The sequence below is a fragment of the Streptomyces sp. NPDC058279 genome (genome assembly GCF_042881255.1).
Taxonomy (GTDB): Bacteria; Actinomycetota; Actinomycetes; order Streptomycetales; family Streptomycetaceae; genus Streptomyces.
In genome coordinates this window covers 1-55,249 of the sequence record NZ_JBHVYA010000002.1, presented here as the reverse complement: position 1 = coordinate 55,249, position 55,249 = coordinate 1, and the positions used below count along the sequence as shown (strand labels likewise).

54 protein-coding genes are annotated in these 55,249 nt (G+C 73.5%); 35 read left to right on the top strand and 19 right to left on the bottom strand.

Annotated elements, in window-relative coordinates; all coding sequences use genetic code 11:
- Window positions 1-107: 107 nt before the first annotated feature.
- Genes ACFVXJ_RS05020 through ACFVXJ_RS05005 form a run of 4 tightly spaced genes read left to right on the top strand, consistent with a single transcriptional unit; the run spans window position 108 to window position 3,945 of the window.
- Window positions 108-1,421, top strand: a complete 1,314-nt coding sequence (locus ACFVXJ_RS05020; protein WP_389658806.1) for an NYN domain-containing protein — start codon at window positions 108-110, stop codon at window positions 1,419-1,421.
- 22 nt (window positions 1,422-1,443) lie between these two features.
- The gene (locus ACFVXJ_RS05015; RefSeq protein WP_389658803.1) at window positions 1,444-2,499 is read left to right on the top strand and encodes an ABC transporter ATP-binding protein; all 1,056 of its coding nucleotides are present in this window, start codon (window positions 1,444-1,446) and stop codon (window positions 2,497-2,499) included.
- A complete protein-coding gene (locus tag ACFVXJ_RS05010; RefSeq protein ID WP_389658800.1) occupies window positions 2,496-3,284 on the top strand; it encodes an ABC transporter permease in 789 nt (262 codons plus the stop codon). The genes ACFVXJ_RS05015 and ACFVXJ_RS05010 overlap by 4 nt, the downstream gene beginning before the upstream one ends.
- A gap of 34 nt (window positions 3,285-3,318) precedes the next feature.
- Window positions 3,319-3,945, top strand: coding sequence for a hypothetical protein (locus ACFVXJ_RS05005; RefSeq protein WP_389658797.1), 627 nt, complete (start codon window positions 3,319-3,321; stop codon window positions 3,943-3,945).
- Between the two features lie 174 nt (window positions 3,946-4,119).
- On the opposite strand, the gene ybaK is transcribed toward ACFVXJ_RS05005, so the two are convergent.
- Genes ybaK through ACFVXJ_RS04990 form a run of 3 tightly spaced genes read right to left on the bottom strand, consistent with a single transcriptional unit; the run spans window position 4,120 to window position 6,990 of the window.
- On the bottom strand, window positions 4,120-4,617 hold the full coding sequence (gene ybaK / locus ACFVXJ_RS05000) for a Cys-tRNA(Pro) deacylase (RefSeq protein WP_389658794.1): 498 nt from the start codon (window positions 4,615-4,617) through the stop codon (window positions 4,120-4,122).
- Window positions 4,617-5,357, bottom strand: coding sequence for an LON peptidase substrate-binding domain-containing protein (locus tag ACFVXJ_RS04995; protein WP_389658791.1), 741 nt, complete (start codon window positions 5,355-5,357; stop codon window positions 4,617-4,619). Before ACFVXJ_RS04995 ends, ybaK begins: the two co-directional genes overlap by 1 nt.
- 34 nt (window positions 5,358-5,391) lie before the next feature.
- Window positions 5,392-6,990: an oxidoreductase gene (locus ACFVXJ_RS04990; RefSeq protein WP_389658788.1), complete on the bottom strand. Its 1,599-nt coding sequence runs from the start codon at window positions 6,988-6,990 to the stop codon at window positions 5,392-5,394.
- A gap of 140 nt (window positions 6,991-7,130) precedes the next feature.
- Between ACFVXJ_RS04990 and hisD the strand changes: the two genes are divergently transcribed.
- From hisD to hisF, 8 genes are read left to right on the top strand one after another with little or no spacing between them, the layout of a single operon-like run.
- Complete coding sequence (gene hisD / locus ACFVXJ_RS04985; protein ID WP_389658785.1) at window positions 7,131-8,453, top strand: histidinol dehydrogenase; 1,323 nt, start codon at window positions 7,131-7,133, stop codon at window positions 8,451-8,453.
- Window positions 8,450-9,574, top strand: a complete 1,125-nt coding sequence (locus tag ACFVXJ_RS04980; protein ID WP_389658782.1) for a histidinol-phosphate transaminase — start codon at window positions 8,450-8,452, stop codon at window positions 9,572-9,574. The genes hisD and ACFVXJ_RS04980 overlap by 4 nt, the downstream gene beginning before the upstream one ends.
- Window positions 9,571-10,164: an imidazoleglycerol-phosphate dehydratase HisB gene (gene hisB, locus ACFVXJ_RS04975; protein WP_136215256.1), complete on the top strand. Its 594-nt coding sequence runs from the start codon at window positions 9,571-9,573 to the stop codon at window positions 10,162-10,164. The genes ACFVXJ_RS04980 and hisB overlap by 4 nt, the downstream gene beginning before the upstream one ends.
- 2 nt (window positions 10,165-10,166) lie before the next feature.
- Window positions 10,167-10,334 (top strand): hypothetical protein, encoded by a 168-nt coding sequence (locus ACFVXJ_RS04970; RefSeq protein WP_389658779.1) that lies wholly within the window; start codon window positions 10,167-10,169, stop codon window positions 10,332-10,334.
- Window positions 10,331-10,981 (top strand): imidazole glycerol phosphate synthase subunit HisH, encoded by a 651-nt coding sequence (gene hisH, locus ACFVXJ_RS04965; RefSeq protein WP_389658776.1) that lies wholly within the window; start codon window positions 10,331-10,333, stop codon window positions 10,979-10,981. The genes ACFVXJ_RS04970 and hisH overlap by 4 nt, the downstream gene beginning before the upstream one ends.
- Window positions 10,981-11,712, top strand: a complete 732-nt coding sequence (priA, locus tag ACFVXJ_RS04960; RefSeq protein WP_389658773.1) for a bifunctional 1-(5-phosphoribosyl)-5-((5-phosphoribosylamino)methylideneamino)imidazole-4-carboxamide isomerase/phosphoribosylanthranilate isomerase PriA — start codon at window positions 10,981-10,983, stop codon at window positions 11,710-11,712. Before hisH ends, priA begins: the two co-directional genes overlap by 1 nt.
- Window positions 11,709-12,116 carry a RidA family protein gene (locus ACFVXJ_RS04955; RefSeq protein ID WP_389658770.1) on the top strand — a complete coding sequence of 136 codons (408 nt, stop codon included), beginning with the start codon at window positions 11,709-11,711 and terminating at the stop codon, window positions 12,114-12,116. Before priA ends, ACFVXJ_RS04955 begins: the two co-directional genes overlap by 4 nt.
- Complete coding sequence (gene hisF, locus ACFVXJ_RS04950; protein ID WP_389658767.1) at window positions 12,113-12,868, top strand: imidazole glycerol phosphate synthase subunit HisF; 756 nt, start codon at window positions 12,113-12,115, stop codon at window positions 12,866-12,868. The genes ACFVXJ_RS04955 and hisF overlap by 4 nt, the downstream gene beginning before the upstream one ends.
- Before the next feature lie 61 nt (window positions 12,869-12,929).
- Here the strand turns inward: hisF and ACFVXJ_RS04945 are convergent, their stop codons facing one another.
- Window positions 12,930-13,562 carry a TIGR03085 family metal-binding protein gene (locus ACFVXJ_RS04945; RefSeq protein ID WP_389658764.1) on the bottom strand — a complete coding sequence of 211 codons (633 nt, stop codon included), beginning with the start codon at window positions 13,560-13,562 and terminating at the stop codon, window positions 12,930-12,932.
- A 92-nt stretch (window positions 13,563-13,654) separates the two neighbouring features.
- Here ACFVXJ_RS04945 and hisI point away from each other — a divergent pair, with 92 nt between their 5' ends.
- From hisI to lgt, 11 genes are all read left to right on the top strand, one after another.
- Window positions 13,655-14,011: a phosphoribosyl-AMP cyclohydrolase gene (gene hisI, locus ACFVXJ_RS04940; protein ID WP_136215262.1), complete on the top strand. Its 357-nt coding sequence runs from the start codon at window positions 13,655-13,657 to the stop codon at window positions 14,009-14,011.
- A 19-nt stretch (window positions 14,012-14,030) separates the two neighbouring features.
- Window positions 14,031-15,521 carry an anthranilate synthase component I gene (locus ACFVXJ_RS04935; RefSeq protein ID WP_389658760.1) on the top strand — a complete coding sequence of 497 codons (1,491 nt, stop codon included), beginning with the start codon at window positions 14,031-14,033 and terminating at the stop codon, window positions 15,519-15,521.
- 14 nt (window positions 15,522-15,535) lie between these two features.
- A complete protein-coding gene (locus tag ACFVXJ_RS04930; protein ID WP_389658757.1) occupies window positions 15,536-16,192 on the top strand; it encodes a TIGR02234 family membrane protein in 657 nt (218 codons plus the stop codon).
- A 96-nt stretch (window positions 16,193-16,288) separates the two neighbouring features.
- A complete protein-coding gene (locus ACFVXJ_RS04925; RefSeq protein ID WP_389658754.1) occupies window positions 16,289-16,540 on the top strand; it encodes an HGxxPAAW family protein in 252 nt (83 codons plus the stop codon).
- A 131-nt stretch (window positions 16,541-16,671) separates the two neighbouring features.
- Entirely contained in the window at window positions 16,672-17,151 is a 480-nt protein-coding gene (locus tag ACFVXJ_RS04920) for a DUF2752 domain-containing protein (RefSeq protein WP_389658751.1), read from the top strand.
- A gap of 190 nt (window positions 17,152-17,341) precedes the next feature.
- On the top strand, window positions 17,342-18,151 hold the full coding sequence (trpC, locus tag ACFVXJ_RS04915) for an indole-3-glycerol phosphate synthase TrpC (protein ID WP_389658748.1): 810 nt from the start codon (window positions 17,342-17,344) through the stop codon (window positions 18,149-18,151).
- Window positions 18,152-18,158: 7 nt separating this feature from the next.
- Window positions 18,159-18,368: a tryptophan biosynthesis modulator TrpM gene (gene trpM / locus ACFVXJ_RS04910; RefSeq protein WP_389658745.1), complete on the top strand. Its 210-nt coding sequence runs from the start codon at window positions 18,159-18,161 to the stop codon at window positions 18,366-18,368.
- Window positions 18,369-18,564: 196 nt separating this feature from the next.
- On the top strand, window positions 18,565-19,839 hold the full coding sequence (gene trpB, locus ACFVXJ_RS04905) for a tryptophan synthase subunit beta (protein WP_389658742.1): 1,275 nt from the start codon (window positions 18,565-18,567) through the stop codon (window positions 19,837-19,839).
- Window positions 19,836-20,654 carry a tryptophan synthase subunit alpha gene (gene trpA / locus ACFVXJ_RS04900; protein ID WP_389658739.1) on the top strand — a complete coding sequence of 273 codons (819 nt, stop codon included), beginning with the start codon at window positions 19,836-19,838 and terminating at the stop codon, window positions 20,652-20,654. Before trpB ends, trpA begins: the two co-directional genes overlap by 4 nt.
- Window positions 20,655-20,749: 95 nt before the next feature.
- Entirely contained in the window at window positions 20,750-21,721 is a 972-nt protein-coding gene (locus ACFVXJ_RS04895; protein ID WP_389658736.1) for a thioredoxin domain-containing protein, read from the top strand.
- A 72-nt stretch (window positions 21,722-21,793) separates the two neighbouring features.
- The gene (gene lgt, locus ACFVXJ_RS04890) at window positions 21,794-22,864 is read left to right on the top strand and encodes a prolipoprotein diacylglyceryl transferase (protein ID WP_389658733.1); all 1,071 of its coding nucleotides are present in this window, start codon (window positions 21,794-21,796) and stop codon (window positions 22,862-22,864) included.
- Window positions 22,865-22,943: 79 nt separating this feature from the next.
- On the opposite strand, the gene ACFVXJ_RS04885 is transcribed toward lgt, so the two are convergent.
- The 7 genes from ACFVXJ_RS04885 to ACFVXJ_RS04855 all read right to left on the bottom strand — a co-directional run bounded on the left by ACFVXJ_RS04885 (window position 22,944) and on the right by ACFVXJ_RS04855 (window position 32,323).
- Window positions 22,944-23,765 carry an HpcH/HpaI aldolase/citrate lyase family protein gene (locus tag ACFVXJ_RS04885; protein ID WP_389658730.1) on the bottom strand — a complete coding sequence of 274 codons (822 nt, stop codon included), beginning with the start codon at window positions 23,763-23,765 and terminating at the stop codon, window positions 22,944-22,946.
- On the bottom strand, window positions 23,762-25,021 hold the full coding sequence (locus tag ACFVXJ_RS04880) for a CaiB/BaiF CoA transferase family protein (protein ID WP_389658727.1): 1,260 nt from the start codon (window positions 25,019-25,021) through the stop codon (window positions 23,762-23,764). The genes ACFVXJ_RS04885 and ACFVXJ_RS04880 overlap by 4 nt, the downstream gene beginning before the upstream one ends.
- Window positions 25,018-25,917: a ribokinase gene (rbsK, locus tag ACFVXJ_RS04875; RefSeq protein WP_389658724.1), complete on the bottom strand. Its 900-nt coding sequence runs from the start codon at window positions 25,915-25,917 to the stop codon at window positions 25,018-25,020. The genes ACFVXJ_RS04880 and rbsK overlap by 4 nt, the downstream gene beginning before the upstream one ends.
- Window positions 25,914-27,209, bottom strand: a complete 1,296-nt coding sequence (locus tag ACFVXJ_RS04870) for an ADP-ribosylglycohydrolase family protein (protein ID WP_389660040.1) — start codon at window positions 27,207-27,209, stop codon at window positions 25,914-25,916. Before ACFVXJ_RS04870 ends, rbsK begins: the two co-directional genes overlap by 4 nt.
- Before the next feature lie 838 nt (window positions 27,210-28,047).
- Window positions 28,048-29,205 (bottom strand): ADP-ribosylglycohydrolase family protein, encoded by a 1,158-nt coding sequence (locus tag ACFVXJ_RS04865; RefSeq protein ID WP_389658721.1) that lies wholly within the window; start codon window positions 29,203-29,205, stop codon window positions 28,048-28,050.
- Window positions 29,202-30,611 (bottom strand): ADP-ribosylglycohydrolase family protein, encoded by a 1,410-nt coding sequence (locus ACFVXJ_RS04860; RefSeq protein ID WP_389660038.1) that lies wholly within the window; start codon window positions 30,609-30,611, stop codon window positions 29,202-29,204. The genes ACFVXJ_RS04865 and ACFVXJ_RS04860 overlap by 4 nt, the downstream gene beginning before the upstream one ends.
- A gap of 725 nt (window positions 30,612-31,336) precedes the next feature.
- A complete protein-coding gene (locus ACFVXJ_RS04855) occupies window positions 31,337-32,323 on the bottom strand; it encodes an ADP-ribosylglycohydrolase family protein (protein ID WP_389658718.1) in 987 nt (328 codons plus the stop codon).
- 331 nt (window positions 32,324-32,654) lie between these two features.
- On the opposite strand from ACFVXJ_RS04855, the gene ACFVXJ_RS04850 reads away from it, so the two are divergent.
- The 3 genes from ACFVXJ_RS04850 (at window position 32,655) to ACFVXJ_RS04840 (ending at window position 39,819) form a co-directional block, all read left to right on the top strand.
- On the top strand, window positions 32,655-33,386 hold the full coding sequence (locus ACFVXJ_RS04850) for a VIT1/CCC1 transporter family protein (RefSeq protein ID WP_389658715.1): 732 nt from the start codon (window positions 32,655-32,657) through the stop codon (window positions 33,384-33,386).
- Window positions 33,387-33,824: 438 nt separating this feature from the next.
- On the top strand, window positions 33,825-38,366 hold the full coding sequence (gltB, locus tag ACFVXJ_RS04845; protein WP_389660035.1) for a glutamate synthase large subunit: 4,542 nt from the start codon (window positions 33,825-33,827) through the stop codon (window positions 38,364-38,366).
- Window positions 38,359-39,819: a glutamate synthase subunit beta gene (locus ACFVXJ_RS04840; RefSeq protein ID WP_389658712.1), complete on the top strand. Its 1,461-nt coding sequence runs from the start codon at window positions 38,359-38,361 to the stop codon at window positions 39,817-39,819. The genes gltB and ACFVXJ_RS04840 overlap by 8 nt, the downstream gene beginning before the upstream one ends.
- A 114-nt stretch (window positions 39,820-39,933) precedes the next feature.
- Here the strand turns inward: ACFVXJ_RS04840 and ACFVXJ_RS04835 are convergent, their stop codons facing one another.
- The 4 genes from ACFVXJ_RS04835 to ACFVXJ_RS04820 are packed head-to-tail and all read right to left on the bottom strand — an operon-like array spanning window position 39,934 to window position 42,800.
- The gene (locus ACFVXJ_RS04835; protein ID WP_389658709.1) at window positions 39,934-40,446 is read right to left on the bottom strand and encodes a hypothetical protein; all 513 of its coding nucleotides are present in this window, start codon (window positions 40,444-40,446) and stop codon (window positions 39,934-39,936) included.
- 2 nt (window positions 40,447-40,448) lie between these two features.
- A complete protein-coding gene (locus tag ACFVXJ_RS04830) occupies window positions 40,449-40,946 on the bottom strand; it encodes a hypothetical protein (protein WP_389658706.1) in 498 nt (165 codons plus the stop codon).
- 36 nt (window positions 40,947-40,982) lie between these two features.
- A complete protein-coding gene (locus tag ACFVXJ_RS04825) occupies window positions 40,983-42,320 on the bottom strand; it encodes a hypothetical protein (RefSeq protein WP_389658703.1) in 1,338 nt (445 codons plus the stop codon).
- Between the two features lie 9 nt (window positions 42,321-42,329).
- Window positions 42,330-42,800: a hypothetical protein gene (locus ACFVXJ_RS04820; RefSeq protein ID WP_389658700.1), complete on the bottom strand. Its 471-nt coding sequence runs from the start codon at window positions 42,798-42,800 to the stop codon at window positions 42,330-42,332.
- A gap of 394 nt (window positions 42,801-43,194) precedes the next feature.
- Here ACFVXJ_RS04820 and ACFVXJ_RS04815 point away from each other — a divergent pair, with 394 nt between their 5' ends.
- Window positions 43,195-44,475 (top strand): DUF1906 domain-containing protein, encoded by a 1,281-nt coding sequence (locus tag ACFVXJ_RS04815; RefSeq protein ID WP_389658697.1) that lies wholly within the window; start codon window positions 43,195-43,197, stop codon window positions 44,473-44,475.
- A gap of 6 nt (window positions 44,476-44,481) precedes the next feature.
- Here ACFVXJ_RS04815 and ACFVXJ_RS04810 read toward each other — a convergent pair whose 3' ends face one another.
- Window positions 44,482-44,982 (bottom strand): pyridoxamine 5'-phosphate oxidase family protein, encoded by a 501-nt coding sequence (locus ACFVXJ_RS04810; RefSeq protein WP_389658694.1) that lies wholly within the window; start codon window positions 44,980-44,982, stop codon window positions 44,482-44,484.
- 54 nt (window positions 44,983-45,036) lie between these two features.
- On the bottom strand, window positions 45,037-45,630 hold the full coding sequence (locus ACFVXJ_RS04805) for a PadR family transcriptional regulator (RefSeq protein WP_389658691.1): 594 nt from the start codon (window positions 45,628-45,630) through the stop codon (window positions 45,037-45,039).
- 137 nt (window positions 45,631-45,767) lie between these two features.
- On the opposite strand from ACFVXJ_RS04805, the gene ACFVXJ_RS04800 reads away from it, so the two are divergent.
- The 3 genes from ACFVXJ_RS04800 to ACFVXJ_RS04790 all read left to right on the top strand — a co-directional run bounded on the left by ACFVXJ_RS04800 (window position 45,768) and on the right by ACFVXJ_RS04790 (window position 48,285).
- A complete protein-coding gene (locus ACFVXJ_RS04800) occupies window positions 45,768-46,496 on the top strand; it encodes a glucose 1-dehydrogenase (RefSeq protein ID WP_389658688.1) in 729 nt (242 codons plus the stop codon).
- Window positions 46,493-47,371: an alpha/beta hydrolase gene (locus tag ACFVXJ_RS04795; protein WP_389658685.1), complete on the top strand. Its 879-nt coding sequence runs from the start codon at window positions 46,493-46,495 to the stop codon at window positions 47,369-47,371. The genes ACFVXJ_RS04800 and ACFVXJ_RS04795 overlap by 4 nt, the downstream gene beginning before the upstream one ends.
- A gap of 179 nt (window positions 47,372-47,550) precedes the next feature.
- Complete coding sequence (locus tag ACFVXJ_RS04790; protein ID WP_389658682.1) at window positions 47,551-48,285, top strand: class I SAM-dependent methyltransferase; 735 nt, start codon at window positions 47,551-47,553, stop codon at window positions 48,283-48,285.
- Here the strand turns inward: ACFVXJ_RS04790 and ACFVXJ_RS04785 are convergent.
- Together ACFVXJ_RS04785 and ACFVXJ_RS04780 are read right to left on the bottom strand one after the other, a co-directional pair.
- The gene (locus ACFVXJ_RS04785) at window positions 48,266-49,270 is read right to left on the bottom strand and encodes an acyl-CoA dehydrogenase family protein (RefSeq protein WP_389658679.1); all 1,005 of its coding nucleotides are present in this window, start codon (window positions 49,268-49,270) and stop codon (window positions 48,266-48,268) included. The two genes, ACFVXJ_RS04790 and ACFVXJ_RS04785, sit on opposite strands and share 20 nt — an antisense overlap.
- Window positions 49,270-50,415 carry an acyl-CoA dehydrogenase family protein gene (locus ACFVXJ_RS04780; RefSeq protein ID WP_389658676.1) on the bottom strand — a complete coding sequence of 382 codons (1,146 nt, stop codon included), beginning with the start codon at window positions 50,413-50,415 and terminating at the stop codon, window positions 49,270-49,272. Before ACFVXJ_RS04780 ends, ACFVXJ_RS04785 begins: the two co-directional genes overlap by 1 nt.
- A 55-nt stretch (window positions 50,416-50,470) precedes the next feature.
- Here ACFVXJ_RS04780 and ACFVXJ_RS04775 point away from each other — a divergent pair, with 55 nt between their 5' ends.
- From ACFVXJ_RS04775 to ACFVXJ_RS04755, 5 genes are all read left to right on the top strand, one after another.
- Window positions 50,471-51,274 carry an SDR family oxidoreductase gene (locus tag ACFVXJ_RS04775; protein WP_389658673.1) on the top strand — a complete coding sequence of 268 codons (804 nt, stop codon included), beginning with the start codon at window positions 50,471-50,473 and terminating at the stop codon, window positions 51,272-51,274.
- A 38-nt stretch (window positions 51,275-51,312) separates the two neighbouring features.
- On the top strand, window positions 51,313-51,927 hold the full coding sequence (locus tag ACFVXJ_RS04770; RefSeq protein ID WP_389658670.1) for a TetR/AcrR family transcriptional regulator: 615 nt from the start codon (window positions 51,313-51,315) through the stop codon (window positions 51,925-51,927).
- 20 nt (window positions 51,928-51,947) lie between these two features.
- Complete coding sequence (locus ACFVXJ_RS04765) at window positions 51,948-53,105, top strand: acetyl-CoA C-acetyltransferase (protein ID WP_389658667.1); 1,158 nt, start codon at window positions 51,948-51,950, stop codon at window positions 53,103-53,105.
- Between the two features lie 198 nt (window positions 53,106-53,303).
- Complete coding sequence (locus tag ACFVXJ_RS04760; RefSeq protein ID WP_030707191.1) at window positions 53,304-53,510, top strand: cold-shock protein; 207 nt, start codon at window positions 53,304-53,306, stop codon at window positions 53,508-53,510.
- A 101-nt stretch (window positions 53,511-53,611) separates the two neighbouring features.
- On the top strand, window positions 53,612-55,249 hold a 1,638-nt coding region (locus tag ACFVXJ_RS04755), incomplete at its 3' end, for a DEAD/DEAH box helicase (RefSeq protein WP_389658665.1).

The window sequence follows — 55,249 nt, the reverse complement described above, 5'->3', positions numbered from 1 at the left end:
CGGGCCCGGCGTGAGATACGCCACGCCGATGATCGAGTTCCGACCTTCAACACCCTTGCGGTCGGGCAGACTCGGGGAAAACCTGTCGAGAACCCCCAGGGAAGAGGGTGGAACGCGTGGACCGCTGCGTCGTCCTGGTGGACGCCGGCTATCTGCTGGGCGCCGCCGCCAGCCTTCTCGCGGGGGAGCCGTCCCGCTCCCGCATCACCGTCGACCACGCCGCCCTCATCCAGGGCCTGCGCGAACGCGCCGAGGCCGACACCCAACAGCCGCTGCTGCGGATCTACTGGTTCGACGGCGCGCCCGACCGGGTGCCCCAGCCCGAACACCGGCGGCTGCGCGTGATGCCCCGGGTCACCGTCCGCCTCGGCGCCCTGACCCGAAGCGACGGACGCTGGGCGCAGAAGGGCGTCGACGCGGCCATGCACGCCGAACTCACCGAACTCGCCCGCAACCGGGCCTGCTCGGACGTCGTCCTGGTCACCGGCGACGGCGACCTGCTGCCCGGACTGATGTCCGCGAAGGAACACGGCGTCGCCGTCCACCTGTGGGCCGTCCAGGCCGCCGACGGCGACTACAACCAGTCCGAGGACCTCGTCGCCGAAGCCGACGAACGCCGGGTCCTGGACCGGGCGTGGATCACCCGGGCCGTACGGGCCAAGGACCTCACCGGACTGTGCTCCCCGGCGCCCGCCCCGCGCCCCGAGATCGCCGCCATCCTCTCCGCGCCGCTGCCCGAGGCGGCGCTCGCCGAAGCCGCCCGCAACGGCGCCCCCGCGGCAACCGCCGACAGCGCCGACACCGCCGAGCGCCCCGCGCCCGTACCGGCGCCCGCCGACGAGGGCACCGCCGAGGGCGCCAGACCCGTCCCCACGCCCAAGGACCTCGCCGCCCTGCGCGCCCCCGGCGCCGCCGCCCCGCAGAACGCGGCCGGCTCGGCGCCCGGCCCGGCCGGCAGCGCCCTGCGCTGGTCCTCCGACAAGGGCTGGATCGACCGGGCCGGACCCCTCGGCGAGCCCGCCGAGACCGCCTCCCTGCCCACCCTCGCCCAGCTCACCAGCGCCGAGCAGCGCTGGGCGGACCGGGAAGAGGACATCACCACCGTCGGCGGCGACCCCTTCGAGGTCGGCCAGGTGTTCGCCCGGCGCTGGATGGAACGGCTCCCCGAAAACGTCCACCTGCAAAAACTCGCCACCATGTACCCGCGCATCCCGCACCGCATCGACGGGGAGCTGCTGCGCTACGCCGCCCGGTTCGGCCTGCTCGCCCACAAGGACGACCAGATCGACGAACACGACCGCTACGCCATCCGTGCCGGTTTCTGGCGCGAGATCGACGTCCGCGCCGCCGCCGAGCACGTGGCGGGCCCGGGGGCCGCCGTGCCGGGGGCGCCGGTGACCCCGGCGGCCGACCAGGGATGAAAGCCGCGTAGGCTGCTCCCTCGTGAGCACGGGCACAGCAAGCGCGAAACAGGACACGGCACCGGCCGCGGCTGTGACCTCCGACGCGGGTGCCGGCGACGTCGTCTGCGCGGTGCGCGACCTCGTCAAGACCTACCCGGCGGTGCGCGGCCGGCGCGGGGCCCCCGCCCTGCCCGAGACCCGCGCCAACGACGGGATCTCCCTGGACGTCCGGCGCGGCGAGATCTTCGGCCTGCTCGGCCCCAACGGCGCCGGCAAGTCCACCCTCGTACGGCAGCTCACCGGACTGATGCGGCCCGACGCCGGGACCGTGACGCTGCTCGGCCACGACCTCGTACGCCACCCCGAGCGGGCCTCCCGGCTGCTGGCCTACCTGGGCCAGGAGTCCACGGCCCTGGACGAGCTGACCGTGGCGCTCGCCGCCGAGACCACCGGCCGACTGCGCGGACTCGACGCCCGCGCGGCCCGCGCCGCCCGGGACGCCGTACTGGAGGAACTCGGGCTGACCGCGCTCGCCGGCCGGCCCCTGAAGAAGCTCTCCGGCGGCCAGCGGCGCCTCGCCTGCTTCGCCACCGCGCTGGTCGGCGAGCGACCCGTCCTGGTCCTCGACGAGCCCACCACCGGCATGGACCCCGTCGCCCGGCGGGCCGTGTGGAGCGCCGTCGACCGGCGCCGCGCCCACCACGGCGCCACCGTCCTGCTCGTCACCCACAACGTCATAGAGGCCGAGACCGTCCTGGACCGGGTCGCCGTCATCGACCACGGCAAGGTCATCGCCTGCGACACCCCGGCCGGGCTCAAGACGACGGTGTCCGGCGAGGTCAGGCTGGAGCTGGTGTGGCGCACGACCGCGCCCCTGGAGGTGCCGGAGGTCGCGGAGCTGGCCCCGGCCGCCGTCGTGTCCGGGCGGCGCTGGGTGCTGCGGCTCACCCCCGACCGGGCGCGCGCCGCGGTGGCCGCGGTGACCGGCGGGCCGGCCTTCGCCGCGCTCGACGACTTCACCCTCGCCACGCCGAGCCTGGAGGACGTCTACCTGGCCCTGGGGGGCCGCGCCTCGAAGGGGCTGGTGAAGTCGTGACCACCGCCGTCACCGCGGGGGCGGCCGTCCCCGGACCGCTGGCGCCCCGGGCCCGGTTCTTCCCCGCGCTCGCCGCCGTGTACCGGGCGCAGCTGTCCCGGGCGCGGGTGGCGCGGATCCCGCTGCTGTTCGTGGCCACCTTCCAGTCCGTCGGGATCATGATCCTGATGCGGGGGGTGGTGGACGGCGGCTCGGAGGCGCGGGCCGTCGTCGCCGGATCGTCGGTACTGGTCGTCGCCTTCGTCGCGCTGAACCTGCTCGCCCAGTACTTCGGTCAGCTCCGGGCCGGCGGGGGGCTCGACCACTACGCCACCCTGCCGGTGCCGCCCGCCTCCGTGGTGCTGGGCGCGGCCGCCGCCTACGCCTCCTTCACGGTGCCGGGAACGCTGGTGACGGCGGGATTCGGGTGCGTGCTGTTCGGGCTGCCGATGGGCGGGCTGTGGATCCTCGCGGCGGTGGTACCGCTGGCCGGGGCGGCGCTCGCGGGCCTGGGGGCGGCGCTCGGGCTGCTCGCGCCCCGGCAGGAACTGGCCACGCTCGCCGGCCAGCTCGGCATGTCGGCGGCCCTGCTGCTGGGAGTGCTGCCGCCGGAGCGGATGCCCGACGTGATCGTGTGGACGCGGGACCTGTTGCCCTCGACGTACGGGGTGGAGGCCTTCGCCCGTACGTTCGCGCCCGACCCGGACTGGGCGGCGGTCCTGTTCGACCTGGGCGTGTGCGGGGCGGTCGGCGTGCTGTCCCTGGCCGTCGCCACCTGGGCCTACCGGCGGGCGGCGGTCCGCTGACACCGCCGGAGCGCGGACCTGGCACGATGTGCGGGTGACCGAAGCCGTGACCCCACCGCCGTCCCCGTCTCCGCTGCCGTTCGACCAGGGCGCGCCGCCGCCCGGGAAGACCACGCCGGGCGATGTCCGGGACGGGGCCGCCGTCGCGCTGGTGGTGGCGCTGGCCGGGGTGCTGCTGGGCGTGCTGTGGGCGTGGCTCGCGCCGAAGGTCCAGTACGTGTCCAACGGGGAGGCCGTGTTCCTGCGGAACTCCGAGAGCGAGGCGCGGATCGGCGCCGACGGGACGTACCTGCTGCTCGCGGCCGCCTTCGGGCTGCTGAGCGCGGTCGCGGTCTTCCTGTGGCGGCGCCGGGGCGGGGTTCCCCTGGTGCTCGGGCTCGGCGCGGGATCGGTGTTCGCGGCGCTGATCGGCTGGCGGCTGGGACTGCGGCTGGGCCCCTCCTCGAACCTCGTGGCGGCGGCCGCGAAGGCGGGCAAGGGCGTCCCGTTCGACGCCCCCCTGCAACTGCTGGCCCACGGTGCGCTGCTGGCCTGGCCGCTGGTCGCGCTCGGCGCCCACCTGGCCCTGACGGCCGTCTTCACCCGCCCGGAACCGACCTGGCCGGGGACCGACGGCTACCCGCCGACCCACGTCCACGCCCCGGACCCGTCCCACCCCTGACCCCCGGGGCACATCCGGCCCTCAGCCTCGCCGGCGTGCCGGGCAAACCCAGCCCCGCCGGCGTTTGAGGCGCGAGGTCCGGGGCGAAGCCCCGTAAAGCCCGGCGCAGCCGGGGCCGCTCCGCTCCGCGGCGCCGCACCCGCCCCGCACCCGACCCCGCCCAACCGCCGGAGGCTACCGTGCGATCGGTGCCACCACGGCCGACGTCAACGCCGTCAACGTCCCCGGAGCCAGCTCGACCTCCAACCCCCGCCGCCCGGCGGACACACAGATCGTGCGGTGCCCCGACGCCGACGCGTCCACCACCGTCCGCAGCGCCCGCCGCTGCCCCAGCGGCGAAATGCCCCCCACCACGTACCCCGTGGTCCGCTCCGCCAGCGCCGGGTCCGCCATCGCCGCCCGCTTCGCGCCCACCGCCCCGGCCAGCGCCTTGAGGTCGAGCGAGCCCGAGACCGGGACCACCGCCACCGTCAGCACGCCGTCCACCTCCGCGACCAGCGTCTTGAACACCTGCTCCGGGGCGACGCCCATCTTCTGCGCCGCCTCCTGCCCGTACGAGGGGTGCGCCGGGTCGTGCTCGTAGGCGTGCGTGGTGAACTCGGCGCCGGCCGCCGTCAGGGCCGCGATCGCCGGCGTCGCGGCCCCGGCCGCCCCCGCCTTCTTCCTCGCCATCAGTTCGGGCTCGTCGGCGCGCGCGTCAGGTCCACGGCCGGCAGCGACGGCAGGTGCCGGATCACGGCCGTCTCCGCGCGCAGCAGCTTCAGCTCCTCCGCCAGCCGGGTCGCGGTGTCGGGGGCCTGGAGCAGCCGCTGCTTCGCCGGGATGTCCAGCACGGCCGCCGCGGCGACCAGGTACGACACCACCGACGGCTCGTCGGGCAGCTCGGGCGGCGCGGCCAGGGACCGCTCGCGCGCCCCCGCCAGCCGCTTCTGGTAGTTCCTGAACGCCCGCAGCACGCCCTCGGCCAGCGCTCCCGCGCCGTCACCCGCGTCCTCCGCCAACTCCTCCAGCTCCGCGACCAGGTACGGCCCCGAGGTGTCGACCGACAGCAGCCGGACCCGGGCGGTACCGGTGGCCAGCACCTCGAAGCTGCCGTCCTCCCGCTCCCGGATCGTCGCCGCGTCCGCGACGCAGCCCACCCGGTGGAACGCCTGGATCGGGTCCGCGCCGAAGCCCGCCGCCGGACCGCGCTCCGGCAGGGTCGTCTGGTCCGGCAGGCCCGGCGCGGTCGGCGCGACCTCCCAGCCGTCCCGGATGGCGACGACCGCGAAACGGCGCGGCTCGTCCTCACCCGACTTCAGCAGCTCGCGCATCATGGCGCGATAACGCTCCTCGAAGATGTTCAGCGGCAGCACGAGGCCGGGGAACAGTACCGAGTTCAGCGGGAAGAGGGGCAGGCGAACGGTGGTCACGAGGCACAGGGTAGTGGCCGGGACCCCGCGGCCGTCACCCCCGCCTCAGCAGCCGGGAGGCGCCCGCGGCCACCGTCGTGGCCAGGATCCACCCCAGGACCACCAGGGCCGACGCACCCCACTGCCAGGCTCCGCCCGGCTTCCACTGACCCTCCTGCCCCAGGTCGATCACCGGCAGCAGCAGGTCCAGGGCGTACAGGGCGGCGCTCCACTGCGGGTGCTCGTCCTCCTTGATCGGCGGCGGCGGGTGCTGCGAGAACAGCAGCGTGCCCGCCGCCCACAGGACCGCCATCCACAGCGCCGCCCGCCCCGGCCGGTACCCGTACACCACCGTCCAGTCCTGGAGGTAGCCCCACGCCTTGGCGGCGGGCGGCAAGGTCGCGCGCCGCCGCCGCTGCTTGGCCAGCAGCACCTCCCGGGCGTCGGCGTCCTCGCCACTGGCCCGCAGCACCGCCGCCAACCGCTCGTACGGCTCCGGTGAGTACTCCGCCGTGGCCGCCTCCACCCAGGCCAGCCGGCGCGGCAGCGGGAAGTGCCCGCGCGGCGCGAGGATCTCGTACGAGAACCCCTCCATCACCAGCCGGCCGGGCCCCGGCCAGCTCGTGGACAGGTCGACCAGCTTGACCACCTTCGCCCCCGACAGCACGACCCGGCCCCGCTCGGGCTGCCCCCCGACGAAGCGCAGCTCCGGCGTGCTGATCCGGCGCAACGAGAGCTCCTGCTCCTCCGACAGCGCGAACCGGGCCCCGTAGAAGTCGATCGCGTCACCGAAGCGGCCGTCGTCCAGCCGCATCCCGCCCTCGCACTCGAACGCCCGCGCGGCCTGCCCGGGCGCGGGGGTCAGGCCCACCCCGTACGGGGGAGTGCCGCCCCCCGAGTCGCCCGCGGCGGAGTACAGCGCGATCGACGTCAGGTACAGGGTCCGCTCGACCGTCAACTGCGGCGCGTTCAGCGCGCGCCGCCCGCCCGGGTTGCGCAGCCGGGCCCCGCGCAGGTTCATCGACACGCCGACCTTCGCGCCGCGCAGACTGACCTCCCCGAAGGTCTCCAGCATGTCGCCCTGGAAGTCCTGGGCCACGGACATGCCGTCGGCGGTGATCGCCCGGCCCTTGTTGTCGGGCCGGACCACCGCACGGCTGATCAGCAGGTCGGTGCCGATCTGCGCGTCCGTCAACCGGATGCCCCGCGCCACCCGGGAACCGAGCAGGTGCAGGTCCCCCTCGGTGTGCAGGCGGGCCGCCTCCAGCCGGGGGATCGCACAGTTCACCAGGCGCAGCGTGCAGACCCGGGTCTCGGACAACCGGATCTCGCTGTCGAAGCGGCACGACTGGAACTCGACGTACGGCTCGACCCGGCCCCCGGACAGTTCCAGCCGCCCCAGGACCCGCACGCCGCGCAGCTTCAGCGCCACCACCCGGCCGGGCACGGGAGGCGGCCCGTGGAGCAGCAGCAGCGCCACCACCTCGGCGCGGACACTGCGCTCCGGGCCCCAGGGGCGGCCGGCGTGCGGGTCGTCCCGGTCCGCCACACGGGCACTGAGATCACAGGTGCGGCCCGTGCGGTACGCGTCCCACATACGGCGCTCGGCGGCGGTGAGATCCACCGGCCCCGCCTCCACGCGCGCTTCCGTCATGGCGGCCCCCCTCCGCGATCACGTACGCGGCAGTCACCTACGTGTAGGGGAACGCTAAGGGCCGGCTGTGACATCCGGGGCGTGTATCAGCCAGTGATACGGACGAACGGTGCCGGGAGCCGGTCTGAGAGAATTGGGACGTGATCTCTCGTATCGACCTGCGCGGTGACATCCTCCCCGAGGGTGGCGCCCTGCGCGATCTGCTGCCCCGTGCCGAGTTCGACGTGGAAGCCGCCCTGGAGAAGGTGCGGCCCATCTGCGAGGACGTGCATCATCGTGGCACGGCGGCGCTGATCGAGTACGCGCGGAAGTTCGACGGGGTCGAGCTGTCGCGGGTCCGGGTCCCGGCGCAGGCCCTCGCGAGCGCCCTGGAGCAGCTGGATCCGGCCGTCCGCGCCGCCCTGGAGGAGTCGATCCGGCGCGCCCGGATCGTCCACCGCGAGCAGCGCCGCACCGAGCACACCACCCAGGTGGTCCCCGGCGGCACCGTGACCGAGAAGTGGGTTCCCGTCGAGCGCGTGGGCCTGTACGCGCCGGGCGGTCGCTCCGTGTACCCGTCCTCCGTGGTGATGAACGTCGTGCCCGCCCAGGAGGCCGGGGTCGAGTCGATCGCGCTCGCCTCCCCGCCGCAGGTCGAGTTCGACGGCCTGCCGCACCCGACGATCCTCGCCGCCTGCGCCCTGCTGGGCGTCGACGAGGTGTACGCGGCGGGCGGCGCCCAGGCCGTCGCGATGTTCGCGTACGGCACCGAGGAGTGCGCGCCCGCGAACATGGTGACCGGCCCCGGCAACATCTGGGTCGCCGCGGCCAAGCGCTACTTCACCGGCAGGATCGGCATCGACACCGAGGCCGGCCCGACCGAGATCGCGGTCCTCGCGGACTCCACGGCCGACCCCGTGCACGTCGCCGCCGACCTGATCAGCCAGGCCGAGCACGACCCGCTCGCCGCGGCCGTCCTGGTCACGGACTCCGAGGAACTCGCGGCGGCCGTCGAGAAGGAACTGGAACCGCAGGTCGCGGCCACCAAGCACATCGAGGACCGGATCAAGCCCGCCCTCGCGGGCAGGCAGTCCGCGATCGTGCTGGTCGACACCCTGGAGGACGGCCTCAAGGTCGTCGACGCGTACGGCGCCGAGCACCTGGAGATCCAGACCGCCGACGCCGCCGCCTGGGCCGCCCGGGTACGCAACGCCGGTGCGATCTTCGTCGGCCCGTGGGCGCCGGTCTCGCTCGGCGACTACTGCGCCGGGTCCAACCACGTCCTGCCCACCGGCGGCTGCGCCTGCCACTCCTCGGGGCTGTCCGTCCAGTCCTTCCTGCGCGGCATCCACATCGTCGACTACTCGCGCGACGCCCTCGCCGAGGTCGCCCACCACGTGGTCACCCTCGCCGAGGCCGAGGACCTGCCGGCGCACGGCGCGGCCCTGAAGGCGCGGTTCGGATGGAAGGTGCCGCAGGCATGACCGGCAACACATCCCCGTCCCCCTGGGACGACCTCCCCATCCGGGACGAGCTGCGCGGCAAGTCCCCGTACGGCGCCCCGCAGCTCGACGTGCCCGTCCAGCTGAACACCAACGAGAACCCGTACGAGCTGCCCGAACCGCTCGTGCGGCGCATCGCCGAGCGCGTCGCCGACGCCGCCCGCACCCTCAACCGCTACCCCGACCGGGACGCGGTGGAGCTGCGGACCGAGCTGGCCGCGTACCTGACCCGTACCGGCAAACACCCGGTGGCGCGCGAGAACGTATGGGCCGCCAACGGCTCCAACGAGGTCATCCAGCAACTGCTGCAGACCTTCGGCGGCCCCGGCCGCACCGCGATGGGATTCGAGCCCTCGTACTCGATGCACGCCCTCATCGCCCGCGGCACCGGCACCGGCTGGATCTCCGGCCCCCGCCGGGAGGACTTCACCATCGACGTGGCGGCCGCCGAGCGGGCGATCGCCGAGCACGCGCCCGACGTCGTGTTCATCACCTCCCCCAACAACCCCACGGGCACCGCGGTCGAGGCCGAGACGGTCCTCGCCCTCTACGAGGCCGCCCAGGCGGTCAAGCCCTCCCTCGTGGTCGTGGACGAGGCGTACGTCGAGTTCTCCCACCGGGACTCCCTGCTCCCGCTCATCGAGGGCCGGCCGTGCCTGGTGGTCTCGCGGACCATGTCCAAGGCATTCGGCGCCGCCGGCCTGCGCCTGGGCTACCTCGCCGCGCACCCCGCCGTGGTCGACGCCGTGCAGTTGGTGCGCCTGCCGTACCACCTGTCGGCCGTCACCCAGGCGACCGCGCTGGCCGCCCTGGAACACACCGACACGCTGCTCGGCTACGTCGAGCAGCTCAAGGCCGAACGGGACCGCCTGGTCGACGAACTGCGGGCCGTCGGCTACGAGGTCACCGAATCCGACGCGAACTTCATTCAGTTCGGCAGGTTCGACGACTCCCACACCGCCTGGCAGAAGATCCTCGACCGGGGTGTCCTGGTCAGGGACAACGGCGTACCGGGATGGCTGCGGGTCACCGCGGGCACCCCCGCCGAGAACGACGCGTTCCTGGAAGCGGTTCGCGCACTGAAGAAGGAGCAGCAGGCATGAGCCGCATCGGACGGGTCGAACGGACCACGAAGGAGACCTCGGTCGTCGTCGAGATAAACCTCGACGGCACCGGCAAGGTCGACGTCTCCACGGGCGTGGGCTTCTACGACCACATGCTCGACCAGCTCGGCCGGCACGGCCTCTTCGACCTCACCGTCAAGACCGACGGCGACCTGCACATCGACAGCCACCACACCATCGAGGACACCGCCCTCGCGCTGGGCGCCGCCTTCAAGCAGGCCCTCGGCGACAAGGTCGGCATCTACCGCTTCGGCAACTGCACCGTCCCGCTGGACGAGTCCCTCGCCCAGGTGACCGTCGACCTGTCGGGCCGCCCCTACCTCGTGCACACCGAGCCCGAGAACATGGCGCCGATGATCGGCGCGTACGACACGACGATGACCCGGCACATCCTGGAGTCCTTCGTCGCGCAGGCGCAGATCGCCCTGCACGTCCACGTCCCGTACGGGCGCAACGCCCACCACATCGTGGAGTGCCAGTTCAAGGCCCTCGCCCGGGCCCTGCGCTACGCCGCCGAGTTCGACCCGCGCGCGGCCGGAATCCTGCCCTCCACGAAGGGCGCCCTCTAGCCGTGAACGGCCTGAACACCATCCTGATCGTCCTCGGCCTGTTCCTGGCCGGGGGCGTCTACTCCTTCCACAAGCAGAAGATGCCCCTGTCGGTCATCGTCCTGCTCGCCATCGGCTCCGTGATGTGCCTCGCCGCCGGAGTCCTGCGGATCCAAGGAATCTGGGAATGAGCGCAACCCGCCCCACCAAGACCGTCGTGGTCTTCGACTACGGCTTCGGCAACGTGCGGTCCGCCGAGCGGGCGCTCGCGCGTGTCGGCGCGGACGTCGAGATCACCCGCGACTACGACAAGGCCATGGACGCCGACGGGCTCCTCGTCCCCGGCGTCGGCGCCTTCTCGGCCTGCATGCAGGGTCTCAAGGACGTCCGCGGCGACTGGATCATCGGGCGCCGGCTGTCCGGCGGCCGGCCCGTCATGGGCATCTGCGTCGGCATGCAGATCCTCTTCGAGCGCGGCATCGAACACGGCGTGGAGACCGAGGGCCTCGACGAGTGGCCCGGCACGGTCGGCCCGCTCAAGGCCCCGATCGTGCCCCACATGGGCTGGAACACCGTCGAGGCGCCGACCGACAGCCAGGCATTCAAGGGCCTGGACGCCGACGCCCGGTTCTACTTCGTGCACTCCTACGCGGCGCACGACTGGAGCCTGGAGGTCACCAACCCGCTGATCCGCGCCCCCAAGGTCACCTGGGCCACCCACGGCGAACGGTTCGTCGCGGCGGTGGAGAACGGGGCCCTGTGGGCCACCCAGTTCCACCCCGAGAAGTCCGGCGACGCCGGCGCCCAGCTCCTCACCAACTGGATCGAGACCCTGTGATGCCCGCACCCACGCTTGAGCTGCTCCCCGCGGTCGACGTCCGCGACGGCCAGGCCGTACGCCTCGTGCACGGCGTGTCCGGCAGCGAGACCTCGTACGGCTCCCCACTGGAGGCGGCCCTCGCCTGGCAGCGCGCCGGCGCCGAATGGCTGCACCTGGTCGACCTGGACGCCGCCTTCGGCACCGGTGACAACCGCGCCCTGGTCGCCGAGATCACCGGCGCCATGGACATCAAGGTCGAACTGTCCGGCGGCATCCGCGACGACGCCTCGCTCGCCGCCGCCCTCGCGACCGGTTGCACCCGCGTCAACCTCGGCACCGCCGCCCTGGAGACCCCGGAGTGGGCGGCCAAGGCGATCGCCGAGCACGGCGACAGGATCGCGGTCGGGCTCGACGTACGCGGCACCACCCTCAAGGGCCGCGGCTGGACCAGCGAGGGCGGCGACCTGTACGAGACCCTCGCCCGCCTGGACTCCGAGGGCTGCGCCCGGTACGTCGTCACCGACATCGGCAAGGACGGCACCCTGACCGGCCCCAACCTGGAACTGCTGCGCGGCGTCTGCGCCGCGACCGACCGGCCCGTCGTCGCCTCCGGCGGCATCTCCTCGCTGGACGACCTGCGGGCGCTGTCCGAGCTGGTGCCGCTGGGCGTCGAGGGCGCCATCGTCGGCAAGGCCCTGTACGCGAAGGCGTTCACCCTCGAAGAGGCGCTGCGGGTGGTGTCCGAGTGAGCGCTCCCGACGAAGTGCGCCGCATCTCCTCCGGCGGCCCCTACGAGGATGTCATCGGCTACAGCCGGGCCGTGCGGCTCCCCAACGGGTTGGTCCTGGTCTCCGGCTGCACCGCGGCCGACGGCGGCGGCCCCTACGAACAGGCCATCACGGCCTTCGGTGTGGCCATCAAGGCGCTGGAGCAGGCCGGTCTCGGCGCCGAGCACGTGGTCCGCACCCGGATGTACCTCACGCACGCCCGGGACGTGGACGACGTCGGCCGCGCGCACAAGGAGCTGTTCGACGCGGTGCGCCCCGCCGCGTCCATGATCATCGTTTCCGGCTTCGTCGACCCGTCCATGGTCGTCGAGGTCGAGGTCGAGGCGTACGGGGCCCCCGACGGTCTCGAAGGAGGGACGGCATGACGCTCGCCGTACGGGTGATCCCCTGCCTGGACGTGGACAACGGCCGGGTCGTCAAGGGGGTCAACTTCCAGAACCTGCGCGACGCCGGTGACCCGGTGGAGATGGCCAAGCTCTACGACGCCGAGGGCGCGGACGAGCTGACCTTCCTCGACATCACCGCGTCCTCCGGGAACCGGGAGACCACCTACGACGTGGTGCGCCGGACCGCCGAGCAGGTCTTCATCCCGCTGACCGTGGGCGGCGGCGTCCGCACGGCCGACGACGTGGACAAGCTGCTGCGGGCGGGCGCCGACAAGGTGGGCGTGAACACGGCCGCCATCGAGCGGCCCGACCTCATCCGGGAGATCGCGGAGCGGTTCGGCCGGCAGGTGCTGGTGCTGTCGGTGGACGCGCGGCGCACCGCGTCCGGCGCGTTCGAGGTCACCACGCACGGCGGTCGCAAGAGCGCCGGCATCGACGCCGTCGAGTGGGCGCACCGGGCCGCCGAGCTGGGCGCCGGGGAGATCCTGCTGAACTCGATGGACGCCGACGGCACGAAGGACGGCTACGACACCGAGATGATCGCGGCGGTGCGAGAGCACGTCCGCGTCCCGGTGATCGCCTCGGGCGGCGCGGGCAAGCTGGAGCACTTCCCGCCGGCCATCGCCGCGGGCGCCGACGCGGTGCTCGCCGCGTCGGTGTTCCACTTCGGCGACCTGCGCATCGGCGAGGTCAAGGACACCCTCCGCGAGGCCGGCCACCCGGTCCGCTGACGGCGTCCCGTGCTCCGGCCGACCGGCCGGAGCACAGCGGCGCGGAGCGCGGGGCGAGGCGTCAGATCCCCAGTTTCGCCACCGTCAGCTTCGCGACGGCCTCCGGCGCGCCGTCCAGTTCCACGGCGGCGGACTCCTGGCGGCCGAAGCAGAACAGCGTCAGCTCGCCCGGCTCGCCCGTGACCGTCACCACCGGGGTGCCCTTGTGGGCGACCGCCGTACGGCCGTCCGGGCGGCGCAGCACCAGGCCGACCGGCGAGCGGCGGCCCGTCAGGCGGGCCAGCTTCTCCAGCCGGGACCAGAGGACGTCGGAGAAGACCGGGTCCAGCGGGCGCGGGGACCAGTCGGGCTGCGCCCGCCGGACGTCCTCGGCGTGGACGTAGAACTCCACCGCGTTCGCCGCCTCGTCGATCTGCTTGACGGAGTACACGGACATCTTGGGCGGCCCGGTACGGATCAGCCGGATGAGTTCCTCGTACGGCTTGGCCGTGTACTCGGCCATCGCCTTGTCCAGGCGTCCCTTGAGCACGTTCAGCAGCAGGCCGCCGGCCGCGTCCGGGCGGCGCTCCCGGACGACCACGTGCGCCGCCAGTTCGCGCGTGCCCCAGCCGTCGCACAGCGTCGGCGCCTCCGGTCCCGCCGCCTCCAACAGATCGGCCAGCAGCAGACGTTCACGCTTCGCATGGGTAGACATGGGGGCCAGCCTACGGCCGGAACCCGCCCCCTGCCTGCCCATCAGGCGGACAGCCATCGATGATCATCCCCCTCGCCCGGCACAATGGCCCCATGAGTACGACCTCCCTCGATCCCGCGATCGCCGCCCGCCTCAAGCGCTCCGCGGACGGTCTGGTACCGGCCATCGCCCAGCAGTACGACACCGGTGAGGTGCTCATGCTCGGCTGGATGGACGACGAGGCCCTGCACCGCACCCTGACCACCGGACGCTGCACCTACTGGTCCCGCAGCCGTCAGGAGTACTGGGTCAAGGGGGATACTTCCGGCCACTTCCAGCACGTGAAGTCCGTCGCCCTCGACTGCGACGCGGACACCGTGCTCGTCAAGGTCGACCAGGTCGGGGCCGCCTGCCACACGGGTGCCCGGACGTGCTTCGACGCCGATGTCCTCCCGCTGGCCGCCGAATAGCTAGGTAGGGTCCCACGCCATGGATCTTGAGACGTTCCGCAAGCTCGCGGTCGACCGCCGCGTCATCCCCGTCAGTCGCAAACTGCTCGCCGACGGAGACACCCCGGTCGGCCTCTACCGGAAGCTCGCCGCCGAACGCCCCGGCACCTTCCTGCTGGAGTCCGCGGAGAACGGGCGGTCCTGGTCCCGCTACTCCTTCATCGGCGTCCGCTCCGACGCCACGCTGACCGTCCGCGACGGGCAGGCGCACTGGATCGGCGCCGCCCCCGTCGGCGTCCCCACCACCGGAGACCCCCTCGACGCCCTGCGCGCCACCGTCGAGGCCCTGCACACCCCACGCGACAACGCGGCCGGGACGCCGCCCTTCACCGGCGGCATGGTCGGCTACCTCGGCTACGACATCGTGCGCCGCCTGGAGCGCATCGGCGAACACGCCGAGGACGACCTGCGGCTCCCCGAGCTGACCATGCTGCTCACCTCGGACCTCGCCGTCATGGACCACTGGGACGGCACGGTCCAGCTCATCGCCAACGCCATCAACCACAACGACCTCGACACCGGCGTGGACGAGGCGTACGCGGACGCCGTCGCCCGCCTCGACGCGATGGAGGCCGACCTCGCGCGGCCCGCGCCCTACGTGCCGACACCGCTGCCGGTCTCCGAGCTGCCCGAGTTCTCCGCACTGTGGGGCGGCGAGAAGTACCAGGCCGCCGTCGAGGACGTCAAGGAACGCATCCGGGCCGGCGAGGCGTTCCAGGTCGTGCCCTCCCAGCGGTTCGAGACTCCCTGCGCGGCGTCCGCGCTGGACGTCTACCGGGTCCTGCGGGCCACCAACCCGTCGCCGTACATGTACCTCTTCCGCTTCGAGAACGGCTTCGACGTCGTCGGCTCCAGCCCCGAGGCGCTGGTCAAGGTCGAGGACGGCCGGGCCATGGTGCACCCCATCGCCGGGACCCGGCACCGCGGCGCCACCCCGCAGGAGGACAACGAGCTCGCCGAGGAACTGCTGGCCGATCCCAAGGAACGCGCCGAGCACCTGATGCTGGTCGACCTCGGCCGCAACGACCTGGGCCGGGTGTGCGAGCCGGGCTCCGTCGAGGTCGTCGACTTCATGAGCATCGAGCGCTACTCCCACGTCATGCACATCGTCTCGACCGTCACGGGCCGCGTCGCCGAGGGCAAGACCGCCTTCGACGTGCTCACGGCCTGCTTCCCGGCCGGCACCCTCTCCGGCGCGCCCAAGCCCCGCGCCATGCAGATCATCGAGGAGCTGGAACCGTCCCGGCGGGGCCTGTACGGCGGCTGCGTCGGCTACCTCGACTTCGCCGGCGACTCCGACACGGCCATCGCCATCCGTACCGCGCTGCTGCGCGACGGCACCGCCTACGTGCAGGCCGGAGCGGGTGTCGTCGCGGATTCGGTGCCCGAGCTGGAGGACAACGAGTGCCGCAACAAGGCCGCCGCGGTGCTCCGCGCGGTGGGAGCGGCGAACCGCCTCCACGGCGTCTGAGCCGGTAGGGGATAGTGGGGTACGTGAGTGCCGTACCCCCGCCCCGAACCGAAGCCGCGTCCGCGCCCGAGCCCGAGGCTGCCGACAGCCGTCGCGGCCGCCGCAGCGTGGCCGCCGCCCTGCTGCTCGGCGCGCTCGGCGCCACCGTCGTCCTGCTCGCCACCGGCCGGGTATGGGCCCGTGGCAGCGCCGTCGTCGCGGGGGGATCGCTCCCGCTGAGCGCGGACGGGCAGACCGTCACCGGGCTGCCCGCCGCCCTGGCCATCGTCGGGCTCGCGGCCCTGGTGGCGGTGTTCGCCGTACGCGGCAAGTCCCGACTGCTGGTGTCCGCCCTGCTGGCGCTGAGCGGCCTGGGCGCGGCGCTCGCCGCGGTGACGGCCGCCGACGACCGCCGGGCGCTGGACGAGAAGGCCGCCACCACGACCGCGGACACCGCCGCCCGGGTGGCCGGGTTGACCCACACCCCCTGGCCGTACGTCGCAGCCTGCGGAGCGGTGCTGATCCTGCTCGCCGGGCTGCTGGCCCTGCGCTTCGGCAGCGGCTGGCCCGCCATGGGCGGCCGCTACGAGCGCGACGGCAGCCCCCGGACGCGCAAGCCGGCGGCGGTGGACCCGGACCGGCCCGAGGATCTGTGGAAGGCTCTGGACCGGGGCGAGGACCCGACCCACTGACAGCGGGCCGCGCCCGGTGCGGGACAATGGTCATCGAGCGTTCGACACAGACGCGTTTGATTCAGCACTGCGCGACAGAGCAACGAGGAGCAACTCATGGCGGGCACGCACCACGGACACACCCCGGCCGCCTGGACCGGTGTCATCATCGCCTTCATCGGTTTCTGCATCTCCGGCGCCTTCATGGTGCTGGCGAACCCGCTCGGCTTCTGGGCCGGCCTGGTCGTCGTCGCGCTCGGCGGTGTCGTCGGCCTGGCGATGAAGGCGGCGGGCATGGGCGCCCCGAAGGCGGAGCACGAGGACCTCGCGCAGGTCATCGCCGCCAACAAGCTCGCCACCAAGGTCTGAGCCGGCTGCCGGTAGTCGGCCGCCCGTAGTCGGTTGCCCGTAGTCGGCCGGCGCGCCGCCGGCCGCCGCGCCGTCGGTCCCGGAAGGCGCGGTTTCGAGAGGCGCGGCCCCGTCGGGCTGCGCCTTTTGTCATGAGCGGAGAGAATCACCGCGTGGACGCCCCTCACACCCCCTGCCCGGCGCCCGGACGGCCCACTGCGCCGCCGCCGGTCTCCCCGGCGCGGGCCCTCGCCGCCCCCGTGCTCACGCTGGCCGGGACGGTCGCCGCGTTCACGTACGTGGGCACGGTCGACCCGAACCGGCCGGGCCACTACCCCGTCTGTCCGCTGCTGCGGCTGACCGGCATCCTGTGCCCCGGCTGCGGCGGGCTGCGCAGCGCACACGCCTTCGCCCACGGAGATCTGGCGACCGCGCTCGGCGACAACGCCGTCGCCGTCCTCGGCTACTTCCTGTTCGCCGCGTTCCTGGCCGTGTGGCTGGTCCGGGCCGCGCGCGGCGGGCCGCCGCCCAGGATCACCCTCAAACCGGTGTACTGGTGGGCTGTGGGAGCGGTCCTGCTGACCTTCGCCGTCGTCCGCAACCTGCCCTTCGGATCGGCCCTGGCCCCCTGAGACGGGCGGTGCGCGAGGGGAAGACGGGATTCCGGAGGAAGCGCATATTCCGACTGTCCAGTCCATGGGACACCCGCACGCTCCGTGCGGAGGCCGTGGCGACCTGCGGATACCATTTGAGTGCTGACCTTGCAGTGGAACGTGTCTGCAAGGCGGCCGACCGTCATCGACCCGGAAGGGGGCCGCTCGCGTGAGTGTGCTCGACGAGATCATCGAAGGGGTCCGCGAAGACCTTGCCGAACGGCAGGCCCGCGTGAGCCTCGACGAGCTCAAGGAGCGTGCCGCCAAGGCGCCCCAGGCCAAGGACGGTGTCGCCGCCCTGCGTGGCGACAGCGTCAAGGTGATCTGCGAGGTGAAGCGCTCCAGCCCCTCCAAGGGCGCGCTCGCCGCGATCGCCGATCCGGCCGGGCTCGCCGCCGACTACGAGGCGGGTGGTGCGTCGGTCATCTCCGTCCTCACCGAGCAGCGTCGGTTCGGTGGCTCGCTGGCCGACCTGGAGGCAGTCCGCGCCCGCGTGGACATCCCGATCCTGCGCAAGGACTTCATCGTCACGGCGTACCAGCTCTGGGAGGCCCGCGCCTACGGCGCCGACCTCGCCCTGCTGATCGTCGCGGCCCTGGAACAGGAAGCCCTCGTCTCCCTCATCGAGCGGGCCCAGTCCATCGGGCTGACCCCGCTGGTCGAGGTCCACGACGAGGACGAGGTCGAGCGCGCCGTCGCCGCCGGCGCCAAGATCATCGGCGTCAACGCGCGCAACCTCAAGGACCTCAAGGTCGACCGCTCCACCTTCGAGCGCGTCGTCGAGGCCATCCCCGACCACATCGTCAAGGTCGCCGAGTCCGGCATCCGCGGACCGCACGACCTGATCGCGTACGCCAACGAGGGCGCCGACGCCGTCCTCGTCGGGGAGTCCCTGGTCACCGGACGCGACCCGAAGGCGGCCGTGGCCGACCTGGTGGCCGCCGGCGCCCACCCCGCCCTGCGGCACGGGCGGAGCTGACCCTGCCGTGCCCGTCTCCCGCTCCTCCGTCCGCACCCGCCCGGCCCACGGCCCGGCCGGCGTGCCGACGGCGTACGCGCCGCTGGCGCGCGGCTGCCGCCCCCGCGGCTGCCGTGCCCCGGCCCGGCGCGTGCACGGACGGCGGGTGCGGTACGTGATCGGCTCCGAGCCCGGTCAGGTCAACGGCATGCGATGGCGCCCCTCGCCCGCGCCGTGACGACGGCAGACCCGCCCCGGCACCCCTGAGGTGCCGGCCGGGCACCCTCGTACGGCCCGCCGTCCCGAGCCGCCGGCTCCGGGCGCGGGCCGCTCGTCCCGTATCCCCACCACCGCCGCCGGCGGGGTGCGCGGGTCACGGACCGGCGGCGCAATACGGTGAAGTCATCCCGTCGCACCCCGTAGGAGTAGTGGACATGTCCACCCACTCGTTCTTCATCCCGGACCCGCAGGGTCTGATCCCCAACGCCGAGGGCTACTTCGGCGACTTCGGCGGCAAGTTCATCCCGGAGGCGCTCGTCGCCGCCGTGGACGAGGTCGCCGTCGAATACGAGAAGGCCAAGGGCGACCCGTCCTTCGCGGCCGAGCTCAACGAGCTCATGGTCAACTACACGGGCCGCCCCAGCGCCCTCACCGAGGTGCCCCGCTTCGCCGAGCACGCGGGCGGCGCACGGATCTTCCTCAAGCGCGAGGACCTCAACCACACCGGCTCGCACAAGATCAACAACGTGCTGGGTCAGGCGCTGCTCACCAAGCGCATGGGCAAGACCCGCGTCATCGCCGAGACCGGCGCCGGCCAGCACGGCGTGGCCACCGCCACCGCCTGCGCCCTCTTCGGCCTCGACTGCACCATCTACATGGGCGAGATCGACACGCAGCGCCAGGCCCTCAACGTGGCCCGCATGCGGATGCTGGGCGCCGAGGTCATCGCCGTGAAGTCCGGCTCCCGCACCCTCAAGGACGCCATCAACGAGGCGTTCCGCGACTGGGTGGCCAACGTGGACCAGACCCACTACCTCTTCGGCACCGTCGCCGGACCCCACCCCTTCCCGGCCATGGTCCGCGACTTCCACCGCGTCATCGGCGTCGAGGCCCGCCGGCAGATCCTGGAGCGCGCCGGACGCCTGCCCGACGCCGTGGCGGCCTGCGTCGGCGGCGGCTCCAACGCCATCGGCCTCTTCCACGCGTTCATCCCCGACGAAGGCGTGCGCCTGGTCGGCTTCGAGCCGGCGGGACACGGCGTCGAGACCGGCGAACACGCGGCCACCCTCACCGCCGGCGAGCCCGGCGTCCTGCACGGCTCGCGCTCCTACGTCCTCCAGGACGAGGAGGGCCAGATCACCGAGCCCTACTCCATCTCGGCCGGTCTGGACTACCCGGGCATCGGCCCCGAGCACTCCTACCTCAAGGACATCGGCCGCGGCGAGTACCGCGCGATCACCGACGACGCCGCGATGCAGGCCCTGCGCCTGCTGTCCCGCACCGAGGGCATCATCCCGGCGATCGAGTCCGCGCACGCCCTCGCGGGCGCGCTGGACCTCGGCCGGGAACTCGGCCCGGACGGACTGATCGTGGTCAACCTGTCCGGCCGCGGCGACAAGGACATGGACACCGCCGCCCGCTACTTCGGCCTGTACGACACCGACGGCGAAGTGGCCGAGAACGAGTTCGCCGAGGGGGACGACAAGTGAGCGCCAACGGAAACATCGAGCTGCTGAGCGCGACCCTCGCCAAGGCGAAGTCCGAGGACCGCGCCGCCCTCGTCGCCTACCTCCCGGCCGGCTTCCCGACCGTGGACGGCGGCATCGAGGCCGTCAAGGCCGTCGTCGCCGGCGGCGCGGACGTGGTGGAGATCGGCCTGCCGCACAGCGACCCGGTCCTGGACGGTCCCGTCATCCAGACCGCCGACGACATCGCCCTGCGCGGCGGTGTGAAGATCGCCGACGTCATGCGCACCGTGCGCGAGGCGTACCAGGCCACCGGCGTCCCGATCCTGGTCATGACCTACTGGAACCCCATCGACCGCTACGGCGTCGAGCGGTTCACTGCCGAACTCGCGGCGGCGGGCGGCGCGGGCTGCATCCTGCCCGACCTGCCGGTCCAGGAGTCCGCGCTGTGGCGCGAGCACGCGACCCGGCACGGGCTGGCGACCGTCTTCGTCGTCGCCCCGAGCAGCCGGGACGCGCGCCTGGCCACCATCACCGCGGCCGGCTCGGGCTTCGTCTACGCCGCCTCCCTGATGGGCGTCACCGGCACCCGCGAGTCGGTCGGCGACCAGGCCCAGGACCTGGTGCGCCGCACCCGGGCCACCACCGATCTGCCGGTGTGCGTGGGCCTCGGCGTCTCCAACGCCGCACAGGCGAAGCAGGTCGCCGGCTTCGCGGACGGTGTGATCGTCGGTTCGGCCTTCGTGAAGGTGCTGCTGGACGCCCCGGACGCGCGGAGCGGGCTGGACGGCGTGCGGGCGCTGGCGGGCGAGCTGGCGGACGGCGTACGCAGGTCCTGACGCCAGGCGGGCCCGATCGGGGGTTATGTAGCCCGATCGAGTGGAAGTGGGAGCGGGGAGGCACGCGAGTGCCTCCCCGCTTCGTTTGGCCGAACGTGAGCGAGAAGAACGACGGTGCGAACCGCGATGCGACGAAACGATCGGCCAGGGAGCGACTCCTCGCGGAGCGCGAGCGGCAGAAGAAGAAGGACAAGCGCCGCCGGACCCTCATCGTGTCGGCGGCGGTGGTCGGCGTACTCGGCCTGGCCGCTGTCGTCGGCCTGATCGCGGCGAACACGGGTAAGGGCGACAAGTCCGCCAAGGCGGCCCCGGTGGCCGCCCCGTCCGGGGCCACCGGCAAGGACGCGCTCGCCATCCAGAGTGGCAAGCCCGAGGCCAAGTCCACCCTCACCGTGTGGGAGGACTTCCGCTGCCCGGCCTGCAAGGCGTTCGAGGACAACTACCGCACCACGGTCCACGACCTGGAGGCCAGGGGACTGCTCAAGGTCGACTACCACCTGGTCACGCTGATCGACGGAAACATGCGCGGCACCGGGTCCCTCAACGCGGCGAACGCGGCCGCCTGCGCCCAGGACGCCGGCAAGTTCCCCGCGTACCACGACGTGCTCTTCGAGAACCAGCCGCCGGAGACCGACGACGCCTACGCCAAGCAGGCCAGGCTGCTGGAGCTGGCGGGCAAGGTGGAGGGGCTGGACACGCCGGCGTTCCGCTCCTGCGTGAACGACGGCACGCACAACAGCTGGGTCGCGAAGTCGCACGAGGCGTTCCAGGCGGCGAAGTTCCGCGGCACCCCGAGCGTGCTGCTGAACGGCAAGGACATCTTCGCCGACCAGGCCAACCCGCTGACCCCGCAGAAGCTCAAGGAGGCGGTGGAGGCCGCCGCCAAGGGGAACGGCGGTGCCCAGACGCCCCCGAAGGGGAAGGGCTCGCCGCCGCCCGCGGCGGCCTCCCCCTCGGTCTCGCCGTCGGCTTCCGCGAAGGCGTCCGCCTCCTCCGCCACGTCGTCTTCCGGGAGCAGGGCCGGCAGCGGCGCGGGCTCGTCCAAGGCAGGAGCCGCGGAGGACTGAGTATCGATTTCACTGCGGGTTGCCGGGCGGGTTGCGGTGGGTACCGCCCGGCAGGGTAGCGTCGGTCCTGCCATGACACTTGCCTATATCCCCAGCCCGTCGACCGGCGTGATCCATCTCGGACCGATCCCGCTGCGCGGCTACGCGTTCTGCATCATCATCGGCGTCTTCGTCGCCGTCTGGCTCGGCAACAAGCGCTGGATCGCACGCGGCGGTAAGCCGGGCACGGTCGCGGACATCGCCGTGTGGGCGGTGCCGTTCGGCCTGGTCGGCGGCCGCCTCTATCACGTGATCACCGACTACCAGCTCTACTTCGGCGAGGGCCGCGACTGGGTCAACGCCTTCAAGATCTGGGAGGGCGGCCTCGGCATCTGGGGTGCGATCGCGCTCGGCGCGGTGGGCGCCTGGATCGGCTGTCGTCTGCGCGGAATCCCGCTGCCGGCCTGGGCGGACGCCCTCGCCCCGGGCATCGCGCTGGCCCAGGCGTGCGGTCGCTGGGGCAACTGGTTCAACCAGGAGCTGTACGGACGGCCCACCGACCTGCCCTGGGCCCTCAAGATCAGCGATGGCCCGAATCGGGTCGCGGGCCTCTACCACCCCACCTTCCTCTACGAGTCCCTGTGGTGCGTGGGCGTCGCCCTGCTGGTGATCTGGGCCGACCGCCGCTTCAAGCTCGGCCACGGGCGGGCGTTCGCCCTGTACGTCGCCGCCTACTGCCTGGGCCGCGGTTGGATCGAGTACATGCGGGTCGACGAGGCGCACCACATCTTCGGCGTGCGGCTGAACGTCTGGACGGCGATCGTCGTCTTCGTGCTCGCCGTGGTCTACCTCGTCCTGTCGCAGAAGCTGCGGCCGGGTCGCGAAGAGGTCGTGGAGCCGGACCGGGGACCCGCGGCCTCCGACGCCGCGGCCGACGCCAAGGAAGGCGCCGACGTCCCCGCGGTCTCCGACGCCGCCGTGACCTCCGATGCCGTCGTGGCTTCCGACGCCGCCGGCACCCCCGAGGTGCGGGGCCGCGCCGGATCGGCCGAGACCAAGGGTGGTCCCGAGGCGAAGTCCGAGGCGGGGGCGGCGGACGCCGCCGCGGGGGAACCGGCTCCGCAGGCGGCTCCCGAGACCGCTCCGGAGGTCAAGAAGCTCTGATCCGGCTCGGCCGGTACGGACGGGGGCGTCGCGCGACCGCGCGGCGCCCCCTTCGTGTTCCCGCGCGGCCGGGCAAGCGTCAGGAGGGGATGGGGGAGTCGCGGCGCGCGAGGGCGACCACCCGTTCCGCCCCGGCCAGCATCGCCGGATCGACGAAGCGGCCGTCGGGCAGGGCCACCGCGCCCGGGGTGAGGCGGGCCGCGGCCATGATCTGCTCGGCGGCGACGACCTCGTCCGGGCCGGGGAGATAGGCCCGTTCGATCACCGGGAGCTGACGGGGGTGGATGGCCGCCCGGCCCAGGAAGCCCAGCGCACGGCCCCGGGCGCAGGAGACGGCCAACGCCTCCAGGTCCCGGATGTCGGGGAACACCGACTGCGCGGGCGGGGCCAGGCCGGCGGCCCGGGCCGCGACCACCACCCGCGAGCGCGGCCAGTCCAGGCCCGCCTCAGAGCCGATGCCCAGATCGGCCCGGAGATCCGCCTCGCCGAGGGACAGCCCGCGCAGGCAGGGGTGGGCGCGGGCGATCTCGTAGGCCCGTTCCACACCCAGCGCGGACTCCAGCAGCGCGTACAGGGGCACCCCGCCGGTGCGGTCGGCGACCGTCCTGATCTGCTCGGGCGCGGAGATCTTGGGCAGGCGCAGGCCGGCGAGACCCGGCAGGCCGGTGAGTGCGGTGAGGTCGGCGCCCGCCCAGGGGGAGTCCAGCGCGTTGACCCGGACGTGGACGGGGACCGTGGGCCGCTCGGTGAGCAGTTCGGCGGTCGCGGCGCGGGCGTACTCCTTGCGGGAGAGCGAGACCGCGTCCTCCAGGTCCACGATGACGGCGTCGGCCCCCGAGTGGAGGGCCTTCCAGACCACTTCGGGCCGGTCACCGGGTGCGTACAACCAGGTGAGGATCATAGGACCCCTTCCTTGCGGAGAGCGGTGATCTCGGCCTCGGTCAGGCCGAGTTCGGTGAGGACGGCGTCGGTGTCGGCGCCGTGCGGACGGCCCGCCCAGCGGATCGCGCCGGGCGTCCCGGACGGCCGGAAGAGGACGTTCTGCATGCGCAGCGGTCCAAGCTCCGGGTCCTCGACCTCGGTGAGGGTGCCGAGCGCCGCGTACTGCGGATCGACCATCACGTCGCGTACGTCGTTGACGGGGGCGACGGCCGCTTCGGCCTCCTCGAAGGCGGCCACCACCTCGTCGGCCTTGTGCCGGGCGATCCAGCCGCCGACCGCCTCGTCGAGCACCGGTGCGTGGGCGGCCCGGCCGGAGCCGGTCGCGAACCAGGGCTCGGCGATCAGTTCGGGCCGGCCGACCAGGCGCAGGACGCGTTCCGCGACGGACTGGGCCGAGGTGGACACCGCCAGCCAGCGGCCGTCCGCGCTGCGATAGGTGTTGCGCGGGGCGTTGTTGGTGGAGCGGTTGCCGGTGCGGGGCTGGACGTAGCCGAGCTGGTCGTACCAGAGCGGGTGCGGGCCCAGCACGGTGAGGATCGGCTCGATGATGGCCAGGTCCACGACCTGCCCCCGCTCGGTGCGGTCGCGGCCCGCGAGCGCCGTCATCACGGCGTACGCGGTGGTCAGGGCGGCGATGGAGTCCGCGAGCCCGAACGGCGGCAGCGCCGGCGGGCCGTCCGGCTCCCCGGTGATCGCGGCGAAGCCGCTCATGGCTTCCGCGAGGGTGCCGAAGCCGGGGCGGCGGGCGTAGGGGCCGTGCTGGCCGAAGGCCGTCACGCGGGCCAGGACCAGGCGCGGGTTGGCGGCGGACAGCTCCGGCCAGCCCAGGCCCCACCGCTCCAGGGTGCCGGGACGGAAGTTCTCGATGACCACGTCGGCGGTGCCGGCCAGCCGCAGCAGGGTGTCCCGGCCGCCCGGCGTGGACAGGTCGAGGGTCATCGTCCGCTTGTTCCGGCCGAGCAGCTTCCACCAGAGGCCGATGCCGTCCTTGGCGGGGCCGTGACCCCGGGAGGCGTCGGGGCGCACCGGGTGCTCGACCTTGACCACCTCGGCGCCGAAGTCGCCCAGCAGGGTCGCGGCGAGGGGCCCGGCGAAGAGGGTCGCCAGGTCCAGGACGCGCAGCCCGGCGAGGGGGGCGGTGGCCCGGGCGGCGCTGCCGGACGTGTCGGCGGTGGGGGCGGCGGTGCCGGTCGTGTCGGCGGTGGTGCCGGTCATGGCCGCGCCGCCGCGAAGGCGTCGGTCTCGGCGCGAGTCGGCATCGAGTCCTGGGCGCCGGGCCGCTGCACGGACAGCGCGGCTGCCGCCGACGCCCAACGCAAGGCCTCCGGCACGGGACGGCCCTCACCGAGCGCCACCGCGAGCGCTCCGACGAACGTGTCCCCGGCGGCGGTGGTGTCCACCGCCCGGACCGGGGGCGCGGGCAGGGGCAGCGGCTCGCGGTCCCGGGCCGCGTAGAGGACTCCGGCCGCCCCGAGGGTGACCACCACCTCCGGCACGACCCGGAGCAGGGCCTCGGCCGCCGCGTACGGGTCGGTGAGCCCGGTGAGGGCGGCGGCCTCGTGCTCGTTGGGCACCAACACATCGATGACATCCAGCAGTTCGGGCGGCAGTGGCCGGACCGGGGCGGGGGTGAGGACGGTCCGGACGCCGTGCGATCGAGCGGCCCGCGCCCCCGCGAGGACGGCCTCCAGGGGCAGTTCGAGCTGGATGAGCAGGCAGTCGGCGGCGCCGATCCGGGAGTCGTCGCCCGCTTCCAGACCGGTGACGAGGCCGTTCGCACCCGGGATGACGATGATGCTGTTGGCGCCCTCCGCGTCGACGGTGATGTGCGCGGTGCCGCTGGCGCCCTCGACGGTGCGCAGGGCCGCGGTCTCGACCCCGGCCTCCGCGAGCGCGTCGCGCAGCCGTACACCGAACGCGTCGGCGCCCACCGCCCCGATCATCACCACCTCCCCGCCGCAACGGGCGGCGGCCACCGCCTGGTTGGCGCCCTTGCCGCCCGGGACCGTACGGAAGGCGGTCCCGGTGACGGTCTCGCCGAGGCGGGGGGCCTTGGGGACGTAGGCGACGAGGTCCATGTTCGTACTGCCGAGCACGGCGATGGCCGTCATGAGCGGGCTGCCTCCAGTGCGGTGAGGTGGGCGAGGGTGTCGAAGCCGACTCCGTCGAAACCGGCGACGGTGGTGGCGAGGCGGTTCTTCAGCGGCGCGGCCCAGCGGTGCGGGACCTCGCCCGCGACGAGCCCGGCGAGGGAGCCCGCGGTCGCGCCGTTGGAGTCGGTGTCCCAGCCGCCGGACACGGCGCGGCACACCGAGTGGGTGAAGTCGCCGTCGGCGTGGGTGAGGGCGGCGGCGATGAGCGCCGTGTTGGGGACGGCGTGGACCCAGTGGTAGTGGCCGTGGCGGGCGTGGAGTTCGTCCACGACGCGGTCGAAGTCGGCGTACCGCCCGGCGGTGTCGACGGCGTGCCGGACGGCGGCGGCGAGCCGTGAGCGGGGCGGTACGACGGCCAAGCCGGCACGGAGCGCGGTGTGTACGTCGGAGTGGCCGGTGGCGGCCTCGGCGATGGCGGAGGCGACGAAGAGGGCCGCGTAGACACCGTTCGCGGTGTGGCTGAGGACGGCGTCGCGGTAGGCCGAGGCCGCGGCGGCGGCCGGGTCGCCGGGGTGGGTCCAGCCGTGGACGTCGGCGCGGATGAGGGCGCCGATCCACTCGCGGAAGGGGTTGTGGTGGGTGGCGGTGGCGGGCGGTTCCAGACCGAGGAGGAGGTTGCGGTACGCGACGCGCTCGGCGGTGAAGGTGCGGCCGGCCGGGAGCTCGTCGAGCCAGAGGCGGCCGACGTCGGCGGTGGTGAAGTCCTTGCCGTGGCGCTGGAGGAGGAGCAGGCCGAGGAGGGGATGGTCGAGGTCGTCGTCCTCGGGGGCGCCGTCGATGTTCTCGGCGAGGGAGGTGGGGGCGGAACGGCGGTTCCAGGGGTACGCGGCCAGCAGCCCGGCGGGGACGCCGCGGGCGGTGAACCAGTCGTCGAGGGGCCAGTTGCCGGTGGCGCGGGCGAGGGCGCGGATGCCGTCCAGGGGCAGCTTCTCGACCGGCTTCCCGAGCACGCACCCGACGGCCCGCCCGACCCAGGCGGCCTCCAGCCGGGCCACGAACCGCGGGTCCGGGACCCCGGGGCGGTGGCCGGGGTGCGCCCCGGGGCCCGCGCCGGCGGGGCGGCCCTGCGGCCCGGGCGTGTGGGCGGGTGCCTGCCCGGGATGGGGGCGGGGCGGGGGTGCCGCCTGGTGCCCGTGGTGCGCGTCCGGCTCCCGCGGGGATGCGGTGGGGCGGGTCTGCGGGCCGGGGTCGGGGTGGGTGTCCGCCTCCGGGTGCCGGGCCGGGGTCGGGCTGTTCCCGGGGTGGAAGATCGGGACCCGGTCCGGGTGCGTGTGGGCCTCCCGGCCGGGCGGGCGGGTGTGCGTGGTCGGCCGCGGGGCGGCGTGGGTCTCGGGCGGCGGGCCCGGCTGCGGGTCGGGGCGCCGGGATGGCGGCGGGGCCGGGGTGGTCGTCGGCCGCGGGCCGCGGTGTGCCCCGTGCTGAGCCTGGTGCCGTGCCACGGGGCTCGGCCCGAGGTCCGGCTCCGGGAGGGAGCCCGGTCGGGGGTTGGGATCGGCCTCGGCGGGCGCGCGCCAGGTGGCGGTGATGGCCTGCCAGGACTCCGGCTCGTCGGCTGCCGAGGGGCGGGGAAGCGCCGCGAGTCGGGTCAGGAGGCGGCACGCCAACGCGCGCAGCTCGGGGTCTGCTGGGGCCGGGGAGGCGCCGGCCCGCTCCGGTGCCGGGTGGCCGCCGGCCGCGAGCCAGACCCGCAGCAGCGGTTCCGCGTCCCGCCCGTCCTGTGCGGCCTGCCGCAGCTCGTGGCCGACCAGGTCCTCCGGCTGGACCCACGTCAGCCGTGCGGGCCCGGTCACCGTGACCCCGCGCTCACCGCGGGCGCCGCCTCGCGGGCAGCGTGCCCGCCCCGGCGTGTGTGCCGCTTGGGCCGTCCGGGGTGGCTGACTCGGGTGTGGGGGCCGGTCGGGTGTGCCGGGGGCGTTGCCGTGTGGGGGCGCTGTCCGGTTCCGGCGGGGGGCTGGGCGGGCGTCGGGCGTGCGGGGTCGGGCATGGCGGGACCCGGGTGGGGGCCGGTCGGGCGTAGCGCGCCGCTCATGGCGTCCCGACCCGGGCCGGGCGGTACCGGTTCGGGTCGTGGGGTGGGGCCGGGGCCGGTCAGCATGACGGGTCCGCGAGCGAGGTGAAGGCCGCTTCGTGGGCGCGGCGTCGGGAGCGGTCCCGGGCGAAGACCTCGCGGGCCACCGCCGCCAGCGCCGCCGCCGGGGCGTGCAGGTCGAGCCGGCTCGCCTCCGCCACCTGCTTCGCCCAGGCATCCGGTACGGCCGCGAGGCCGTTCAGGGCCCCCGACAGTGCCCCCGCCATCGTGGCGGTCGAATCGCAGTCCCGCCCGTAGTTCACGGCTCCGAGCACCGCGCCCTCGTACGCCCCGTCCGCGACCAGCAGCATGCCGAGCGCGATCGGGAGCTCCTCGATCGAGTGCAACCGCGACGGCCGCCGGGCGCCCAGCGACGGCTCGCGGTAGTCGGGCCCGACCGAGTCGTACGGGGCGACCGCCTCCCGCAGCGGGACCAGCGCCGACTCGAAGTCCCGGTGGCCGCGCGCGGCGTCCCGGACCGCCTCGATGGCCGCCCGGGTGCCGTCCTTCGCCAGGGACACGGCCGTGTCCACCACCGAGCCCGCCGTCGCCCCCGGCACGCACGCCGCGGCCACCGCCGCCGCGAACACGCCCGCCGCCTCCCGCCCGTAGGAGGACTGGTGGGCCCCGGCGACGTCCAGAGCCTCCGCGTACGCGGCCTCGGGATGGCCCGCGTTGACCAGCCCGACCGGCGCCATGTACATCGCCGCCCCGCAGTTGACGATGTTTCCGGTGCCCGCCTCGCGCGGGTCGGCGTGCGCGTAGTGCAGCCGCGTCACGATCCACTTCTCCGCGAGGAAGATCCGCTGGAGGGGCAGCGCCTCGGCTTCCAGTTCCGGGATCCAGCGGGGGTTCGTCATCAGGTCCGGTACCAGGTGGTCGGCGACCGCGTACGCGTCGAGGTGGTCGCGTACGGCCTCGTAGACCCGTACCAGGGCGTGTGTCATCAGGGTGTCGTCGGTGACGTGCCCGTCGCCCTTGTGGTACGGGGCGATGCGGCGGGCGGTGCGCCAGTCCTCGTACCAGGGGCCGACGATGCCGTGCACGCGGCCGCCGTGCCGCTCGACGATCCGGTCCGGGGACCAGCCCTCCACCGGGCCGCCGAGGGCGTCGCCGACGGCCGCGCCGACCAGACAGCCGGCGGCCCGGTCGTCGAGCGAAAGGGGGGTGAGCGTCATGTCCGAATCATCCCTTGGAGTGGCTGGGCCGTGTGGGCGGCGCGGGCTTGTGGCGAGGTGAGTTCCGTACGGGCGAGGAGCGCGGCGAGCTCGACCAGGTCGGTTCCGGCGAGGCGGGGCAGGGCGCAGCCGGAGAGGGTGCGGCAGGCTTCGCGCCAGGCGGCGGGGAGGCAGTCGCCACCGCCGAGGGCTCCGGTGAGGGCCCCGGCGAGGGCGGGCGCGGAGTCCGCCACGCGCGACAGGCAGGCGGCGGCGGGGACGGCCTCGGCGACGTTGCCCCGGGCCGCGCTTACCAGGGCGAGTGCGACGGGGACGGTCTCGGCGGCGGCGATCCCGTAGCTGTAGACGTGGTCGACGATCTGGTGCTCCAGCAGCGGGACCAGGGCGAAGGCGCCGCCGCCGGCGTCGGCGCGGGCGAGTTTGACGGCGTGTCGGGCGTTGCGGCCGATCTCGGTGGCTTCGGGGAGTTGCTCCAGGGCGGCGTCGACGGCGGCGTCGGTGTCCCCGCCGGCCAGGGCGGTGGCGAGGGCGGCGGCCATGGCGCGGGCGCCGTGGACGCCGTCGCCGTCCTGGGTGTAGCGGGCGTCGAACTCGGCGAGGTCCGCCGCCGCGCGGGGGTCCCCCGGGTGGACGACGGCGAGGACGCAGGCGCGGACGCAGGCGGCGTCGTCGAAGTAGTGCGGGTTGTCGTGACCGGTGGCGGGCGGGCGCAGGCCGGCGGCGAGGTTGCCGAGGCCGGCGCGGACGGAGATGCGGGCGCGCAGCGGCAGGACGGCGGACTCCACCTCGGGCGCGCGTTCGGCCGCGGCGGCGACCTCGCTGGCCAGTGCGTTCCAGGCGAGGTCGATGGCGGCGCGCATCCGGCGGGACCGGGAGAGGTCGCTGAGCAGGACACCGGCGGCGGTCAGGACGGACTCGGCGGCGAAGGCGGCCCATTCGGCGTCGTCGGAGGGGCCGAGGCGCAGGGGTTCGGGGGGCTGGTTGAGGGCGATGGGGACGGGGAGGGTGGTGGTGGCGTTCTGCTCGGCGAAGGTGTCGAGCTCGCGGGTGAGACGGCGGGTCCACTCCGGCATCCGACTGGCCCGGTGCCGGGCGGCGGGCCACCCGGCCGCGTCGCCTGCGGCGAGCCCGAGCAGCAACCCCTCGATCCGCCGGGGCCCGTCCGGGGCAGCCGGTACGGCACCCGCCCGCGCGGTGGCGGGCCCTGTACGGTCCTCCGCCCCGCCGGCCCGGACGGTGGCCCGGGCGCCGGGCGGGCCGGCCGTTGGGCCGGTGGCCCGGGTGGCGGTCGCGGTACGGGCCTCAGGGCGCGCGGGGTCGGCGAGGCGCTCCCCCTCCGGGGAACCGGGCGGCGTGCGTCCGTCCCCGGCCGGATCGGCGGAGCCGGTGGCATACGGCCCGACCACCCCGCCGTAGCCGGCCCCGCCCTGACGCACCCAGCCTCCGCAGGCGCTGGAGACTCCCGGTCGGTCATGCGTCGGGGGGCGCGCGGGGTCCGGCAGGGTCCCGGCCGGGTCCGGTTCGGCCGCCGGTGCGGGACGGTGGTCGCCCGGTGTGCGGGCGGGGCTTTCCTCGGCCGGGCCGGCCGTACTGCCGCCGGGGTCATCGGTGTCCGGCTCGGTCACCGTGCCCGAGGCGGCCGAGCCTTGGCGTACCCAGCCGCCGTCGGGGACCGTCGGTGCTGCGTCCGGGCCGAGGGTCCCCGACCGGTCGCCCGTGGGAGTTCGCGCGGGGTCCGGCCCTGCCGGTTCCGCTGCCGGACCGTCGCCCGGGGTGCGGGCGGGGCCTTCCTCGCACGAGCCGGCCGTACGGTCCCGGCCGCCGCCGAGGGCATCGGTGGCCGGCTCGGTCACCCAGCCCGAGGTGGTCCCGCCTTGGCGCGCCCAGCCTCCGCCGGCGCTGCGGGCTTCCCGCCCGCCGTGTACCAGGGGTCCCGCCGGGGCCGGACGGGGGGCGCGCGGGGGGTGGGCGGGGGTTTCCCCGGCCGGGTCGCTCGTGCGGTCCCGGCCGGGGCGGGGGGCATTCGGGTCCGGCTCGGTCACCCCGGGGGCGCCGGGCGGCTCCGGCCGGGTGTCCGGCGCGGGGTCGGGGAGGGCCGGGCGGGGGGTCGGGTCGTAGGGCGGCGGCGGGGTCACCGGGTCGGCTCGGTTTCCGGGGTGAGGAGGTCCGCGATGTCCAGGACGTGGTAGCCCCGCATGGAGGGGAGGCAGCTGCCCCGTACCGGACCGATCGCCGACGACCACGCCGACGGGATGGCCCGCACTCCCGACAACGCACCCGACAGCGCCCCCGCCACCGCCGCCGTCGTGTCCGCGTCGCGCCCCATGTTGACCGCCGTCAGGACGGACTCCGCGAAGTCCCCGCGCGCCGCCGCGAACGCCCCGAACGCCAGGCCCACCGCCTCCGGGGCCAGGTCCGTCCACGGGTAGCCGCCGATCACCACCGCCGAGCGCACCGCCCGTTCCCCGCGCGGGGCCGCCGTCACCGCCCGGCGCAGCGAGCGCGCGGTCCAGGAGTCCGAGGGGATCACCGACAGGGCCGCCGAGATCACCGAGGCCGGGGAGCCGCCCGCCATCGCCGCCGCGACGCCGGCCGCGACCGCCTGGCCGCCGTAGATGCCCTCGCCGTCGTGGCTGACCGAGCCGTCGATCGCCACCAGCCGCGCGGCCTCCGCCGGCCGCCCCGCCGCGAACACCCCGAACGGGGCCGCCCGCATGGCCAACCCGTCCGACCAGGCGTGCCGGTGCTGGGCCGAAATGGGCGCCGCCAGGCCCCGGCGGAGGTTTTCCAGGGTGCCGCGCTCGGAGAAGCCCGCACCCCGGAACGGCCCCTCGTCCAAGTCGGCGATCCAGTGGTGCCAGGCCCGTTCGACGTGGGCGACGGCGAGCGCCGACCCGTGGCGGGCGAGCAGCAGCCCGGAGAAGATCGCGTACTCCGTGTCGTCGGTGCCCGCCGGATCGTCGGAGACGAAGCCCTCGATCCGCCCCCACTTCGCCCGGATCTGCGACGGCTTCATGTTCTCCGCGGGGGCGCCCAGCGCGTCACCCACCGCCAGTCCCAGAAGCGCGCCCCTGGCCCGTTCGAGGAGGATCTGCGGATCGCATGCAATCAGCTCCATCGCGCGCCTCTCCACTTGGTGGGACTCATCATGAGCCCTTGGGGGATTTGTGCCACGGGATGACGTTTGTCGCTCGCCGCGAAACACCCCCCGAACGTCGCCGTCACCCGGTCGCCGACCCGCGAAACCCCAGGTAAGTACGGCCTTCCTTGCTGGCGGACGAAGGAAATCGTGCGTAGTTTCGAGGTGTTCAGGGGGAGTGGCCATCTGCGCGTCGCCTTCGCGTACCCGCTCGCACGAAAGAACTCGAAAAGGCTCGACGAAGAACTCGAAAAGGCTCGGCGAGGCTCGAAAGGGCTCGGCAAGGCTCGACACAGGGGAGATCCGGCGCATGTCCATCATCGACACCGAAGCACCACTGCACACCGCCCACCGCGACAACCACACCCACCGTGACGTCAACGGCGGATGGCTGCGGCCGGCCGTGTTCGGTGCCATGGACGGACTCGTCTCCAACCTCGCCCTGATGACCGGTGTGGCGGGCGGTGCGGTGGCCCCGCAGACCATCGTCATCACCGGCCTGGCCGGGCTGGCCGCCGGCGCCTTCTCGATGGCCGCCGGCGAATACACCTCGGTCGCCTCGCAGCGCGAGCTCGTCCTCGCGGAACTCGACGTCGAGCGCCAGCAGTTGCGCAAGCACCCGGTCGACGAGATGGAGGAGCTGGCCGAGCTGTACGTATCGCGCGGTGTCGAGCCCGCCCTCGCCCGCGAGGTCGCGATGCAGCTCTCCCGCGACCCGGAGCAGGCGCTGGAGATACACGCCCGCGAGGAACTCGGCATCGACCCCGACGACCTGCCGTCGCCGCTGGTCGCCGCCGTCTCGTCGTTCGCCTCGTTCGCGCTGGGCGCCGTGTTGCCGCTGCTGCCCTACCTGCTCGGCGCGATCGCCCTGTGGCCGGCCGTGCTGCTGGCCCTGGTGGGTCTCTTCGCCTGCGGGGCGGTCGTCGCCCGGGTCACCGCCCGGTCCTGGTGGTTCAGCGGGGTGCGCCAGCTCGTCCTGGGTGGCGCGGCCGCCGGTGTGACGTACATCCTGGGAACCTGGATCGGCGGCGTCGTAGGCTGACCGGCGCAGGAGTGAGACACTATGCAGAGCACCGCATAAATTAATCATTACCTCGCGGTTTCGAGCACATCACCGCAGGGCATCACACCAGGGCTCCCCATGGCCGCCCGGCCGCGGGGAGCTTCAGGGCAATGAAGCCCTCGCCCTCGGGCGAACCCACGGGCAGTGCCCCCGGCAATGAAGCCGAGGGCGGTGAAGCCCGCCTCCCGGCTCCGGGACCTTACTTATCTGCCTGCGTCACGCCTCGCGTGGTGTCCGCATGCTGGAACGTGATATCCGCTTCGCGGGATCGAAGTCATCATGTAACCTGCACGAAATTTCGCAGAGGGCCAAAGTCGTCCCTCGGCACGCACCTTTGCCACGACGACGACGGGAGAGCCGATGCGTTCCGCATCCACGCACTCCGCGACCGGCCCCAGCACCATCGCCTGGTCGCCCATGGACGGTCGCCCCGCCCCCCAGGGCATGTACGACCCGCGCAACGAGCACGACGCCTGTGGCGTCGGCTTTGTGGCCAACCTCAGCGGCGAGGCCGGCCACGCACTGGTCGAGCAGGCGCTGACCGTACTGCGGAACCTCGAACACCGCGGCGCCACCGGATCCGAGCCGGATTCGGGCGACGGCGCCGGAATCCTCTCCCAGGTCCCCGACGCGTTCCTGCGCGCGGTGGCCGACTTCGATCTCCCCGAGGCCGGCGCCTACGCCGTCGGCATCGCCTTCCTCCCCGCCGACGGCTCCGCACAGGCCGTCGCCGTGGAGCGGATCGAGGCGATGGCGGCCGAGGAGAACCTGACGGTCCTCGGCTGGCGCGAGGTCCCGGTCACCCCGGACCTGCTCGGCAACGGCGCCCGCGCCACCATGCCCGCCTTCCGCCAGATCTTCGTGGCCGACGGCGACAGCACGGGCCTCGCGCTCGACCGCAAGGCCTTCGTGCTGCGCAAGCGCGCCGAGCGGGAGGCCGGGGTCTACTTCCCCTCGCTCTCCGCCCGCACCATCGTCTACAAGGGCATGCTGACCACCGGCCAGCTGGAGCCCTTCTTCCCGGACCTCTCCGACCGCCGCTTCGCGTCGGCGCTGGCCCTGGTCCACTCCCGGTTCTCGACCAACACCTTCCCGTCCTGGCCGCTCGCCCACCCGTACCGCTTCGTCGCGCACAACGGCGAGATCAACACGGTCAAGGGCAACCGGAACTGGATGAAGGCCCGCGAGTCCCAGCTGGCCTCGGACGTCTTCGGCGAGGACGCGCTGGAGCGCATCTTCCCCATCTGTACGCCCGACGCCTCCGACTCGGCCTCCTTCGACGAGGTCCTGGAGCTGCTCCACCTCGGCGGCCGGTCGCTGCCCCACAGCGTGCTGATGATGATCCCGGAGGCGTGGGAGAACCACACCTCCATGGACCCGGCGCTGCGCGCCTTCTACCAGTACCACTCCACGATGATGGAGCCCTGGGACGGCCCGGCCTGCGTCACCTTCACCGACGGCACCCAGGTCGGCGCGGTCCTCGACCGCAACGGTCTGCGCCCCGGCCGCTACTGGGTCACCGACGAGGGCCTGGTCGTCCTGTCCTCCGAGGTCGGCGTGCTCGACATCGACCCGGCGAAGGTGGTCCGCAAGGGCCGCCTCCAGCCCGGCAAGATGTTCCTCGTCGACACCGCCCAGCACCGCATCGTCGAGGACGACGAGATCAAGGCCGAGCTGGCCGCCGCCGCCCCGTACGCGGAGTGGCTGGAGACCGGCGAGATCGAGCTGACGGACCTGCCCGAGCGCGAGCACATCGTGCACACCCACGCCTCGGTCACCCGCCGCCAGCAGACCTTCGGCTACACCGAGGAAGAGCTGCGCGTCATCCTCGCGCCGATGGCCCGCACCGGCGGCGAACCGCTCGGCTCCATGGGCACGGACTCCCCGATCGCGGCCCTGTCCGAGCGCCCCCGGCTGCTCTTCGACTACTTCACGCAGCTGTTCGCGCAGGTCACCAACCCGCCGCTGGACGCCATCCGCGAAGAGCTCGTCACCTCGCTGCTGTCCTCGGTGGGCCCGCAGGGCAACCTGCTGGAGCCGACCGCCGCGTCCTGCCGCAGCGTGACCCTGCCCTTCCCGGTGATCGACAACGACGAGCTGGCCAAGCTCATCCACGTCAACGCCGACGGCGACATGCCGGGCATGAAGGCCGCCACCCTCTCGGGCCTCTACCGGGTCTCCGGCGGCGGCGAGGCGCTGTCCGCCCGGATCGAGGAGATCCGCGCCGAGGCCGACGCCGCCATCGAGAACGGCGCCCGCCTGATCGTCCTCTCGGACCGCCACTCGGACGCCGAGCACGCGCCGATCCCCTCGCTGCTGCTCACCTCCGCCGTGCACCACCACCTCATCGCCACCAAGCAGCGCACCCAGGTGGGCCTGCTGGTCGAGGCCGGTGACGTCCGCGAGGTCCACCACGTCGCGCTGCTGATCGGCTACGGCGCGGCCGCCGTCAACCCGTACCTCGCCATGGAGTCCGTCGAGGACCTGCTGCGCGCCGGTACCTTCCTGTCCGGCCTGGAGCCGGAGCAGGCCATCAAGAACCTGATCTACGCGCTCGGCAAGGGCGTCCTGAAGGTCATGTCCAAGATGGGCATCTCCACCGTCGCCTCCTACCGCGGCGCCCAGGTCTTCGAGGCCGTCGGCCTGAACGAGGAGTTCGTCGGCACGTACTTCAGCGGCACCGCCACCAAGATCGGCGGCGCCGGCCTCGACGTCATCGCCAAGGAGGTGGCCGCGCGCCACGCCAAGGCGTACCCGGCCACCGGCATCGCGGCCACGCACCGCGCGCTGGACATCGGCGGCGAGTACCAGTGGCGTCGCGAGGGCGAGCCGCACCTGTTCGACCCGGAGACGGTCTTCCGCCTCCAGCACGCCACCCGCAACCGGCGCTACGACATCTTCAAGCAGTACACGGAGCGGGTGAACGAGCAGTCCGAGCGGCTGATGACGCTGCGCGGCCTCTTCGGTTTCAAGAGCGACCGCCCGTCCATCCCCGTGGACGAGGTCGAGTCGGTCGCGGACATCGTCAAGCGCTTCTCCACCGGCGCGATGTCGTACGGCTCCATCTCCAAGGAGGCGCACGAGACGCTCGCCGTCGCCATGAACCAGCTGGGCGCCAAGTCCAACACCGGCGAGGGCGGCGAGGACCCGGACCGCCTGTACGACCCGGCGCGCCGCTCCGCAATCAAGCAGGTCGCCTCCGGCCGCTTCGGTGTCACCAGCGAATACCTGGTCAACGCGGACGACATCCAGATCAAGATGGCGCAGGGCGCCAAGCCCGGCGAGGGCGGCCAGCTGCCCGGCCACAAGGTGTACCCGTGGGTCGCCAAGACCCGGCACTCCACCCCGGGCGTCGGTCTGATCTCCCCGCCGCCGCACCACGACATCTACTCCATCGAGGACCTGGCTCAGCTGATCCACGACCTCAAGAACGCCAACCCGGCCGCACGCATCCACGTGAAGCTGGTCTCCGAGGTCGGTGTCGGCACCGTCGCCGCCGGTGTCTCCAAGGCCCACGCGGACGTCGTCCTCATCTCCGGCCACGACGGCGGTACGGGCGCCTCCCCGCTCACCTCGCTCAAGCACGCGGGCGGCCCCTGGGAGCTCGGCCTCGCCGAGACCCAGCAGACCCTGCTGCTCAACGGGCTGCGCGACCGCATCGTGGTCCAGACGGACGGCCAGCTCAAGACCGGCCGCGACGTGATCATCGCCGCGCTGCTCGGCGCCGAGGAGTTCGGTTTCGCGACCGCGCCGCTCGTCGTCTCCGGCTGCGTCATGATGCGCGTCTGCCACCTGGACACCTGCCCGGTCGGCATCGCCACGCAGAACCCGGTCCTGCGCGACCGGTTCTCCGGCAAGCCCGAATTCGTCGTCAACTTCTTCGAGTTCATCGCGGAGGAGGTGCGCGAGCTGCTCGCCGAACTGGGCTTCCGCTCGATCGAGGAGGCCGTCGGCCACGCCGAGCTGCTCGACACCAGCAAGGCCGTCACGCACTGGAAGGCGCAGGGCCTCGACCTGGAGCCGCTCTTCCACGTGCCCGAGCTGCCCGAGGGCGCGGTCCGCCACGCCCTGATCGAGCAGGACCACGGGCTGGAGAAGGCCCTCGACAACGAGCTGATCGAGCTCGCCGCCGAGGCCCTGGGCGCGGAGAGCGCCGAGCAGGCCCAGCCGGTCCGGGCCCAGGTCGCGATCCGGAACATCAACCGGACCGTCGGCACCATGCTCGGCCACGAGGTCACCAAGAAGTTCGGCGGTGCGGGCCTGCCCGACAACACCATCGACCTGACCTTCACCGGTTCCGCGGGCCAGTCCTTCGGCGCCTTCCTGCCGAAGGGCGTCACCCTGCGCCTGGAGGGCGACGCCAACGACTACGTCGGCAAGGGCCTGTCGGGCGGCCGGGTCGTGGTCCGCCCCGACCGCGGCGCCGACCACCTCGCCGAGTTCTCGACGATCGCCGGCAACACCATCGGCTACGGGGCCACCGGCGGCGAGATGTTCCTGCGCGGTCGTATCGGCGAACGCTTCTGCGTCCGCAACTCCGGCGCCCTGGTCGTCTCGGAGGGCGTGGGCGACCACGGCTGCGAGTACATGACCGGCGGCACCGCCGTCGTCCTCGGCGAGACGGGCCGCAACTTCGCGGCCGGCATGTCGGGCGGGGTCGCGTACGTCGTCGACCTCGACCCGCGCAACGTCAACTCCGGCAACACGGAGGCCGTGGAGGCCCTCTCGGACGCCGACAAGCAGTGGCTGCACGATGTGGTGCGCCGCCACGAGGAGGAGACCGGCTCGACCGTGGCCGCGAAGCTCCTGGCCGACTGGTCCGTGTCCGCGGACCGCTTCAGCAAGATCATCCCGACCACGTACAAGGCAGTGCTCGCCGCCAAGGACGCCGCTGAGCGGGCCGGACTCTCGGAGTCCGAGACCACTGAGAAGATGATGGAGGCGGCGACCCATGGCTGACCCGAAGGGCTTCCTCACCACCCCGCGCGAGACCGCCTGTACCCGTCCCGTCGCCGAACGCGTCAAGGACTGGAACGAGGTCTACGTCCCCGGCTCCCTGCTGCCGATCATCAGCAAGCAGGCCGGCCGCTGCATGGACTGCGGCATCCCGTTCTGCCACAACGGCTGCCCGCTCGGGAACCTGATCCCGGAGTGGAACGACTTCGCCTACCGCGAGGACTGGACGGCCGCCTCCGAGCGCCTGCACGCGACGAACAACTTCCCCGAGTTCACGGGCCGGCTCTGCCCCGCGCCCTGTGAGTCGGCGTGCGTGCTCGCCATCAACCAGCCGGCCGTCACCATCAAGAACGTCGAAGTCTCGATCATCGACAAGGCGTGGGACAACGGCGACGTCACCCCGCAGCCCCCGGAGCGCCTCTCCGGCAAGACCGTCGCCGTCATCGGCTCGGGCCCGGCCGGTCTGGCCGCCGCCCAGCAGCTGACGCGGGCCGGTCACACCGTGGCGGTGTACGAGCGCGCCGACCGCATCGGCGGCCTGCTGCGCTATGGCATCCCCGAGTTCAAGATGGAGAAGGTGCACATCAACCGCCGCATCGAGCAGATGCGCGCGGAGGGCACCAAGTTCCGCACGGGCGTGGAGATCGGCCGCGACATCGACGCCGCGAAGCTGCGCAGGCGCTACGACGCGGTCGTCATCGCGGCCGGGGCCACCGTCTCGCGCGACCTGCCGGTGCCCGGGCGCGAGCTCAAGGGAATCCACTTCGCGATGGAGTACCTGCCGCTCGCCAACAAGGTGCAGGAGGGCGACTTCGTGGCGCCGCCCATCACCGCCGAGGGCAAGCACGTGGTCGTCATCGGCGGCGGCGACACGGGCGCGGACTGCGTGGGCACCGCCCACCGCCAGGGCGCGCTGTCGGTCACCCAGCTGGAGATCATGCCGAGGCCGTCCGAGGACCGCCCCGCCGGGCAGCCCTGGCCGACGTTCCCCATGCTCTACAAGGTCACCTCCGCGCACGAGGAGGGCGGCGAGCGGATCTACTCCGTCTCCACCACCCACTTCGAGGGCGACGAGGACGGCAACGTCCAGGCGCTGCACCTGATCGAGGTGGAGTTCGTGGACGGCAAGCTGGTCCAGAAGGAGGGCACCGAGCGCGTCCTCCCGGCGCAGCTGGTCACCCTCGCGATGGGCTTCACCGGCACCGACCAGGCCAACGGCCTGGTGGACCAGTTCGGCCTGGAGCTGGACGCCCGGGGCAACGTGGCGCGGGACGCCTCGTACGCGACCAACGTGGACGGCGTCTTCGTCGCAGGCGACGCGGGCCGCGGCCAGTCGCTGATCGTGTGGGCCATCGCGGAGGGCCGCTCGGCCGCCCGCGGCGTGGACCGCTTCCTGACCGGCGCCAGCACCCTCCCGTACCCGGTCAAGCCGACGGACCGGTCCCTGACCGTGTAGTACCCCTCGCGGGGGAGACCCCTCATACGGTCCGTACAACGGTGTGCGGCACTCGACACAGCGCCCGCCATGTCCCCGACCAGGGATGGTGGGCGCTGTGGCGTGCGCGGGGGTTCAGAGCCGGAGCAGCACTCCGCGCCAGGTCCATCCCGCGCCCAGGACCGCCTTCTGCAAGGGGACCTTCAGCTCCCGCGAGTCGAAGGCGAAGTCCTCGACCATGCGACGCCGGCCGTCGGGGCCCCGCTCGATCGTCCACCGCTTCGACACCGTGGTCACCTGCCCGCGGCCGTACTCGGCCGACGCGGCCAGCCGGGGCGTGTCCCCGACCCAGGTGACCTCCAGCTGCTCGTCGAGCGCCCGCACCTCGTGCTTGTCGGGGTCCAGGCGCATCCGCGTCCTGAGGGTCCGGTCCAGCCTGGTCTCCAGGAAGAAGTCGCGCCAGGCCGGCTCCAGGACCCGCCACTCGGCCACCAGGTCCGCCTTCTCCGCCGGCCGGGCATTGCGTACCACGTACGGCTTGTCCGGGCCGTTGATCGCGAGCAGCGCCTCCCGCACCCGCGCGGCGGACAGCGGGGCGCTGTCGCCGTCCGGGTGCCGGGTACCGGTGAGCCGGTCCCACAGACCCATCGTCAGGCCCCCGTCCCCGTGTCCGGGCGCACCGTGCGCAGGAACCGTTGGAAGTCCGGCAGGACGTCGTCGTGCTGTGCGGCGGTGGCGGTCAGGATCGAGCGGACCAGCGCCCGCTTGTGCGGGTCCGTGACGTCCGTGAGCGCCATGTAGACCTGGGACTGGACGAGGTCGCGGCGCACGCCGGCGACGACGGCCGTCAGGGCCAGCCGCTGGGTCAGGCCCGGCGAGGCCGCGGAGCCGATCTCGTGGCGGGCGGCCACCGTCACGGACTCGGCGGCCCCGCGCACCCGCTCCACCGACGCGTCGGCCAGTTCCTCCAGCGTCGTCCCGTCCGGCAGGAAGTCGCCGTCGACGGTGATGTTGGCCGTGAACCCCTCATCCGGCCGCGGACACAGGGCGATGAAGGCCACCTCCGGCGCGCCGATCTCGTCCGGCGGCGCCGCCCGCCAGCCCTCCGGCAGGCCGCATTCGATCGGCACGGGCAGAGTCGTGGGCATCCGGGGCCTTCTTTCCGTCTGGACGGGAAACGTACATCAGTCGAACCAGCCGCCGACGGTGTGCTTGACCGACCCGGCGGTGTCCCCGATCGCGTCGGCCGCGTCACCGAAGGCGTCGCCGACCTTGCCGGGGTCGACCGTGAACTCGCCGGCCACGGCGCCGCCGAGGCCGAGGGCCAGCCCCGCCTTGCCGCCGATGTGCCACTTGCCGTCGTCGCCCTTGCCGAAGGTCACCTTGGCCTCCGCGCCCGCGCCGTACCAGCCCTCGGCCGTCGCACCGGCGCCGAGCCCCGCGACCTCGCCGCCTCCGGTGACGCCGGCCTTCCCGCCGGCGAAGGCCTTCGCGCCCGCGTTGAGGCCGTCCTTGCCCGCCCCGGCACTGACCGCGGCCTCGCCACCGGCGAATACCTCGGTGCGTTCGTAGCCGCCGACGTACCCGTACTCGGCCTTGCCGCCCACCAGCTCGCGGATCCCCGCGGACACCTCGGCCTTGCCGCTGAAGCCCGAGTTGGTGAACCCGTAGTTCGCGGTGGCCCGGGCGCCCCCGTAGACGTCGTAGACGTCGGAGAACTTGACCCCGCCCTTGGTCGCCTCCCCCGCCTGGCTCAGGTGGAAGAGGTCGGCGTAGACCTTGACCGAGCCTTCCTTGCCGTTCTTGACGCCGCTCACCTTGAAGCCCGCGTCGGGTCCGGTCATCTTGAGGCCGTCGTCGTGCGTCTTGACGTCGGAGTCGGAGGTCTGCGCCGCCTTCGCGGCCTTCACGGCCTTGTCGAGATCGCCCTGGGCGGCCGAGTTGAACCCGGCGAGCGACATGTCGGCGCCCTTGCCGAAGGCGTCCTTGTTGCTGTCCACCACGACGGCCTCAAGGGCCAGCTTGACGTTCTGGTCGAGCTCGGTGACGGCCTTGACCCGGTCGTCGACGTGCTGCTGCCACTTGGTGACGGCGGTGCGTATGGAGGTTTCGCCGTCGGGGTCGTGGTGGTAGGCGCTGCGCTCGGAAGGAGTGAGCTTGCCCCAGTCGAAGGCGACGTGGCCCTGCTCGGAGACCGTCATGCCGGCGGCTATCGCGTCGGCGCGCGCGCTGTCGAGCTTGGTCTTGAGGCTGGTGAACTGCTCGTGGGCGTCCCGCAGCAGGCCGCCGATCGCCTTGGCCTGGATCTGCGCGGCCGAGTACTCGTAGCGGGTTCCCGCGAAGCCCGACTGGGCGGAGCCGGCGCTGACACCGGACCAGCTGTCACCCATGGTGATCTTCTGTACGGTTTCGCCGTAGCGCTTCCCGACCTTGTTCAGCTCGCCCGCCGTCGCCTCCCACTTGCCCGCGGCCGTCGTCAGCAGGCCCAGGTCGGTGGTCATGACCTCGTAGTAGCTCGGCACCCGAACCCCTTACAGGTTGTTCAGCTTCGAGCGCGAAGCGGTGAACTGGTTGTGCGTGGCGATGTCGTTGCCCGTGAAGAGGCCGGAGGCGCCGCGCAGGGCGCCCTTCTCCGCGTCCAGCCGGGCCATCAGGTTCTTCACCTGTTGGTCCCAGGTGTCCGCCACCTTCTTCAGGCCGGCGGCGGTGTCCCATCCGTCGAAACCCTTGTGGGCGGCGTTGTGGGCTTCGTCGGCGTGCTCGGCGGCCGTCTTGGTGTTCGGCTGCAGCTCCGTCTCGATCGTGCCCGCCGCCTCCTTCTTCTGCGCGGGCGTCGAGGCGAAGTCGCCCGGACCCTTGCCCGGCGCGAACGGCCCGTACACGGGCGGCGACGAGGGGCCCGGACCCGACGGTTCCGGCGGCACGTGGTTCAGCCGCATGCCCACTTGGCCGTCCGGGGCGCCCGCGCCCGAACCCAGGTCCTGCTCGAAATCGCCCGCCATGTTTGAGCCTCCCCGTCGGCAATGGCCCGATCATATGCATGGCTCCTGTGAGCGGGCCAAGCCACCCCGAACGTCTTGGATTTGGCCGCTCGCGGCCTCAACTCCCCTTAACGCAGGGCTGTATGGCGCTCACGCGGAGGAACCGGGACGCGGCGGCGGGGCCGTCGGGTGACGGGGCCGAGCCGGGTCGCTCGTGCGGGTGACCGACGCCCGGGGGCCGCGCGGGCGGCGCCACGCGACGCCGTCGACCGGCCGGGCCGTACCGGGGGAGTGCGAAGGGACTCCGCCCTGCGCCGAGCGGCTCGCGCGGGTCGCCCGGCGGGTAGGCCGGACGGCCCAGCGCGCCCGCGCGACGGCGAAGTTCGGCCACACCGCGTCTGGTAACTGTGGGCCCATGCCGTCCCGAATGATGTTGGCCTCCCTGCTCGGTGCCGCCCTGCTCGCGCCCGCCCCGCCCGCCTCCGCCGACGGGCGGACCGTCGAGTACCACGGGCTGCGCCTCACCGTCCCCGCGCACTGGCGCGTCGTCGACCTCGACCGGAACCCCGACGCCTGCCTGCGCCTCGACCTGCCCACCCTGTACCTCGGGCACGCCGGCAGCCAGGGCGAGTGCAGCGGTCGCGCCGTGCGCGACCGCGCCGACACCCTGCACCTCGAACCCCTGGACGGCGCCCCGGAACGCGCCGACATCCCGACCGTCCGGGCCGACGGGGTGCGGGTACCGCCGGCGCCCTCCGGCGACAGCCGTGAGGTCCGCTACGTGCTCGGCGCCTCGGGGGTGATGGCCACCGTGTCCTACGGGGACAACCCCGACGCGGTACGGGAACTCCTGGCCCGGGCCCGTACGATCACCCCCGCCGCCACCGCTGCCCCGCCGGCCGCCCCCGCCACGCCCGCCCTCGCCCGCCGCCCCCTCACCGGCCAACCCGCCTTCTCCGGCACCGGTTTCGACGCCTGCACCGCTCCCACCCAGAGCGCCATGGACACCTGGCGGGCCGATTCCCCGTTCGGCGCGGTCGGCATCTACATCGGCGGTCGCGCCCGGGCCTGCGCCCAGCCGCGGCTGACCGCCGGCTGGGTGCGCCACCAGTCCGCGGCGGGCTGGCACCTGATGCCGATCTGGGTCGGCCCGCAGCCCTGGGACAGCTCCAGCACCGGCCTGTCCACCGACCCCTCCGACGCCAACGACGAGGGTGTCGAAGCCGCCGAGGGCGCGGTCGAGGCGGCCCGCTCGCTGGGCCTGGGCGCGGGCACGGTGCTCTACAACGACCTGGAGCACTACACGGACCGCGACACCTGGGACGCCCCCGTCGTCGCCTACCTCACCGCCTGGACGGCGCGGCTGCACGCGCTCGGCTACCGCTCGGCGGCCTACGCGCACGCCGCGTCCGGCGTCCCCGCGCTGAGCGCCCACTACCACCAGGCGCCGCAGGACATGCCGGACGTGCTGTGGGTGGCCCGCTGGAACCTCTCCGCCACGGTCACGGACGCCGACATGGGACTGCCCGCGGGAGGCACCCAGTGGCCCGGCCGCCGCCGCGCCCACCAGTTCCGCGGCGGCCACGACGCCACGTACGGGGACGTCACGATCAACATCGACCGCAGCCGGCTCGACATCGACCCGGCCGCCTTCCCCCCGCTGCGCCGAGGCCGGGACCTGATCCCGTTCACCTGAGGGGCGTCACCCCTCGCGCGGCGGCTCGTCGTCGTTGCCGCGGCGCCTGGTGCGCACCGGGTGGCCCGGGACCCAGGTGCGGATCACGAGGTCGGCGCCCTCGACCGTGACCCGGACGACCTCCGTCAGGTCGGCGTGGAACAGGTCGAAGGGGTGCGGGGTCTGCGTCTCCTCCGCGTACCGGTGCAGCTCCGGCGGGTCCACGAGTTCCAGCGCGCGCCCCGAGACCCGTACGTCCCCGCCGGGCATGGACTCTTCCTCGTCCGGCCCGGAGTGCAGGGCGAACCGCGGATCGCGGCGGAGGTCCTCGGCCTTCATCGATCCGGGCATCATCCCGAGCCACAGCTCACCGCCGCGGATGTCGACCCGCAGTCCGCTCAGGCGCGGGGCGCCGTCCCGGCGCAGGGTGCCCAGGACATGGTGGGGCCGCTGTGCGAAGCGGGCCCGGACGGCCCGCGCGAAATCGGGTTCCGCCGCCTCGAACGCTGCCCAGTTGTTCGTCGTCATACGTCCATCCAAGCGCGGCCCCCGGCGGGCGTCGCTCAGGCGCACCGCCGTGCCTCAGGTACCGCCCGCCGTGCCGCGCTCCGCGACCAGCGCCTCGATGTCGTCCAGCATCGCGGCGGCGAGGTCGCGTTCGCAGGCGTAGTACCGCTCGGCCCACTTGAGGGTCAGCGTGGGGTACGCCCATGCCTCCTCGCTCCCGGCCGCGGCCGCGTCCGCCTCCGCGCGACGGCGCATCCCCTCCGCGAACTCCCGGTGTCGGCCGAGCACTTCGCGCATCCGTTCCGGCTCCAGCAGGTGGCCCAGCCACAGCCGCAGCATCGGTCCGTGCTTGAGGACCGGCGGATCGACCGGCGCCTCGCGCGCCCATTCCCGTACGGCCTCCATACCGGCGTCGGTGATCCGGTACACCCGCTTGTCGCGGGCGCCGTCCTCCTGGCCGACCCGGCGTGAGGAGGCGTAGCCGGCCTCTTCCAGGCGCCTGAGTTCGCTGTAGACCTGGCTGAAGGAAGGGCTCCAGTAGAAGAAGCGCAACGAGCGGTCCGCCCACTTCTTCACGTCGTAGCCGGAGAGCTCCTCGCCGAAGGAGAGCAGTCCGAGCACCGCCCAACCGGTGGCGGGCAGCGCGCGCTTGTTCGTCTCGTCTGGCACGCAGCGCAGTCTATGGCCGGTGCCCGCCAAGGCCCTTCCGCCCTCCGGACATGCCTGCTAGAAGTATGCCTATTAGAAAGCTTCACCCGTCACCCGTCACCCGTCACACGAACGCCACGCGTTCGGCAGGAGGCTCCGTGATCACGCTGGACGGGAAGGTCGTCGTCATCACCGGCGCCGCACGCGGCCAAGGCGCCGCCGAGGCCCGGATGTGCGCCGAAGCCGGCGCCCGGGTCGTCGTCACCGACCTGCGCGAGGACGAGGGCCGGGCGGTCGCGGCCGAACTCGGCGACCAAGGGCGCTACGTGCGGCACGACGTGCGCGACCCCGACGGCTGGTCGGCGGTCGTCCGCGAGGCGGTCGCGGCCTACGGTACCGTCTCGGCGCTCGTCAACAACGCGGCGCTGTGGCGCACCGCGCACGTCGAGCACCAGCGCCTCGCCGACTTCGAGGAACTGCTGCGGGTCAACCTGCTCGGCCCGTTCCTCGGCATCCAGGCCGTGGCCCCGCTGCTGCGCGCCGCGGGAGGCGGTTCCATCGTCAACGTCTCCTCCACGGCGGGCCTGGTCGGGATACCCGGCCACGCGGCCTACGGCTCCACCAAGTTCGCCCTGCGCGGCCTGACCCGGTCGGCGGCGCTCGACCTGGCCGGCGACGGCATCCGGGTCAACTCCGTGCACCCGGGAGCCGTGGACACCCCGATGGTCGCGGAGGCGGTCGCCGGGCGCGACTGGTCACACGTGCCACTGGGGCGGATGGGGCGGCCGGAAGAGGTCGCGGAGCTCGTGCGCTTCCTCTGCTCGGACGCCTCGTCGTACGTGACCGGCACCGAGTTCGCGGTGGACGGCGGGATGACGGTCGGATGAGCGACGACGATCCCCTGTCCCCGGCCGCGCGGGCGCTGTGCGACGCGCTGACGGCCGGCTTTCCCGGCCCGGGCGACGTGGCGGCCCTGCGGGCGACGGCCGTCGGCGGCCGTTCCGCCGGCCCGCCGGTGGCCCGCGTCCACGACACGGACGCCGCGGGTGTCCCCGTACGGGTCTACGACCCGGCGCCGGGCTCGACCGGACGGCCGCTGGTCGTCTACTTCCACGGAGGCGGCTGGGTGATGTGCGGCCCGGACACCCACGACCCCGTCTGCCGGGCGCTGGCGGCGGGCTCCGGCGCGGTGGTGGTCTCCGCCGACTACCGGCTCGCCCCCGAACACCCCTGGCCGGCGGCGCCGGACGACGCGCTGACGGTGCTGCTGTGGGCCCGCGCGCAGGCCGGCCCGCTGGGCTGCGACCCGGACGGGGTGACGGTCGCGGGGGACTCCAGCGGCGGCAACCTGGCGGCGGTCACCGCGCTGCGGGCACCCGGACTGGTCGCCGGACAGCTACTGGTCTACCCGCCGTTGGACGCCACGATGCGGTCCCCGTCCGTCGACCGCTTCGCGCGGGGCTACTTCCACACCGCCGCGCACATGGCCTGGTACTGGGACCAGTACGGCGGCGACCCGTCCCACCCGCACGTCTCGCCGCTGTCGGCCGTCGACGTGTCCGGGCTGCCGCGCACGCTGATGATCCTCGCGGATTGCGACGTCCTGCGCGACGAGGGCCTGGCGTACGCGCGCCGGTTGGCGGCGGCCGGCGTCGACTGCACGGTGCAGCTGTACCCGGGCGTCTTCCACGGCTTCCTGGGCCTGCCGCTACCGGCGGGCTCCTCGGCCCTGGCGGCGGCCGCGGCGTGGCTCGCGCAGTAGGGGGGCGGGGCGGCCGGATTCGAAATGTCCCCGACCACGACCCTGTGGCCCCCCACCGGCCACGGCCGAGCCGGACCTGGGCCGTGCCGCCGACCGGCCGCGGCGGAACCGGACGAGGTCAACCGGTACGTCGTCGGACGCGTCGAGGTGGTGCGGGAGTTCCGCGGGACAATGGAGCGATGACGACCCCCCGCACCCGGGCCCGCTCCTTCGACGCCGTCGCCTCCCGGTATGCCGCGTACCGGCCCGGCTACCCCGACGCGCTGTTCGACGCCCTGGAGGAATCAGTCGGACGCCCGCTGGAGGGGGCGCGGGTGGCCGACGTCGGAGCGGGGACCGGGATCGCCTCCGGGCCGCTGAGCGCGCGCGGCGCCGACGTCGTCGCCGTCGAGCCCGGTGACGGCATGGCCGCCGAGTTCCGCCGCGCGCACCCCCGTATCCCGCTCGTCCGGGGCGACGGCAACCGGCTGCCCCTGGTCACCGGCGGGTTCGACATCCTCACCTACGCCCAGGCGTGGCACTGGACCGACCCGGCGCTCGCCGTCCCCGAGGCCCGCCGCGTGCTGCGCCCCGGCGGCGCGCTCGCGTTGTGGTGGAACGACACGGACCCCACCGTCCCCTGGGTCGCCGAGCAGGACGCGCGGATCGCCGCCCTCTTCGGGGCCGACGGCTCCGCCACCTTCCGCGCGCTGCCCCCCGGGCCGGCCTTCACCACCCGCCGGATCCGCTGGTCGCGCCGCATCCCCCTGGACTCCCACCTCGCCAACCACGCCACCCACTCGGCGTTCCTGATGCTCGGCGAGAGCGGCACCCGAGCCTTCATGGACGCCGAACGGGCCCGTCTGGCAGCCGTGTTCCCCGACGGCGTCGTCGAGGAGCGGTACGTGGTCGGGCTCAGCGTGGCCCTCCTCTGAGCGGCGCCCGCGCCTCCAGCACCACCGCACGGCACCGCGACGGCGTGCCCCACGCGTCCCGCAGCGGGCGCGCCTTGCGCAGCCACACCGAGAGGTCCAGCTCCTGCGTGTAGCCGATCGCGCCGTGGAGTCGCAGCGCGGTCATCGCCGCCGCGTACGCCGCCTCGCCCGCCGTGAGCTTCGCCGCCGCGACCTCGCCCGGGTCCAGGGACAACGCCCCCGCCCACAGCAGCGGCCGGGCGAACTCCAGGGCCAGCAGCGTGTCTGCCAGCCGGTGCTTGACCGCCTGGAAGGCGCCGATCGGCGTCCCGAACTGCGTGCGCTGCTTCACGTACTCCACCGTGCGCGACAGCAGCGCCTCGCCCACGCCCAGGCACTGGGCCGCCGTCAGCAGGCGCGCCCATTGCGCCGCGGCCCGCGCCGCCTCCACCACCTGGGGCCCGGCGGCCAACGGCTCGCCCCCCGAAAGGGCGGCCCGGAACAGCCGGCGCGCCGGGTCGCTGGACGGCAGCGCCTGCGCCGGCGCCGGGGTCAACGACAACCCACCCGCCTCGGACACATGGAACCGGTACGCCGCCGCGTCCGCGTCCACGGCGTACGGACCCCCGCCCGGCAAGGTCAGCGTGGCGAGCGCCTCACCCGCCAGCAGGCCCGGCAGGAAACGTTTCGCCAGGGCCTCGTCGCCCAGCCGGGACAGCAGCACCGCCACCGCCGCCGTCTCCACCGCCGGCCCCGGCATCCCCGACCGGCCCCACTCCACGAAACCGAGCGCCGCCTCCACCGCCAGCGGCCCCAGCCCGTCGTACGCCTCGTCGGCGGCGAGCGCGAACAACCCCGTGCCGGCGGCCCGGGCCCACACCGCCCGCCCGGGCCCGTGCTCGCCCGCGCCCCAGGCCCGGGCGGCGGCCGGCACCGGCGCCGCGCCGAACAGCGCGCGCAGCGAACGCGCGAAGTCGCGTTGCTCGTCGGTCGGCAGGAAACGCATCAGCGGCGGCCCTTCGGGAGGCCGAGCAGCCGCTCGGCGATGATGTCGCGCTGGATCTCGTTCGTACCCGCGTAGATCGGCCCGGCCAGGGAGAAGAGCCACGGCTCGGCCCACGGACCGTCCGCCCGCTCCGCGTCGGCGCCCAGCAGGTCCAGCGCCGTCTCGTGCAAGGCGATGTCGTACTCGGACCAGAACACCTTGTTCAGGCTGGAGCCGGCGCCGGACGTCTCGCCCGCCGCGTACCGGGCGGCGCCCGCCCAGGTGAACAGCTCGTACGCGCGCGCCCCGACCACCGCGTCCGCCACCCGGTCCCGCATCGCCGTGTCCGCGGGATCGCCGGCCGTCTCCCACAGCGACACCAGCCGGTCCGCCGCCGCCAGGAAGCGGCCGGGCGAGCGCAGGGTCAGCCCGCGTTCGTCGCCGGTCGTCGACATCGCGATCCGCCAGCCCTGACCCGGCTCGCCGATCACGTCCTCGTCCGGGACGAAGACCCGGTCCAGGAAGAGCTCGGCGAAGGCCGGCTTGCCGTCGAGCCGGCCGATGGGCCGCACCGTCACCCCGGGCGCCCGCAGGTCGAACATCAGGTAGGTCAGACCCTGGTGCGGTTTCGCCGCGTCCGGGTCGGAGCGGAAGATCCCGAACGCCCGGTCCGCGAACGCCGCCCGCGAGGACCACGTCTTCTGCCCGGACAGCAGCCAGCCGCCCTCCGTGCGCAGTGCCCGCGAGCCGAGCGAGGCCAGGTCGGAGCCCGCCTCCGGCTCCGACCACGCCTGCGCCCAGATCACCTCGCCGCCCGCCATGGGCGGCAGCACCCGGGCCCGCTGCTCCGCCGTGCCGTGGGCGAGGAGGGTGGGGGCGAGCAGACTGATGCCGTTCTGCGAGACGCGCCCCGGGGCGCCCGCGGCCCAGTACTCCTCCTCGAAGACCAGCCAGTGCTCCAGGTCCACGCCGCGCCCGCCGTACTCCTCGGGCCAGGACACCACCGACCAGCCGCCCGCGTGCAGCAGCGCCTCCCACGCGCGGTGTGCGGCGAAGCCCTCCTCCGTCTCCAGGGACGGCAGCGGTGAGGCGGGTACGTGGGCGGCGAGCCAGTCCCGGGCCTCGGCCCGGAAGGCCCGTGCCCCGGGCGTGTGCGTCAGCTCCATCAGGCGTCCGCCTCCTCGCTTCCCTAACAAGTGTTAGGTAGGTTAACGTACGGTCATGAGCAGCGTCGAGGAGTTCGCCCACCCGCCCCGGTACACCGCCGGGCACGGACTGCTGGAAGGCCGCGCCGCCGTCATCACCGCCGCAGCGGGCGCCGGCATCGGCGGGGCCACCGCCCGCCGCTTCCTGGAGGAAGGCGCCCGCGTCGTGATCGGCGATGCCCACGCCCGCCGGCTGAAGGAGACCGAGACCGCGCTCGCCGCCGAATTCGGGGCGGACCGGGTGACCTCCCTGCCCTGCGACGTCACCGACGAGGACCAGGTGCGCGCCCTGTTCGTACACGCCGAACACGCCCACGGCGGCCTCGACATCGTCGTCAACAACGCGGGCCTCGGCGGCACCGCCGACCTCGTCGACATGACCGACGAGCAGTGGGGGCGCGTCCTCGACGTCACGCTGAACGGCACCTTCCGCTGCACCCGCGCCGCCCTGCGCTCCCTCAAGGCGGCCCGCACCGGCGGCGTCGTCGTCAACAACGCCTCCGTCATCGGCTGGCGCGCCCAGCGCGGCCAGGCGCACTACGCCGCCGCCAAGGCCGGTGTCATGGCCCTCACCCGCTGCGCGGCGCTGGAGGCCGCGGAGTTCGGGGTGCGCGTCAACGCCGTCGCCCCCAGCCTGGCCATGCACCCGCACCTGGCGAAGGTCACCAGTGAGGAACTCCTCGCCGAACTCACCGCCCGCGAGGCGTTCGGCCGCCACGCCGAACCCTGGGAGGTCGCCAACGTCATCGTGTTCCTCGCCAGCGGCTACTCCTCCTACATGACGGGCGAGACCGTCTCCGTCAGCAGCCAGCACCCCTGACCGGCCCCGACCGGCAACCGACGACCGACAATGGGCGCGTGCCAACGAACAAGAAGAAAACCCAGGTGACCGCCTCACCCGAGCGGCGCCGCGAGCTCCTCGACACCGCCGCGGAGGTCTTCGCCGCACAGGGCTACAACGCCACCACCGTCCGCAAGATCGCCGACGCCGCCGGCATGCTCGCCGGCAGCCTCTACTACCACTTCGATTCCAAGGAATCGATGCTCGACGAGATCCTCTCGGCCTTCCTGAACGAACTGTGGGACGGGTACGACACCGTCCTCGCCGCCGGTCTCGGCCCCCGCGAGACCATCGAGGCCCTCGTCACCGAGTCCTTCCGCGAGATCGACCGGCACCGCGCCGCCGTCGCGATCTACCAGAAGGAGTCCCGGCACCTCTCCGCGCAGCCCCGCTTCCACTACCTGTCCGACTCCCAGCGCAAGTTCGAGCAGGCGTGGCTGGGGACGCTGGAGCGCGGGGTGGCCGACGGGGTCTTCCGGGCCGACCTGGACATCCGCCTGACCTACCGCTTCGTGCGCGACACGGTATGGGTCGCGGCCTCCTGGTACCGGCCCGGCGGACAGCACAGCCCCGAGGAGATCGCCCGCCAGTACCTGTCGATGGTGCTGGACGGGATCGCCCTGCGAACCTGACCCGACCCGGAGGAGTCCCGATGCCCGAGGCATACATAGTCGAAGCGGTACGCACCCCCGTGGGGCGGCGCGGAGGAGGACTCTCGGCCGTCCACCCCGCCGACCTCGGCGCGCACGTGCTTCGGGCGCTGATGGAACGGTCCGGCGTGGACCCGGCGGCGGTGGAGGACGTCGTCTTCGGCTGCCTCGACACCGTCGGCCCCCAGGCCGGCGACATCGCCCGGACGGCGTGGCTCGCGGCCGGCCTGCCCGAGGAGGTGCCCGGCGTCACCGTCGACCGACAGTGCGGCTCCTCCCAGCAGGCGGTGCACTTCGCGGCGCAGGCCGTGCTGTCCGGCACCCAGGACCTGGTCGTCGCCGGCGGCACCCAGAACATGTCGATGATCCCCATCGCCTTCGCCTCCCGGCAGGCGGCGGAGCCGCTCGGCCTCACCGAAGGCCCCTTCGCCGGCTCGGCGGGCTGGCGGGCCCGGTACGGGGACGCCCCGGTCAACCAGTTCCACGGCGCCGAGCTGATCGCCGTCAAGTGGGGCGTCTCGCGCCGCGACATGGAGGAGTTCGCCCTGCGCTCCCACCGGCGGGCCGTGCGGGCCGCCGACGAGGGCCGCTTCGACCGGGAGACCGTCGCGTACGGGGAAGTGAGCGCCGACGAGGGCCCGCGCCGGGACACCACCTTGGAGAAGATGGCGGCCCTGAAACCCGTCGTCGAGGGCGGCACCATCACCGCGGCCGTCTCCTCCCAGGTCTCCGACGGCGCCGCCGCGCTGCTCCTCGCCTCCGAGCGGGCGGTCGCCCGACACGGCCTGCGCCCCCGGGCCCGTATCCACCACCTGTCGGTACGCGGTGAAGACCCCATCCGCATGCTGTCGGCGCCCATCCCCGCGACCGCGTACGCGCTGAAGAAGACCGGCCTCCCACTGGACGACATCGACCTGGTGGAGATCAACGAGGCGTTCGCCCCCGTCGTCCTCGCCTGGCTCAAGGAGACGGGCGCCGACCCCGACCGGGTGAACGTCAACGGAGGCGCCATCGCGCTGGGCCACCCGCTGGGCGCCACCGGCGCGAAGCTCATGACCACCCTCCTGCACGAGCTGGAGCGCACGGGCGGCCGCTACGGCCTCCAGACCATGTGCGAGGGCGGCGGCCAGGCCAACGTGACGATCATCGAGCGGCTCTAACGGTGCAGGTCGGCGGCGGGGACGGAGATCACACCGCGCTCTTGACCGACCCCGGCAGCCGTGTGCTAGCTTTGGACGCGTTGCAGTTGTGGTACCCATGAAACTTATGTGCGCCTGACGGGAATGCTCCGACAGGCGCTTTTGTTTTTTACCGGGATCTCCGGATGGGGCCCTTGCCGCCTATTCAGGAGATTCAAAATGGCACTTGGCACCGTGAAGTGGTTCAACTCGGAAAAGGGCTTCGGCTTCATCGAGCAGGACGGTGGCGGCCCGGACGTCTTCGCCCACTACTCGAACATCGCCACCCAGGGCTTCCGTGAGCTTCAGGAGGGCCAGCGCGTGTCCTTCGACGTCACCCAGGGCCAGAAGGGCCCCCAGGCGGAGAACATCCTCCCCGCCAACTAAGTATTTCAGCATGCCGGGGTCCGCACCGCGAGGTGCGGGCCCCGGCTTGTCTGCTGTTTCGACCTTTGTTTTACCTGCCGGTTTCAGGAGGGCTTTCTCGCATGACCAGCTCCAGCTCCGCACGACCCAGCCGCCGTCCCGCCCGGGGCCGAGGAGCGGCCCAGGGACGTCCGAAGGCTGGCGCGGGACGGCAGAAGTCCGCCCCCGCCGCCAGGCCCCAAGAATTCACCATGCCCGAACCGCTGACGCCGGCCCTCCCGCCCGTCGCCGCGTTCGAGGACATGGACATGCCCGAGGCGCTGCTGAAGACCCTCGCCGCCCAGGGCGTCACCGAGCCCTTCCCGATCCAGGCCGCGACGCTGCCGAACTCCCTCGCCGGACGTGACCTCCTCGGCCGCGGCCGCACCGGCTCCGGCAAGACGCTCGCCTTCGGCCTGGCGCTGCTCGCCCGCACCGCCGGCCGCCGCGCGCAGCCGAAGTCGCCGCTCGCGCTGGTCCTCGTACCGACCCGCGAACTGGCGCAGCAGGTCACCGACGCGCTGGCCCCGTACGCCACCGCCGTCAACCTGCGCATCGCCACCGTCGTCGGCGGCATGTCGATCAACCGGCAGTCCGGCGCCCTGCGGCGCGGCTCCGAGGTGCTCGTCGCCACGCCGGGCCGGCTCAAGGACCTGATCGACCGCGGCGACGCGATCCTCGACGACGTCGCGATCACCGTCCTCGACGAGGCCGACCAGATGACCGACATGGGCTTCATGCCGCAGGTCACCGCGCTGCTCAAGCAGGTCCGCCCCGACGGCCAGACGATGCTGTTCTCCGCGACGCTGGACAAGAACATCGACAAACTCGTCAAGATGTTCCTGACCGACCCGGTCGGCCACTCCGTCGACCCGTCGGCCGGCGCCGTCACCACGATGGAACACCACGTCCTGTACGTCATGGACGAGACCGACAAGAAGGCCGTGGCCACGCGCATAGCCGCTCGCGACGGCCGGGTGATCATGTTCGTCGACACCAAGCGCGGCGTCGACCGCATGGTCAAGAAGCTCCTGGCGGACGGCGTCCGCGCCTCCGGTCTGCACGGCGGCCGCTCGCAGCCGCAGCGCAACCGCACCCTGGACTGGTTCAAGACGGGCGAGGTCACCGCGCTCGTCGCCACCAACGTGGCCGCGCGCGGCATCCACATCGACGACCTGGACCTCGTCGTCAACGTGGACCCGCCCACCGACCACAAGGACTACCTGCACCGCGGCGGCCGGACCGCCCGCGCCGGCGAGTCCGGCAGCGTCGTCACCCTGGTCCTGCCCGACCAGAAGCGCGACATGACCCGGCTGATGTCGGACGCCGGCATCTCCCCGCGCACCGCGCAGATCAAGTCCTCCGACGAGGAACTGTCCCGCCTGACCGGCGCCAAGACGCCGTCCGGCATCCCGGTGGTGCTGGAGGTGCCGCAGCCCCCGCAGCCCAAGGCGCGTTCCGGCTCGGGCCGCCGTTCGGGCGGACCGCGTACGGGCTCCGCCGCGGGCGCCGCCCCGGCCGCCGGTGCCGGCCGTGGTCGCCGTACCGGCGGCGGCAGCGCCGGCCAGGCCCCCGCGGCCGGGTCGGGCCAGGCCCGCCGCGGCCAGGCGACCGGTCAGGGCGCCGGCTCCGGCGAGCGCGGCCGGCGTACCGGCGGCTCCTCCTCCGGCGGCGCGGCGGCGGCTTCGGCCCGCAGCCGCGTCGGCGGACCGGGCCAGGCC

What these genes read in the sequence shown, in the direction of transcription:
- ACFVXJ_RS04760 (WP_030707191.1), top strand. Translation starts at nt 53,304, where the DNA reads ATGGCACTTGGCACCGTGAAGTGGTTCAACTCGGAAAAGGGCTTCGGC.
- ACFVXJ_RS04885 (WP_389658730.1), bottom strand. Translation starts at nt 23,765, where the DNA reads ATGATCCTCACCTGGTTGTACGCACCCGGTGACCGGCCCGAAGTGGTC.
- hisB (WP_136215256.1), top strand. Translation starts at nt 9,571, where the DNA reads ATGAGCCGCATCGGACGGGTCGAACGGACCACGAAGGAGACCTCGGTC.
- ACFVXJ_RS04820 (WP_389658700.1), bottom strand. Translation starts at nt 42,800, where the DNA reads ATGGCGGGCGATTTCGAGCAGGACCTGGGTTCGGGCGCGGGCGCCCCG.
- ACFVXJ_RS04865 (WP_389658721.1), bottom strand. Translation starts at nt 29,205, where the DNA reads ATGACGCTCACCCCCCTTTCGCTCGACGACCGGGCCGCCGGCTGTCTG.
- hisH (WP_389658776.1), top strand. Translation starts at nt 10,331, where the DNA reads ATGAGCGCAACCCGCCCCACCAAGACCGTCGTGGTCTTCGACTACGGC.
- ACFVXJ_RS04850 (WP_389658715.1), top strand. Translation starts at nt 32,655, where the DNA reads ATGTCCATCATCGACACCGAAGCACCACTGCACACCGCCCACCGCGAC.
- ACFVXJ_RS04840 (WP_389658712.1), top strand. Translation starts at nt 38,359, where the DNA reads ATGGCTGACCCGAAGGGCTTCCTCACCACCCCGCGCGAGACCGCCTGT.
- ACFVXJ_RS04785 (WP_389658679.1), bottom strand. Translation starts at nt 49,270, where the DNA reads ATGCGTTTCCTGCCGACCGACGAGCAACGCGACTTCGCGCGTTCGCTG.
- lgt (WP_389658733.1), top strand. Translation starts at nt 21,794, where the DNA reads ATGACACTTGCCTATATCCCCAGCCCGTCGACCGGCGTGATCCATCTC.
- ACFVXJ_RS04815 (WP_389658697.1), top strand. Translation starts at nt 43,195, where the DNA reads ATGCCGTCCCGAATGATGTTGGCCTCCCTGCTCGGTGCCGCCCTGCTC.
- ACFVXJ_RS04775 (WP_389658673.1), top strand. Translation starts at nt 50,471, where the DNA reads ATGAGCAGCGTCGAGGAGTTCGCCCACCCGCCCCGGTACACCGCCGGG.
- ACFVXJ_RS04830 (WP_389658706.1), bottom strand. Translation starts at nt 40,946, where the DNA reads ATGCCCACGACTCTGCCCGTGCCGATCGAATGCGGCCTGCCGGAGGGC.
- gltB (WP_389660035.1), top strand. Translation starts at nt 33,825, where the DNA reads ATGGACGGTCGCCCCGCCCCCCAGGGCATGTACGACCCGCGCAACGAG.
- ybaK (WP_389658794.1), bottom strand. Translation starts at nt 4,617, where the DNA reads ATGGCGAGGAAGAAGGCGGGGGCGGCCGGGGCCGCGACGCCGGCGATC.
- rbsK (WP_389658724.1), bottom strand. Translation starts at nt 25,917, where the DNA reads ATGACGGCCATCGCCGTGCTCGGCAGTACGAACATGGACCTCGTCGCC.
- priA (WP_389658773.1), top strand. Translation starts at nt 10,981, where the DNA reads ATGCCCGCACCCACGCTTGAGCTGCTCCCCGCGGTCGACGTCCGCGAC.
- ACFVXJ_RS04790 (WP_389658682.1), top strand. Translation starts at nt 47,551, where the DNA reads ATGACGACCCCCCGCACCCGGGCCCGCTCCTTCGACGCCGTCGCCTCC.
- ACFVXJ_RS04980 (WP_389658782.1), top strand. Translation starts at nt 8,450, where the DNA reads ATGACCGGCAACACATCCCCGTCCCCCTGGGACGACCTCCCCATCCGG.
- ACFVXJ_RS04925 (WP_389658754.1), top strand. Translation starts at nt 16,289, where the DNA reads ATGGCGGGCACGCACCACGGACACACCCCGGCCGCCTGGACCGGTGTC.
- ACFVXJ_RS04835 (WP_389658709.1), bottom strand. Translation starts at nt 40,446, where the DNA reads ATGGGTCTGTGGGACCGGCTCACCGGTACCCGGCACCCGGACGGCGAC.
- trpB (WP_389658742.1), top strand. Translation starts at nt 18,565, where the DNA reads ATGTCCACCCACTCGTTCTTCATCCCGGACCCGCAGGGTCTGATCCCC.
- hisF (WP_389658767.1), top strand. Translation starts at nt 12,113, where the DNA reads ATGACGCTCGCCGTACGGGTGATCCCCTGCCTGGACGTGGACAACGGC.
- hisI (WP_136215262.1), top strand. Translation starts at nt 13,655, where the DNA reads ATGAGTACGACCTCCCTCGATCCCGCGATCGCCGCCCGCCTCAAGCGC.
- ACFVXJ_RS04945 (WP_389658764.1), bottom strand. Translation starts at nt 13,562, where the DNA reads ATGTCTACCCATGCGAAGCGTGAACGTCTGCTGCTGGCCGATCTGTTG.
- ACFVXJ_RS04935 (WP_389658760.1), top strand. Translation starts at nt 14,031, where the DNA reads ATGGATCTTGAGACGTTCCGCAAGCTCGCGGTCGACCGCCGCGTCATC.
- ACFVXJ_RS04780 (WP_389658676.1), bottom strand. Translation starts at nt 50,415, where the DNA reads ATGGAGCTGACGCACACGCCCGGGGCACGGGCCTTCCGGGCCGAGGCC.
- ACFVXJ_RS04880 (WP_389658727.1), bottom strand. Translation starts at nt 25,021, where the DNA reads ATGACCGGCACCACCGCCGACACGACCGGCACCGCCGCCCCCACCGCC.
- ACFVXJ_RS04765 (WP_389658667.1), top strand. Translation starts at nt 51,948, where the DNA reads ATGCCCGAGGCATACATAGTCGAAGCGGTACGCACCCCCGTGGGGCGG.
- ACFVXJ_RS04990 (WP_389658788.1), bottom strand. Translation starts at nt 6,990, where the DNA reads ATGACGGAAGCGCGCGTGGAGGCGGGGCCGGTGGATCTCACCGCCGCC.
- ACFVXJ_RS04795 (WP_389658685.1), top strand. Translation starts at nt 46,493, where the DNA reads ATGAGCGACGACGATCCCCTGTCCCCGGCCGCGCGGGCGCTGTGCGAC.
- ACFVXJ_RS04920 (WP_389658751.1), top strand. Translation starts at nt 16,672, where the DNA reads ATGAGCGGAGAGAATCACCGCGTGGACGCCCCTCACACCCCCTGCCCG.
- ACFVXJ_RS04810 (WP_389658694.1), bottom strand. Translation starts at nt 44,982, where the DNA reads ATGACGACGAACAACTGGGCAGCGTTCGAGGCGGCGGAACCCGATTTC.
- ACFVXJ_RS04855 (WP_389658718.1), bottom strand. Translation starts at nt 32,323, where the DNA reads ATGGAGCTGATTGCATGCGATCCGCAGATCCTCCTCGAACGGGCCAGG.